Raw genomic sequence first — 55,661 nt, forward strand, 5'->3', positions numbered from 1 at the left:
GATGACAAATCGCACCAGCTATGTGATCAGTCAGGACGGACGGATCGCCTATGTCCATTCGGATATGGATTATAGGCAGCATGTCAGCCAGACTTTGACGGCGGTGAAGGCCCTGAAGAAGCCCTGAAACTCACCTCGCGCCCGTCAGGCCCAAGGCGAGGGCAGGAACCCTCAAGCTTTACAATCGCGTCCCTTGCGCTAAGCGGGGCGACCCCATTTGTTCCGGAGTTTTCCCGTCATGCGTGCCGAAGGGCAGGCCCTTATCGAGCGTATCCAGAAGGCCATGGCGCTCGTCCGCAAGTTCCTGGATTGGGACCGCGCTGTCCGTCGCCTGGACGAGTTGAACGCGCGCGTCGAGGATCCCACCCTCTGGGACAAGCCCAAGGAAGCCGAGGCGGTCATGAAAGAGCGCCGTCGGCTGGAGGCGTCGATCGGCGCGGTGAGCCAGATCGAGGCCGAAATGGCGGACGCGATCGAGTTCATCGAGCTGGGTGAGATGGAGGACGATGCCGCCACCATCGACGAGGGGCATGCCACGCTCAAGGCTTTGGCCGAGCGCGCCGACCGCGACAAGGTGCAGGCGCTGCTGGCAGGCGAGGCGGACGGCAACGACACTTACCTTGAAGTCCACGCTGGGGCCGGCGGCACCGAGAGCCAGGACTGGGCCGAGATGCTGCAGCGGATGTACACCCGCTGGGCCGAGCGCAAGGGCTACAAGGTCGAACTGGTCGACTATCACGCGGGCGAAGCGGCCGGAATCAAGAGCGCCACGCTGCTGATCAAGGGCGACAATGCCTATGGCTATGCGAAGACCGAAAGCGGCGTGCACCGCCTTGTGCGCATCAGCCCCTATGACAGCTCGGCGCGGCGGCACACCAGCTTCTCCAGCGTGTGGGTCTATCCCGTGATCGACGATACGTTCGAGATCGAGATCAATCCGGCGGACCTGAAGATCGATACCTACCGTGCATCTGGTGCCGGTGGTCAGCACGTCAACACCACCGACTCGGCAGTGCGCATCACGCACCAGCCTTCCGGCATCGTCGTCGCCAGCCAGATCGATCGGTCGCAACACAAGAACCGTGAGATCGCGATGGGCATGCTCAAGGCGCGCATGTTCGAGGCAGAGATGCAAAAGCGCGAGGAAGCCGCCAGCGCCGAGCATGCCAGCAAGAGCGACATCGGCTGGGGCCACCAGATTCGCTCCTATGTTCTGCAGCCCTATCAGCAGGTGAAGGACCTGCGCACCGGGCTTGTCTCCACCGCCCCAGGCGATGTGCTGGACGGCGAGTTGGACGCTTTCATGGCCGCAGCCTTGTCGCAGCGCGTTACCGGCGAGAAGGTAGAAGTCGAGGACGTGGATTGATCGTGTCGTCCCTGGGTCGGCCCGGGACAGCGATGGTGTCCACGGCTTTGCCAAGCTGACGGTGAGCCGCTAAGGAGCCGCATGCCCGTGCTTCGCCGCGCCCTGTTCGCCGTGCTTGCGATCGCCAGTCTCTCTTCGTGCGAGAAGAAGGTCGAGGACGGCCGCCTGCCGACTTCGCGCGCTTTCCCCAAGGCGGATCGTCCCGTGTCGAACCTGGGGGCGAACGGCTTCTCCTCCGAAACCGAGCGCGACAGCGTGAAGGAAGCCAGCACGGTGATGGACCAGGCCGGCATCGCCAAGGGCATGTCGGTGGCGGACATCGGTGCGGGTGAGGGATATTACACCGTCCGCCTCGCCCAGCGCGTCGGGCCGGAAGGCCGCGTGTTGGCGCAGGATATCGATCGTGATGCCCTGGAGGAACTGGGCCTGCGCATCGAGCGTGAGCGGCTGGACAATGTCTCGATCAAGCAGGGGGCGGAGGATGATCCCCACTTGCCGATCAACAGCTTTGATCGCGTCATGCTGATCCATATGTATCACGAAGTGTCGGAGCCTTACGCGTTCCTGTGGCGCTTGCGCCCCTCGCTGCGGGCGAACGGCAGCGTGGTCGTCGTCGATATCGATCGTGATACGGATCACCACGGAATCCCCCCGGCTCTGCTGTTTTGCGAATTCGAAGCCGTGGGCTTCCGCTTGGCGGAATTTGTGCGTAAGCCGAAGTTGCAAGGCTACTATGCTCGGTTCGAGGCAAAGGGAGCTGCGCCTGCGCCCGAAGCGATCAGGCCATGCCGGTTGGCGGATAAAGCCGCTGCCGCACCCCGTTAAGCCGCCAGTTTCCTGAGGAAAGACGAAGAAAAGATGGGTTTCAAGGGTCTCAAGCCGATCATGTACGGCGGCCGCGAAGTCTGGCCGCTGGTTGAGGGCGGCAAGGGCGTTTCGGCCACCAACCACATGAGCAGCGGCGCCTGGGCTGCCGCTGGCGGTATCGGCACGGTCAGCGCGGTCAATGCTGACAGCTATGATGCCGAAGGCAAGATCGTGCCACAGGTCTACGATGCGTTGACCCGGAAGGAACGGCACGAGCAGCTGATCCGCTTCGCCATCGATGGCGCGGTGGAGCAAGTTCACCGGGCGCATGAGATCGCGGGTGGAAACGGCGCGATCAACATCAACGTGCTTTGGGAGATGGGCGGCGCACAGCCGGTGCTGGAAGGCGTGCTGGAGCAGACGCGCGGCATGGTCGCGGGCGTCACTTGCGGTGCTGGAATGCCCTACAAGCTGTCAGAGATCGCCGCGCGATATAACGTGAACTACCTGCCGATCGTTAGCTCCGCACGCGCGTTCAGGGCGCTGTGGAAGCGGGCATATTCCAAGGTTCCCGAACTGATGGCGGCGGTGGTCTATGAAGACCCGTGGCTGGCCGGTGGCCACAACGGCCTCTCCAACGCCGAACACCCGACCAAGCCGGAAGATCCGTATCCCCGCGTCAAGGCCCTGCGCGAGACGATGCGCGCTGAAGGCATCGCGGACGACGTGCCGATCATCATGGCCGGTGGCGTGTGGTATCTGCGCGATTGGGAAAACTGGATCGACAATCCGGAACTGGGCGGTATCGCGTTCCAATACGGCACGCGCCCGCTGCTGACGCATGAAAGCCCGATCCCGCAAGAGTGGAAGGACGCCTTGCGCGATCTGGAGCCGGGCGACGTGCTGTTGCACCGTTTCTCTCCCACCGGCTTCTATTCTTCGGCTGTTCGCAACCCCTTCCTGCGCAATCTTGAGGCGCGGTCTGAGCGTCAGATTCCCTATTCCAAGGTCGAGGCGGGCGAACATACCGTGCGGCTCGACGTGGGTGTGAAGGGCAAGAACTTCTGGGTCACGCCCAAGGACCTGGAACGCGCCCGCAGTTGGTCGGCAGCGGGCTACACCGATGGCTTGCGTACACCGGACGATACGATCGTGTTCGTCGATCCGATCGAGCGCGACGTGATCCGCAAGGATCAGGCAGATTGCATGGGCTGCCTGTCACACTGCGGTTTCTCGTCCTGGAAGGACCATGACGATTACACCACGGGTCGCTTGGCCGATCCGCGCAGCTTCTGCATTCAGAAGACCCTGCAGGATATCGCGCATGGCGGCCCGATCGACGAGAACCTGATGTTCGCAGGGCATGCGGCCTACAAGTTCAAGCAGGATCCGTTCTATTCCAACGGCTTCACGCCGACTGTTAAGGAATTGGTCGATCGCATCTTGACCGGCGACTGATCGCTCAGGCCTCGCCGTGAATGGCAGCGTCGAGGCCGGCCTCTTCGGAACTCTCGCTCACTCGCATCGGGAACGCGAGTGAGGCCGCGAGGGCGATGATCGTGCTGCCGATGGCGGACCAGGTCATCACCACTGCGACGCCGATCACTTGCGCTACAAGCTGCGCGACGGGGTTCATCGTATCGTCATAGCCGGTGCCGCCCAGTGCAGGCGCCATGAATATAGCGACGAGCACTGAGCCCGCCGCTCCAGGTACGGCGAAGAGGGAAAACACGCTGAGCCGATCGTCGATGCCGATCCGGCGGATAAGGGCCGCCGATCCGACGGCAAGCGCCGCTCCGATAGCTCCGATCGCTGCCGCCCCGCCCAGAGATACGGTCAGCGCCGCCGGTGCGATTGCGGCGAGACCGGCGACAAGGCCCAACGCGGCGGATTCCGCGTGGGGCGGTTGGCGGCGCAGGCGATCGATCAGGAGACGGGTCAGCATACCGGCGCATCCAGCGGCGTGAGTGGCGACCAGGGCGGCGGCGGCATCGTCGTTCGCCGCGAAGATCGAGCCACCGCAAAGCGCCAGCCAACCCAACCACAGCAGGAACGCCCCCGCCAAGGTGATCGGCGACAAGCGCAAGTTGCGCGGGTCATCGAAGTCCAGGCCGCGCCCCATCAGGATCGCCGTGACCAGAGCCGCCGTGCCGGCCGACACTTCGAGCGCCATTCCGCCGGCAAAGTCGATCGTACCGGAAGCTGCCGCCAACCAGCCGCCACCCCACAACCAGTGGACCACCGGCGCCAGCACGATCAGGCTCCACAGCGTGGTGAACAGGATAACCCATCCAAACCGAGCGCGCCCCGACCAGGCGCCTGGAATCAAGGCGGTACACACAATTGCGCAAGCGATCTGGAAGAATGCGAAGGCGCTTTCGGGCACGGTCAGGCCGTCCCGCAGGTCGCTGAGTTGGATCAGCATCCACGCATTGCCGCTACCCAGCCAGCCTGCCGTCACCGTGCCGAACGCCAGCGTATAGCCGACGAGCACCCACGCGAGCGACACGGCGGCGGCGATCGTGGCGGTCTGGACCATCGTCGCCACGAACGCGCCGGTGCGGGCACGACCCGCCTGGAAAAGCGCGACGCCGGGTAATCCGGCCAGGAGCAGGAAGACCGTCGCGGCCAGCAGCCAGGCCGTGTCGCCAGACTCGCCGGGGGCAGCGGAAAGGTCCTGCGCCTGCGACACCATCGGCGTGACGGCGACCATGAGGATTGCTGACGACATCATGCGGCGTATCGGATTCAAAACGGCATCCTCCCGACGCATAGCCCCGCGTCCATCCGAACGATTAGCCGCTCAACGTCAGGATTTGGTTACCGCCGGGTTGCCAAATAACTAAGCGATACGGCAGAGCGCGACGAGCGGAGCGATCGGCGCATCACAAGCCTTGAAGCGAGGTTCTTCGCGGGTCTATGCACCGGCCATGCCCGCCTTGCGTTCCCGTCTCGCCCTCGCTCTTGCCCTGTCCATGGCAGCTGCTTTCCCCGCCCATGCGGACGATCAGGGTGTGCCCTATTGGGCATCGATCGACGCGGACGTGGCGAACATGCGAGTCGGTCCGGGGGATAGCTATCGTATTTCCTGGATCTATCGGCGGCCGCACCTGCCCGTCAAAGTGCTGCGCAAGGAAGGGCCCTGGCGGCTGATCGAGGACCCGGATGGAGAGCGTGGTTGGATGCGCGATTTGCTGCTGTCTCGCCAGCGCGCCGCCATGATCAAGGGGAAGGGCGACGTGGACATGCGCGCCGAGCCGAAGTCCGGATCGCATCTGCAATGGAAAGTGGAGCCGGGCGTCGTGGGCCTGCTGGGCGATTGCGATGCGGGCTGGTGCCAGTTCGACGCCGACGGCCACAAAGCCTTCGCGCCCGAAGACCGGCTATGGGGCACCGGCAACCCCTGAGACGGTCCCCCGGCGGCGGATGAACCGTCTCCTAGATTATCAGCGCAGTTCGACCGCGATGGCCGTTGCCTCGCCACCGCCGATGCAAAGCGTCGCCACGCCGCGCTTCAAGCCCTTCTGCTTCAACGCCGAGAGCAGGGTGACGATGATGCGCGTGCCCGACGCGCCGATCGGATGGCCCAGCGCGGTCGCACCGCCATGGATATTGATCTTGTTATGCGGGATGCCGAGATCGTGCATCGCGAACATGGCGACGCAGGCGAAGGCCTCGTTCACCTCGAACAAGTCGACATCATTGATGCTCCAGCCCACCTGATCGAGCAACTTGGTGACGGCACCGACCGGCGCGGTGGTGAACTTGGCAGGTTCGTGCGCATGGGCGGCGACACCCACGATCGTGGCAAGCGGCGTCAGCCCCTTGGCCTTGGCCTCGCTTTCGCGGGTCAATACGACGGCGGCGGCACCATCCGAGATCGAGCTGGACGTGGCGGCGGTGATCGTGCCTTCTTTGGCGAAAGCGGCTTTCAGCTGGGGGATCTTGTCGGGCTGGCCTTTGCCGGGGGCTTCGTCCTTGTCGACGATTACCTCGCCTTTACGAGTCTTCACCGTCACCGGCACGACCTCATCGGCGAACAATCCATCGGCGATGGCCGCCTGAGCTCGCCGTAGCGATTCGATTGCGTAGGCGTCCTGATCCTGCCGGGTCAGCTGATATTCGTCGGCGGTGCATTGCGCGAAGCTGCCCATCGCCCGGCCTTCTTCGTAGGCATCTTCCAGCCCGTCGAGGAACATGTGGTCATACAGCGTATCATGGCCCGCGCGCGCGCCGCCGCGGTGCTTCTTGGTCAGGTAGGGCGCGTTCGTCATGCTCTCCATGCCGCCAGCAACCACGAGGTCGATCGAACCGGCGGCCAGCGCCTCGGCACCCATGATCACCGTCTGCATGCCCGAACCGCAGACCTTGTTCACGGTCGTCGCCTGTACGGACTTGGGCAGGCCCGCCTTCATCGCGGCCTGGCGCGCCGGTGCCTGGCCCAGCCCGGCCGGCAGAACGCAGCCCATGTAGATGCGCTCGATCGCTTCGGGCTCGACTCCAGCGCGCTCGACGGCGGCCTTTACCGCGGTCGCTCCCAGGTCTGTCGCGGCGACGTCGGCGAGTACGCCCTGCATCCCGCCCATCGGCGTGCGCGCGTAAGATAGAATCACGATAGGGTCAGCGGCGGAAATCTGAGCCATGGGCGATCTTTCACAATGAGGTCACGGACGATTGCACGCGAGGGTATTTGTGCAATGCGGCATTGGCATTGCAGCGCCGCACGGGGTATATAGAACACAATTGTCGGGCGGAAACCTCTAGTGTTGTCCGACAAAGCGTTTCTGCTCGCAGGAACGCATCATGCTGCTGAGGATTTGAACGGCTCCCGGGGTTGCACCGCGCAACGGGTAAGCCTAGGGCGCGGTGCAACCGGTTATCGCAACGAGTCAGAACTTTGGTCGATCTCTCGCAATACCTGCCGATCCTGATTTTCCTGGTGATCGCGCTGGCACTTTCCTCGGCGTTCGTGTTCCTGCCCATGGGCGTGGCGCGGCTGACGGGCACGCACAACCCCAACGCCGACAAGCTGAGCGAGTACGAATGCGGCTTTCCCGCATTCGAAGATCCGCGCAGCCAGTTCGACGTGCGATTCTATCTGATCGCCATCCTCTTCATCATCTTCGATCTGGAGGCGGCGTTCCTCTTCCCCTGGGCGGTTTCGCTGGATGTGACGGGCTGGCCTGGCTGGATCACCATGATGGTGTTCCTGGGCGAGCTGGCAATCGGCCTTGCCTATGCGTGGAAAAAGGGAGCTTTGGACTGGGAATGACCGATCTCGTCACCCAATTCCGCAAGGACGGCCACTTGCCCGAAGGGCAAACGGCGCCTGACCAGTCGTTCTTCAACGGGCTGAACCAGGAAGTGTCCGATAAGGGCTTCCTCGTCACCAGCACGGAAGAGCTGTTCCAGTGGGCCCGCACCGGTTCACTGTGGTGGATGACATTCGGTCTCGCCTGCTGCGCGGTCGAGATGATCCACGTCAACATGCCGCGCTACGACATGGAGCGGTTCGGCGTCGCCCCGCGCGCTTCCCCGCGCCAGTCGGACGTGATGATCGTGGCGGGTACGCTGTGCAACAAGATGGCTCCGGCGCTGCGCCGCGTGTACGATCAGATGTCGGACCCCAAGTACGTCATCTCGATGGGATCGTGCGCCAACGGCGGTGGTTATTATCATTACAGCTACAGCGTCGTGCGCGGCTGCGATCGCATCGTGCCGGTCGATATCTACGTGCCGGGTTGTCCGCCCACTGCCGAGGCGCTGCTTTACGGCGTGATGCAGTTGCAGCGTAAGATCCGCCGCGTCGGCACGCTGGAGCGCTGATCATGGCCGTCCTGCATTCCGCACCCCGCTTCGCCTCGAATGAAGGCGTGCTTGACAGTCTCTCGTTGGCGCTGGGCTCGATGCTTGTCTCCGCCAAGGACGAGATGGGCGAAGTCGTCCTAACCGTTCAGCGGGACCGAGTGGAAGATGCGTTGCGCCTGCTTCGCGATCTCCATCAGTACCAGCAACTGATGGAGATCGCCGGTGCCGATTATCCGTCGCGCGCAGAGCGTTTCGAAGTCGTCTACATGTTGTTGTCGTTGACGAAGAACCATCGCGTGATGGTGAAGGTCTCGGCTGCCGAGAATACGCCGGTGCCGACCGTCACCACGCTGTGGCCGGTCGCCGGATGGCTCGAGCGCGAGGTGTTCGACATGTACGGCGTGGTTTTCGCCGGCAATCCGGACTTGCGCCGCATCCTCACCGACTATGGCTTTGAGGGGCATCCGTTCCGCAAGGATTTCCCGCTGACCGGCTATGTCGAATTGCGCTATTCGGAGGAGGACAAGCGCGTCGTCTATGAACCAGTGAAGCTGGCGCAGGATCTGCGGTCATTCGATTTCATGAGCCCTTGGGAAGGCGCGGATTACGTGCTCCCAGGTGACGAGAAGGCGGGCACGCCGCCGGTCGCCGAAGCCAAGGTCACGGAAAGTCCGAAGCAAACCGGGGCAGGTGCTCCTGCGGAAGCGAAATCGCACGAAAAGGTGGTGCCCACTGCCGTGAAGGCAACCGACAAAGCCGAGCCGGGTGCGCCCGATCCCACGGCGAAGCGTGACGATCGCCCCGCTGACGGCGCGGCTTCGGACAAAGCGGGCAGCGGCCCGGCGCCGGAAGGTAGCTGATCATGAGCGGAATGACTCTGGAACGCTCGCCCACCACCACGGGCGAGGCGGTAGACAATTATACGATCAATTTCGGTCCCCAGCACCCGGCGGCGCACGGCGTGCTGCGCATGGTGATGGAGTTGGACGGCGAGGTGATCGAGCGTGTCGATCCGCATGTCGGCCTGCTGCATCGCGGCACCGAAAAGCTGATCGAGCATAAGACCTATCTTCAGGCGCTGCCGTACTTCGATCGCTTGGATTACTGTTCGCCGCTGTGCATGGAGCACAGCTACGTGCTCGCGGTGGAAAAGCTACTCAATATCGAGGTGCCGCTGCGGGCGCAGTACCTGCGCGTGCTGTTCGCTGAACTGAGCCGCATCTGCAATCACATGCTCAACATGGGTAGCCACGTCATGGACGTGGGCGCGATGACGCCGAACCTGTGGTTGTTCGAAATCCGCGAAGATTGCATGAACTTCTTCGAGCGGGCTTCGGGCGCACGCATGCACGCCGCGTGGTATCGTCCGGGCGGTGTTCACCAGGACGTGCCGCTCAAGCTGCTTACCGATATCGGTGACTGGCTGGATACGCGCCTGCCGCAGTTGTTCGATGACGCGATGAGCCTCGTGGTGGACAATCGCATTTTCAAACAGCGCAATGTCGATATCGCGCTGGTCAGCCGTGATGATGCGATCGCCTGGGGCTTCTCGGGTCCGATGATCCGTGCCGCCGGCATTCCGTGGGATCTGCGTAAGAGCCAGCCTTATGATGTCTACGATCGCATGGATTTCGAAGTTCCCGTAGGCACCAACTCCGACTGCTATGACCGCTTCATGGTCCGTGTAGAAGAAGTGCGGCAGTCGGCCCGCATCATGAAGCAGTGTCTACGCGAGATGCCGGAAGGGCCGATCGCGTCGACCGACCGCAAGGTCGTGCCGCCCAAGCGCGCCGAGATGAAAAGTTCGATGGAATCGTTGATCCATCACTTCAAGCTCTACACCGAGGGCTTTCACGTTCCCGCCGGCGAAGTCTATGTCGCGACCGAGAGCCCCAAGGGTGAGTTCGGCGTGTATCTGGTCTCTGACGGCTCGAACAAGCCGTACCGTTGCAAGATCAGGCCCACTGCCTTTTCGCACCTTCAGGCGATGGACATGATGTGCAAGGGGCACATGCTGCCTGATGCCACCGCTATTCTGGGTGCGATCGACGTCGTGTTCGGAGAGTGCGATCGGTAATGGACGGTGTTTCGATCTGGCATTGGGTGATCGTTATGGCGGTCGTCGTGCCGATCGGATTTCTTCCGAGCATCATCGCATTCGCTCGGGGACATGTGCAGAAGTGGTTGGTTTTCGTACTCAACCTTCTGCTGGGATGGACTGGGATCGTTTGGGTCGGCATGCTGATCTGGGCAATCGTGGGAAGGCCGGTGGCTGTGAAGGAAGCCACGTAGAGTTTTGAATGCCGAGACAGGCGGGGTGGGACCCCCTGTTTCGGGTGAGCGTAGCGGGGATGGTGGGAGTACGAGGTATGAAGGCGCAGATGTTCGATATGACGCGGGTTTGGGCAATGCTGACGGGACTGGCGCTGGCCGCCTGGTACTTCGCGGCGCTTTATCTCGGCTTCAAGTCGTCCGACCTGCTGCCGATGCTGGTGACGGCGATCGGCGGCTTCGAGATGTTCCTGTTCGCGCAGGACCAGTGGTTGAAGAGAAAGAGCAAGCATGGCTGATCGCCTTGCCATCGCCGAGGCCATGATCGCACACTACAATGCGCAGGATGCCGACGCGTATGTGGCGTTGATGACTGAGGACGCCTGCGAAGCAGGCTATCGCGGCGCGGTTCTGCGTGACGGGCGCGAAGGCGTGCGTTCGGGTCTGAAGGCGATGTTTGCCGAGTTTCCCAAGAATAAGGCCGAGATCGTTCAGGGCTATGCTCTGGGTGATTTCGTTGTTCTGCATGAGACGGTCTCTCGCTCTCCGGAAGCCGAGCCGTTCGACGTGATGTCGATCTACAGTTTCGAGGGCGACAAGTGCTCTCGCGTGGAGTTTGTTCGCTAATGGCCGACCGTTCCATCGCACCCGATACGCCCGAGTTACGGGCGCGGTGGGGCAATTTCACCTTTGCGCAAAGCTGGGCTGACAAGGCCAAGGCGGCAATCGCGCGCTATCCCGAAGGGCGTCAGCGCTCCGCCGTGATGGCGCTGTTGGACTATGCACAGCGCCAGGTGGGTGAGGAAACCAACACGCAAGGCTGGCTGCCGATACCAGTGATCGAGTACGTCGCGCGCGAACTCGGCATGCCGGTGATCCGCGTACTAGAGGTCGCCACATTCTACACGATGTACAATCTCGTGCCGGTCGGGCGCTTCCATGTGCAGGTCTGCGGCACGACGCCGTGCATGTTGCGCGGGTCGGACGACATCATCGCGACGTGCGAGAAGCGCGGTATGCATGCAGGCCATACGACGGACGACGGCCTATGGACCTTCACCGAGGTGGAATGCATGGGCAACTGCGCATCCGCGCCGATGGTGCAGATCAACGACGACAACTATGAAGACCTGACGCCAGAGCGGATGGACGCCATCCTCGACGCGCTGGCTCGGGGTGAGACGCCCAAAGCCGGCACGCAGGAGCCAGGCCGCCATACGGTGGAACCGGCCGGCGCGCTTTCGACGTTGACGGCCATGGCCAACGAGAACCATGACTATCGGGGTGAGTGGGCATGAGCCTCGCCGACAAGGATCGCATCTTCACCAATGTCTACGGCTATCAGCCGTGGAACCTCAGCGCGGCGCAAGCCCGTGGTGATTGGGACAACACGAAAGACCTGATCGCACGCGGGCGTGACGCGATCATTCAGGAAATGAAGGACAGCGGCCTTCGCGGCCGTGGCGGCGCGGGTTTCCCCACCGGCATGAAATGGTCCTTCATGCCCAAGGAACCGCCCAAGGACGCCGCGGGCAATCCAAAGCCCAGCTTCCTGGTCATCAACGCCGATGAGTCCGAGCCTGGCAGCTGCAAGGACCGCGAGATCATCCGCCACGATCCGCACAAGCTGATCGAAGGCGCGCTGGTTGCCGGTTTCGCAATGGGCGCTCGTGCCGCCTACATTTACATTCGCGGCGAATATATCCGTGAGGCCGAGACGCTCTTTGCCGCCGTGCAGGAGGCCTACGACGCCGGTCTGCTGGGCAAGAATGCGGCCGGTTCGGGCTACGATTACGACGTCTTCGTCCATCGTGGTGCAGGCGCCTATATCTGCGGCGAAGAGACCGCGATGATCGAGAGCCTGGAAGGCAAAAAAGGCCAGCCCCGTCTGAAGCCGCCGTTCCCGGCCGGCGCGGGCCTCTATGGCTGCCCCACCACGGTCAACAACGTCGAATCCATCGCCGTTGCCCCCACGATCCTGCGGCGCGGGGCCAGCTGGTTTTCTAGCTTCGGCGCAGAAAACAATCGCGGCACCAAGCTCTTCCAGATCAGCGGCCACGTGAACAAGCCCTGCGTCGTTGAAGAAGCGATGAGCATTCCCTTCAGCGAGCTCATCGAAAAGCACTGCGGCGGCATTCGCGGCGGAAAGGACAACCTGCTTGCCGTGATTCCGGGCGGTTCGTCCGTGCCTCTGGTGCCTGCCGAGCAGATCTGGGACGCGCCGATGGATTTCGACGGTCTCAAGGCGGTCGGCTCGGGCCTCGGCACCGCAGCCGTCATCGTCATGGACAAATCCACGGACATCGTCCGCGCCATCAGCCGCTTGTCCTATTTCTACAAGCACGAATCCTGCGGCCAGTGCACGCCGTGCCGCGAAGGCACAGGCTGGATGTGGCGCGTCATGGAGCGCCTGCGCACCGGCGAAGCACACGTCGAGGAAATCGACATGCTCCAGCAGGTCACCAAGCAGGTCGAGGGCCATACCATCTGCGCGCTGGGCGATGCCGCTGCGTGGCCGATCCAGGGCCTTATCAAGCACTTTCGTCCCGAAATCGAGCGCCGCATCGAAGAGCGGCTTGGTTCGCTGCAAGAGGCCGCCGAGTAATGCCAAAGGTCAAAGTCGACGGCGTCGAGATCGAGGTTCCGAACGGGGCGACCGTGCTGCAGGCCTGTGAACTGGTCGGTAAGGAAATTCCCCGGTTCTGCTATCATGAACGGCTGAGCATTGCCGGCAACTGCCGCATGTGCCTGGTCGAGGTGAAGCCCGGGCCGCCCAAGCCGCAAGCTTCCTGCGCGCTCCCGGCCGCCGACAACCAGGAAATCCGCACCGACTCGGAGATGGTGAAGAAGGCGCGCGAAGGGGTGATGGAGTTCCTCCTCATCAACCACCCCCTCGACTGTCCGATCTGCGACCAGGGCGGTGAGTGCGACTTGCAGGACCAGTCCGTTGCTTACGGCCGTGGCGGCTCGCGCTACCATGAGAATAAGCGCGCCGTGACCGACAAGTACATGGGGCCGCTGATCAAGACGCAGATGACGCGGTGCATCCACTGCACCCGTTGCGTCCGGTTTTCCGAAGAAGTCGCGGGCGTTGACGAGATCGGCGCGCTCTATCGCGGCGAACAGATGCAGATCACCACGTATCTGGAGCATGCCGCCAAGCATGAGCTTTCGGCCAACGTGATCGACCTTTGCCCGGTCGGCGCGCTGACAAGCCGGCCCTACGCCTTCGAGGCTCGGCCGTGGGAACTGAAGAAGACGCTGGGTATCGACGTTTCCGACGCGACCGGCGCGAACATCCGTATCGATGCGCGCGGCCGCGAAGTGATGCGCGTCCTCCCGCGCATCAATGACGACGTCAACGAAGAGTGGATCAGCGACAAGGCGCGCTATCAGGTCGATGGCCTGACGAAGCGGCGGCTGGATCGCCCGTGGATTCGCCGGGATGGCAAGTTGCAGCCGGCGACTTGGGCCGAAGCATTCGCTGCGGTCGGTTCGCTGAACCCCGGGAACAGCATCGCGGCGATCGCGGGCGACATGGTCGATTGCGAAACGATGTTCGCGGCCAAGACGCTGTTGGGCGCGTTGGGCTCCAGCCAATTGGAAGGCCGCCAGACCGGCATGGATTATGCGACCGACAGCATGGCCGCGGTTAATTTCAACAGTACCTTCAATGGCATCGAGACGGCTGACGTCATCCTGATCGTCGGGTCGATGGTGCGGTGGGAAGCGCCGCTGGTGAACGTGCGCATCCGCAAGGCGGTCAAGCGCGGGGCCAAGGTCTTCCTGATCGGTGCGGAGTGGGAGACCACCTTCGGCGGGGAGTTCCTGGGCACAGATCGTTCGCTGCTGGGCGCTCTGCCACAGCATGTCACCGATGCGTTCGGCGTGGCCAAGCGCCCGGCTATGATCGTCGGCGGAGCGGGGCTGGGTGGTGGCGGCCTTGGTGCGGCGCTTGCACTGTCAAGCAGCCTTAACCTGGTGCGTGACCTGGATGATGGCACCCAGTGGAACGGCTTCAACGTACTGCACATGGCGGCAAGCCGCATGGGTGGGCTGATGCTGGGCTTCGCGCAGAAGGGTGGTCTGGCCGATATCGTGAATGCAAAGCCCAAGGTCGTCTTGTCACTGGGCGCGGACGAAGTGGACTACACCAAGCTCGCAGACTCGATGATCGTCTACATCGGCCATCATGGTGACAAAGGCGCACATGCGGCGGACGTGATCCTGCCCGCGGCCGCCTACACCGAGAAGTCCGGCACTTACGTCAACACCGAGGGACGGGTGCAGTTTGCCGACAAAGCGGTTTTTGCGCCCGGTGATGCGCGTGAGGATTGGACGATCCTGCGCGCCCTTGCGGATGCGTTCGGAGTGTCTGTCGGTTTCGACAGCTTCGAAGAATTGCGCAGTGCGATGATCGCGGCTGTTCCGGCTCTTGGCATCGAAGGCTTGGCGGACTACGGAAGCGCTCTGCCGTCAGGTGGTGGTTCCGCCAGCGGAGCCATCGCCGCTTATCCGATCCAGGATTTCTACATGACCAACCCAATCGCGCGTGCGAGCGCCGTGATGCAGCGCTGCTCGGCGGAATTGCTGCACGGTGAGGATATGGCGGAGGCAGCGGAGTGACCGCTTTCTTCCAATCCCTGGGCATGTCCTTCGAATGGGCATGGACGATCGCGACGATCTGCGGCATCCTGCTGATCGCGCTGCCGCTGATGCTCGGCGTAGCGATGATTATTTATGCCGATCGCAAGATCTGGGCGGCCATGGCTTTGCGCCGCGGCCCCAACGTGGTCGGTCCTTTCGGCCTGCTTCAATCGTTCGCGGATGGCCTCAAGGTTTTCCTGCAGGAAACGATCATCCCATCGGCGGCCAACAAGGGCATTTTCCTGATCGCGCCGATCGTGACCTTCACGGTGGCGCTGCTGGCCTGGGCGGTGATTCCGTTCAACTCCGGCGCGGTGTTGGCGGACATCAATGTCGGCTTGCTATACGTGCTCGCGATCAGTTCGCTGGGTGTCTATGGCACGGTGATGGCAGGCTGGGCGTCGAACTCGAAGTACCCCTTCTTCTCCGCCATGCGCGCCTCGGCGCAAATGATCAGCTACGAAGTCTCGATCGGCTTCATCCTGATCTGCGTGGTGTTATGGGCCAACAGCTTCAACCTCAACGACATCGTGCTGGCGCAGAAGGGTGCGGGCCTCGGCTTCGTGAACGGCTTCTGGTTCAACATCCTGCTGTTTCCGATGTGGGTGATGTTCCTGATTTCCGGTATGGCCGAGACCGGTCGCGCGCCGTTCGACCTCACCGAGGCTGAGTCCGAGCTCGTCGCCGGCTTCCAGACCGAATACTCGTCGATGTCGTTCGCACTCTACTGGCTGGGCGAGTACGCTAATGTGCTGCTGATGTGCGCGCTCAACGCGACGCTGTTCTTCGGTGGGTGGTTGCCTCCGTTCGAGATCCCGTTCCTCTATTGGATCCCCGGCTTTGTCTGGCTTCTGCTCAAGATCCTGTTCTTCTTCTTCATCTTCTCCTGGGTGAAGGCGACGGTGCCCCGGTACCGCTACGACCAACTTATGCGGCTGGGCTGGAAGGTTTTCTTGCCGGTATCGCTCGGCTTCGTCGTCCTGGTTTCGGGCTGGCTCATGTTTACGAGGTATGGCGCATGAGTGTCGCCCAACTGGTCAAGTCCTTCACGCTCTACGAGTTCGTGAAGGCACATGCTCTGACGCTGAAGTACTTCTTCAAGCCCAAGGCGACCCTGAATTATCCGTTCGAAAAGAACCCGCTGTCGCCCCGCTTCCGCGGCGAGCATGCGCTGCGCCGTTATCCCAATGGTGAGGAACGCTGCATCGCTTGCAAGCTGTGCGAGGCAGTCTGCCCGGCACAGGCGATCACCATCGAGGCCGAGCCGCGCGCTGACGGTTCGCGCCGTACGACGCGCTACGACATCGACATGACCAAGTGCATTTTTTGCGGTTTTTGCCAGGAAGCGTGCCCGGTCGACGCAATCGTCGAGGGTCCTAACTTCGAATATTCGGTCGAGACGCGCGAAGAACTGCTGTACGACAAGACGAAGCTGCTGGCGAACGGGGACAAGTGGGAGCGGGCACTCGCCGCGAACCTTGAAGCCGACGCGCCCTACCGCTAGGGGCGCGGCAATCATGATCCACGTTTTTGCCTTTTACCTGTTTGCGGTGCTGACGATCGCCTCCGGCGCGATCACCATTCTCGCGCGCAACCCGGTGCATTCCGTGCTTTGGCTGATCCTGGCGTTCTTCAACGCCGCCGGCCTGATGGTGCTGGTGGGTGCCGAATTCATCGCGATGCTGCTGGTGATCGTCTATGTCGGTGCCGTCGCGGTTCTGTTCCTGTTCGTCGTCATGATGCTCGATATCGACTTTGCCGAACTGCGCGCCGGCTTCATCAAGAACTTTCCGTTGGGTATGTTGATCGCGCTGGTCCTGTTGGCAGAGATCGTGCTGGGCATCGGCGCGTACAAGGCGGGCGCTATGCATCTGGGTACGCCCGACGGCACCGCAATCACCGCGCCAGGTGTCAGCAATATCGCCGCGATCGGTCAGCTGCTTTATGGCCGCTACCTGTTCCTCTTCGAGGCGTCGGGTCTGGTGCTGCTGGTCGCCATGATCGGTGCGATCGTCTTGACCCACCGCCAACGTCCTGACTCGCGCGGTCAGAACATCGCACGGCAGAATGCGCGCCGTCCGGATGAGGCGACGATCAATATGAAGCCCGAGATCGGTAAGGGGATGACGCTGTGATCGGCATCGAACACTATGTCGTCGTCAGTTCGATTCTGTTCGTGCTGGGCGTCCTGGGTATCTTCCTCAACCGGAAGAACATCATCGTCATCCTGATGGCGATCGAACTGATCCTGCTGGCGGTGAACCTCAATCTCGTGGCTTTCAGCGCATTTCTGCATGACTTGACCGGTCAGGTCTTCGCCATGTTCGTGCTGACGGTGGCGGCGGGCGAAGCTGCGGTGGGCCTCGCGATCCTCGTCATCTATTTCCGTAGCCGTGGCACCATTGCCGTCGACGATGCCAACCGGATGAAGGGCTAAGACGTTGCACTCCATCCTCATCATCGTGTTCCTGCCGCTTCTGGCAGCGATCGTCGCAGGCCTTGGTAACAAGCAACTCGGGGCGTTTCCGGCAAAGGTCATCACGACCGGCGCGTTGTTCGTCGCTTGTGGGCTGTCTTGGCCGATCTTCCTTTCTTTCTTGAACGGCAGCGCAGAAGCTGCGGTCGTGCCGGTGCTCAAGTGGGTTCAGTCGGGGACGATGACGTTCGACTGGGCTTTGCGGGTCGATACGCTGACCGCAGTCATGCTGGTCGTGATCACCAGCGTATCCGCACTCGTCCACCTGTATTCATGGGGATACATGGAGGAGGAGCCAGATCAGCCGCGCTTCTTCGCGTACCTCTCGCTGTTCACCTTTGCCATGCTGATGCTGGTGACGGCGGACAACCTGGTGCAGATGTTCTTCGGTTGGGAGGGTGTCGGCCTTGCCTCGTACCTGCTGATCGGGTTCTGGTTCCGCAAGCCTTCGGCCAGCGCCGCCGCAATCAAGGCCTTCGTGGTCAACCGCGTCGGCGACCTGGGCTTCATGCTTGGCATATTTGGCACCTACCTTGTCTTCAATACGGTTTCGATCCCCGAGATCTTGAGCGCTGCGCCGGGTATGGCCGGCTCGACTATCGGTTTCCTGGGCTACCGTTTCGATACCTTGACGGTACTCTGCCTGCTGCTGTTCGTCGGTGCGATGGGCAAGTCCGCACAGCTGGGTCTACACACTTGGTTGCCTGACGCGATGGAAGGTCCGACCCCGGTGTCGGCGCTGATCCACGCAGCGACGATGGTGACCGCGGGTGTCTTCATGGTCTGCCGCCTGTCACCGATGTTTGAGGCGGCGCCGACCGCGCTGGGTTTTGTCACCTTCATCGGCGCTTCAACCTGCTTCTTTGCAGCAACGATTGGTTGCACCCAGTGGGACATCAAGCGCGTCATCGCGTATTCCACCTGCTCGCAGCTTGGCTACATGTTCTTTGCGGCCGGGGTCGGTGCTTTCGGTGCGTCGATGTTCCACTTGTTCACGCACGCCTTTTTCAAGGCGCTCTTGTTCCTCGGGGCAGGCTCGGTGATTCACGCCATGCACCATGAGCAGGACATGCGGTATTACGGTGGCCTGCGGAAAGAGATTCCGGTCACCTTCTGGGCGATGACCGCAGGCACTCTGGCCATTACCGGGGTCGGTATCGCCGATGTATTCGGTTTTGCGGGTTTCTACTCCAAGGACTCGATCCTGGAGGCTGCGTACGCCGCCAATTCGCAAGTCGGCAGCTACGCTTTCTGGATGGGCATCTTCGCAGCGTTGATGACCAGCTTCTATTCCTGGCGTCTGGTGTTTCTGACGTTCTTCGGCAAACCGCGCTGGGCCGCGTCCGAGCATATCCAGCACGCCATTCATGACGCGCATGATCATGATGCCCACGTTGGTCATGGCCACGGGGCCGAGCATAGCGATGCGCCCGCCCATGAAGACGCTGGACACGACCACCATCACGCTCATGGCGCGGATGCCCATGAAGGGACCGGCGGATATCATCCGCACGAGAGCCCGTTGATCATGCTCATCCCATTGATCCTGCTGTCGATCGGTGCGGTCTTCGCAGGCTTTGTATTCCACCACGCCTTCATTTCGGAAGGCACGGGCGAGTTCTGGAAGGGCAGCCTGGCATTTGCCGAGCATACAATCCACGCGATGCATGGTGTGCCGACCTGGGTGAAGTGGGCGCCGTTCACGGTGATGGCGATCGGTCTGGTGACCGCGTGGTACGGGTATATCAAGAATACCCGCTTCCCCGCTGCCGTGGCCGAACAGCTGGGGCCGATCTACGCCTTCGTTTATCGCAAGTGGATGTTCGACGAACTGTATCACTATCTTTTCGTCGTGCCTGCGCTCTGGCTGGGTCGCGTCTTCTGGAAAGTGGGCGATGTCGGCATAATCGACCGCTTTGGGCCGAATGGCGCGGCGTGGGTTGTCGCCAAGGGTTCGCACTACGCACAAAAGGTGCAGTCGGGCTATCTCTACAGCTACGCGCTGGTCATGCTGATCGGTCTTGTCGCCGCTATCACCTGGGTGATCAAGTGACGCGCGGCGAGACCCGAACGGGGAATTATGTGTCTTGTTTGAGAGGGCGTAAGTAATGGGGGGCTTTCCGATCCTCTCCCTGATGCTGTTGGTGCCGCTGGCCGGCGCCATCGCCTGCCTCAAGCTGCAGGCGCAAGCAGCGCGGACTGTCGCGCTGACCGCCACGCTTATCGATCTGGCGCTGGGCATCCTGCTGTGGCTGAACTTCGATGTCGGCGGCGCGCAGTGGCAATTCCAGGAGCGGCATGCCGTTTTCTCAAGCTTTTCTTACGCGCTAGGGATCGATGGGATCGCGTTGTTGCTGATTGTGCTGTCCGTGTTCCTGATGCCGGTTTGCATTGGCGCAAGCTGGACGTCGGTTACCAAGCGCGTCGGCGAGTACATGGCGGCGTTCCTGCTGATGGAAACGCTGATGATCGGCGTGTTCGCATCGCAGGACTTGTTCTTGTTTTACATCATGTTCGAAGCCGGCCTCATCCCGATGTACCTGATCATTGGCGTGTGGGGCGGGGACAACCGTATCTACGCCAGCTACAAGTTCTTTCTCTACACCCTGCTGGGATCGGTCGTGATGCTGGTCGCGATGCTGTGGATGGCGAACACCGCCGGCACCACCGACATTCCAACCCTGATGGCGTACGACTTCAGTCCGCAGGCACAGACGTGGCTGTGGCTGGCATTCTTCGCGAGCTTCGCGGTGAAGATGCCGATGTATCCGGTGCATACCTGGTTGCCGGACGCGCACGTTCAGGCGCCCACGGCCGGATCGATCATCCTGGCCGGTGTGCTGTTGAAAATGGGTGGCTATGGGTTCATCCGCTTTTCGCTGCCGATGTTCCCGGACGCCAGCGCGCAGTTCGCTCCGCTGGTTTTCGCGCTGTCGATGATCGCCGTCGTCGTCACCTCGCTGATCGCGCTAGTCCAACATGATATGAAAAAGCTGATCGCCTACTCTTCGGTCGCCCACATGGCGATCGTGACGCTGGGTCTTTTCGCCTTCAACGTGCAGGGTCTGGAAGGCTCGATGCTGGTCATGCTCAGCCATGGCCTGGTATCGGGTGCGTTGTTCCTTTGCGTGGGCGTGATCTACGATCGCCTGCATACCCGTGAGATCAGCCGCTATGGCGGCCTTGCCATCAACATGCCGCGTTACGCACTGTTCTTTCTGCTCTTCACGATGGGCTCGATCGGGCTGCCGGGCACGTCCGGTTTCGTCGGTGAGTTCCTGAGCCTGGGCGGCATCTACCAGGTTTCGACCTGGGTGGCGTTGGCGGGCACTACCGGTATCATCCTGGGCGCTGCCTACATGCTCTATCTTTATCGCCGCGTCGTCTTCGGAGAGCAGAAGAACGCCGACGCTGCCGCCATGCCGGATTTGACCTTGCGCGAATACCTGATGATGATCCCGCTGGGCCTCGCCGTGCTGTGGATGGGTGTTTATCCTGAAAGCTTCATCGCGCCGATGCGTCAGGATATAGCTGCGCTCGACGCACGCTTGGCCCGCGTAAAGCCCGCCTACGACGGCAAGCTCATCGTGGGCAAGGGAGCGCCGCTCGCCCATGAAGAAGCGCATGGAGAGGGGGGGCACAACTGATGGATCTCGCTCACTCGCTGCGCCTTATCGCGCCTGAAACCACGCTCAGCATCGCCAGCCTGATCCTGCTGTTGTTTGCAGCATGGAGCGGCGACAAGGCGTCTCGCACTTTATCTATCGCTGCCGTCGCTGTGCTGGTCGGCTGCATGTTCCTGGTAGCCCCGGCGCTCTGTTCCGGCGCCATGGGCCCGGACGTCATGGCGTTCAACGGCCAGTTCCGCGCCGACGCTTTCGCGGCTTTCGCGAAGCTGCTGATCTACGGCTCGTCTGCCGCGGCGCTGATCATCGCACCGGCTTTCTTCGAGCGAACCGGATCGATGCGCGCTGAGTATCCGGTGCTGATCCTGCTGGCGGCGCTCGGCATGGGCATGATGGCGTCTGCCAGCGACTTGCTGACTTTATACATCGGGCTCGAGCTCAATTCGCTGGCATCATACGTGCTGGCGGCCTTCCTGCGCACGGATGGCCGATCGGCGGAATCCGGCCTCAAGTATTTCGTGCTGGGTGCTCTTGCTTCCGGCATCCTCTTGTTCGGTGTCAGCCTGACCTATGGATTTACCGGAACGACGTCGTTCGCCGGCATCAGCGCAGCGTTGCAAGGGGGTATCCCGACGGGCGCGGTATTCGGCATCGTGTTCGTCCTGGCGGGCCTCGCTTTCAAGATTTCCGCCGTGCCATTCCATATGTGGACGCCTGACGTGTACGAAGGCGCGCCGACCCCGGTGACGACCTTTTTCGCCACAGCTTCGAAAGCTGCTGCCCTGGCACTGCTGATGCGGGTGTCGCTGGAGGCTTTCGGGTCGCAGGCCATCGCGTGGCGGCAAATCGTGATGTTCGCGGCGCTTGCCTCGATCGTGGTCGGCGCGCTCGGCGCGATCGGTCAGACCAATATCAAGCGCCTGATGGCCTATTCCTCCATCAACAACGTCGGTTTCGTGCTGATCGGACTTGCGATCGCAACGCCGCAGGGCGCGGCGGCGATGCTGACCTATCTCGTCATCTACGTCGCCATGTCGCTGGGGGGCTTTGTCGCCATTCTGATGCTGCGGGATGACGAGGGACGGCCTTTGGAAGCCATCGCCGATCTGGCTGGCCTTTCCCGCACGCGTCCTGGCTTGGCGCTGGCACTGGCCATGATCATGTTCAGCCTTGCCGGTATTCCGCCACTCTTCGGCTTCTGGGGCAAGTTCGTGGTGTTCCAAGCTGCCGTCCAGGCCGATTACGTTGCCTTGGCCGCGATCGGTATCGCCGCTTCGGTGATCGGTGCGTTCTATTACATCAAGGTCGTGAAGATCATGTATTTCGACGAGCCGATGGACGCGGTCAAAGGGCGCAGCGATTGGGCCCATGGTGCGCTGCTGGTGATCATGGCCGTCTTCATGTCGCCGCTGGGATATCTGCTGACGAAGTGGCTGGATGGGTTGGCCCAGGCTGCCGCGTCCGCGCTGTTCGTCGCCGCGTAAAGCGCCGCGTCGCTTGATCGAGGTCGTACCCGAAACGGGCTCTACCAATGCGGACCTTCTAGCGCGTCTTGCAGCGGGTGAGGACGTTGTCGAAGGGCATTGGCTGGTAGCGGATCGGCAGGTTGCCGGCCGTGGCCGCCAGGGCCGGGTGTGGAACGATGGGGCCGGTAACTTCATGGGATCGACCGTGATCCGCCTCCGGGCCGGTGATCCGCCTGCGCATACGCTGTCCCTCGTTGCGGGCGTGGCGACATATGCGGCCGTCGAGGCCAGCGCGCCAGAATTGTCGGGTACGTTCTTGAAATGGCCCAACGACTTGCTGGTGCGCGGTGCAAAGCTTGCCGGCATCCTGTTGGAACGCTCTGGCGAGGCCGTGGTGCTGGGGGTGGGCGTTAACCTGGCCAACGCTCCCAAGCTACCCGATCGTCAGACTGTCAGCCTGGCGTCAAAGGGCTTTGCGGTCAGCCGAGACGCTTTTGCCGATCTGCTCGACACGTGCTGGTCGCATGCGCTGCGTTCCTGGAGAAGCGGCGGGTGGGAGGAATTGCGTCAGGACTGGGCGGCGCGCGCGCATCCGATTGGTACGCCGTTGCAGGTCCACGGGCCGGATGGTGAACTGATGCGGGGTGCCTTTGCGGGGCTTGGCAACGATGGGGCCTTGCAACTGGAGCTTAGCGGCGGCACGAGACGACAGATTCATGCGGGCGAAGTTTCTCTCGCGCCGCGTCGCTGATCCAGGACACCCGCCATGCTGCTTGCCATCGATGCCGGCAACACCAACGTCGTTTTCGCCCTTTTTGACGGGCGCGCCATGAAAGGCCGCTGGCGTATCGCCACCGATCCGCGCCGGACCGGTGATCAGTACGCCGTCTGGCTGCTTCAGCTTCTGCAGATTCAGGGTTTTTCGCGCGAGGCGATCAATCGGATCATCATATCCACCGTCGTGCCGCGTGCGCTGCATAACCTGGAAATGCTGGCGCAGAACTATTTCGGGATCGAACCCCTCATCGCCGGACAGGCGGAGGCAGACTACGGGATCGACATCGATGTCGACGAGCCGCGCTCATTGGGGGCGGATCGCGCGGTGAACGCGGTGGCCGCGCACGCCAAGTACGCCGGCGACCTGATCGTCATCGATTTTGGTACGGCGACAACGTTCGACGTGGTGGACTTCAACGGGGCCTACAAGGGCGGCATCATCGCGCCGGGCATCAACCTTTCACTCGATGCGCTGGTCGGCAATACGGCGAAGCTGCCGCGTATCGCGATCGAGGTGCCAAAGGGCACCAGCGTCATCGGGCGCAATACCGAAGATCAGATGCTGATCGGCGTGTTCTGGGGCTACGTCGCGATGATGGAGGGGCTGATCGCCCGTATCCGCGCCGAAATCGGGCGACCGGCTAAAATCATCGCTACGGGCGGCCTTGCCGTCCTGTTCAACGAGGCCACCGACATCTTTGATGCGGTTGATGCCGATCTGACCCTAGAGGGTCTCGCAATATTGGCGGAGCGTGCCGACAAGTGACTGATGTAAATAGCCCCAAGGCCTACAAGCCGGGCGAGGAATTGCTGTTTCTGGCGCTGGGTGGCTCCGGCGAAATCGGGATGAACGTCAACCTATACGGGTGCCAGGGCAAGTGGCTGATGGTCGACCTGGGCATGACGTTTAGCGGCAACGAATATCCCGGCGTTGACCTGGTATTTGCCGACCTGGAGTTTATCGAGCAGCGCCGTGAGGATCTGATCGGCATCGTGCTGACGCACGCGCATGAGGATCATATCGGCGCGGTGCCCTACTTCGCCAAAAAGCTGGGTGTGCCGCTTTACGCCACGCCGTTCACCGCCAGGCTGGTCGCGGCCAAGCTGGAGGAGGAGGGCATCCTCGACCAGATCGAGCTGAACGTCGTGCATGATCTCGACGAGTTCGAGCTGGGGCCGTTCGGGATCAGCTATGTGCCGCTCGCGCACTCGATCGCCGAGGGCAACGCGCTGCTGATCGACACGCCGTTCGGGCGCGTGTTTCACACCGGCGACTGGAAGATCGACGAAGAGCCGCAGATCGGCACTCCTGCCACGGCGGAGGAACTGACCGAGATCGGGGACGAGGGCGTGCTGGCGCTGGTTTGCGACTCCACCAATGTGTTCAATCCGGAACCATCCGGGTCCGAGGGTGAGGTCTTGCGTGGGCTGCAGGCCGAAGTTGCGCGGCACAAGGGCAAGCGGGTTCTCGTCACCACCTTTGCATCCAACGTGGCGCGGCTGCAGACGCTGGGCGCGGTGGCGAAGGCGACCGGGCGCGAGCTGTGCGTGGCGGGGCGATCGCTGGATAGGATCATCGAAGCCGGTCAGGCCAGCGGCTATCTGAAGGACCTGCCCACGCCGGTCGATTTTGACACGGCGATGAGCCTGCCGCGCGGCAAGGTGCTGATCGTCGCCACCGGCGGCCAGGGCGAACCGCGCGCGGCGTTGTCCCGCGTGGCGGAAGGCAATCATCCGCTTTCGCTGGAGGAGGGCGATGTGGTGCTGTTTTCCAGCCGCCAGATCCCCGGTAATGAAATCGCGATCGGTCGAATTCAGAACCGCCTGGCGGAACGCGGCATCGTGCTGATCACCGATCGGCAGAGCCCGATCCACGTCTCGGGACACCCCGGACGGCCCGAATTGGAAACGCTGTATCGCTGGATTCGCCCTGAAATCCTGGTGCCGGTCCACGGCGAAATTCGCCACATGCGCGAACAGGCGCGGTTGGGGCTGGCGACCGGCGTGCCCAAGGCGGTGTTCCAGCAGAACGGCGATCTTGTGCGGCTTGCCCCGGGCAAACCCGGCAAGATCGAGTCGGTTCGCGCGGGCCGTCTGGTGCTGGATGGTGACATGATCGTGCCTGCCGATGGCGACGCGGTTGTGATGCGGCGACGACTGTCCTCAGCGGGTGTCGTCACCGTAGCGGTGGATGCCCGTGGCGTCGTTCAAGTCGACGCGCTTGGCCTGCCGCTCGATTCCGATCACGAGGCGTTCATCAACGAAACCCGGCGGGACGTGGCGGATGCGTTGGCGGCGGCGCAGAAAGCGCGGGCCGATTTTGGCAAGCGGCGTGAAGCGGCACGGCTTGCCGCGCGCCGGGCGGCTTCACGATGGACGGGCAAGAAGCCGCAGGTGATCGTCATGCTCGCCTCGGATCAGTAAGGAACGCAAGCCATGCAGTGGACGTCGGTCATCGCCATCTACGCCTTGCTATGGGTGCTTGCGGCGTTCCTTGTCATGCCTTTCGGACTGCGCACTTCGGATGAGGTTGAGGGGCACACGGTGGAGAAGGGCCACGCGGACAGCGCGCCGGTCAATTTCCGGCCCCGCCGCATCGCCTTTCGCGCCACGATCCTGTCGGCCGTGATGATGTTCGCGTTCTACCTGAACTACGTGAACGGGTGGGTCGATGTTCAGGACCTGAACTTCTACGGTTCCCCGCCCATCAAGAGCATGGGGTACTGACCTAGGGGCGCTACGGCGTATGTCCTCCCCGGGGGTAGGTTAGGCTGGAGCTTATTCCTTCGATAAGCGCCGATGCTACCAATGGGTCATAGGGACAGAGCCTGGCAGGCAAATCGGCCCGCCACGCTGCCTTAGCTCCGCAGGCGCTCAATCCCTTGGGCCAGCGCCACGTAGAGCTTGCCCATGTCCGAAGACAGCAGTGTCACGCCCAAGGCATGGCCTTCGCGGGTCGAGAGGATCTGCCGCAGCAGCGCTTCGAAGTCGTGGATATAGCGGCTGACATGCTCGCGGAAAGTGTCGTCTCGCTCGAACAGTTGCTGGATCGCTTTCACTTCGCCCGCATCAAGCAAGGACACGGCCCGGCGGGCAAAGATGCCACGGTCGCCGCGCAGATAGGCCGACCATGCGGTGTCAGCGACATCGCTCGACAGCGCCGTGGCAATGTCGATCGCGTTTGATTTCAGCGAGTCAACGATCAGCGCGGCGTTTCGGCTGAAGTCGTTGTCGACCTGCTCCTGCGCGATTTCCCGCGCGAGGGCGACCCGGCTTTCCAGTCCGACCACGGCGTCTTCCATCGCGGACAGTTGCTCGCGCATCTGCAGCGCCGCCTCGCGGCCAGCGCCAGACGCATGGGCGACGGCCTGCTCCAGCGCACCGGCCGCCTCGGCCGCACGCGGGCGCATGACACGGTCGATCGCCTTCGCGCTTTCGTCGCCCAACTGGTCGGCCAGTTTGCGCACGCGGCTCGCACCCTCTTCCTCGAGGCTGGCGAGCGCGGCCCGGACGGAAGCGGACAATTGCTCAACCGCTGCGCCTAGTTCCTCGCGAGTTCGCAGGCCAACGCGTTCGCTGGTCCGTTCCACGTCTTCCAAGGCGGCGCGCAAGGCCCCGATCTCAGCGTAATGCGTCTCGTTGTGTTCGGAGAGGGCGGACTGGCCGCTGGCGAGTTCGGCCTGCACCGAAAGCACCGCCTCGCGCGTGCCGTCGATCGCCGTATGCAATTCGCCGCTGCGGCGAGCGCCCGCGCCGATGTCGTCGATCAGCTGCAACACTTTGTCTCCCAGGCGGGAGAGGCGATCGTCCGCCACCGAGAGCGCTTCGGGCAACACGCCGGAGCTATGCTTGGCGCTGGCCTGGATCAGTTCGAGCAGGCGCACGCTGGCGTCGGTCAACTTCTCGACCTCGCCCTCGGTCGCGGCCAGCGTCGTGCGTGATGCGGTCAGGCGGTCGCTCAGCACCGCCAGGCTTCGGGAGAGGACACCCTCTGCCTCGGCACCGCTTTGCGCGATAGCCGCCAACCGTTCGCTGTGATCGCTGAGCGATCCGACCAGCGCTTCGCTACGCCAGGCGAGGGCATCGGAGTGCCGCTCGTGTTCGGCCAGTCGCTCCGCCACCGCACCGTCCAGTGCCGCAAGCTGCGACTGGATACGCGTCAGTGCCGCCTGCTCGCCGGCAGAGATCTGCGATTGCAGTTCGCCCGCCCGCGCGCGCAAGCGATCGACGCGTTCTTCCAGTGCGGCCAAGGCGGCCTTGTCGGTCGCCGCAAATTGCGTGCGCAATTCCTCGCCGCTGCGCGAGAGCTTGTTCGCACGTTCATCCAGTGATTCAAGGCTGGCGCGCTCGACTTCGGTGATGCGGGCTTCCAGTTCGGCGCGGCGTTCCTCGATGGTGGAGAGGCGGCCGTTCCAGGCTTCGACCGCGCGGCCCTCGCTATCCTGCAAGGCGCGACCGACGACGCCGCTTTCATCGCGCAAGGCGGTCAGGCGGGCGCGCAACGACGTGAGGCTTTCGGCCTCATGATGGTCGAGCGAGGCTCGGGCTTCTTCCACTTCCTGGGCCAGGGCGGCGGCGCGGGTGCGGATCGCCGCCAGCATCTCCACCTCGTCCCGCTCCAGGCTGGTGCGGAATTCGGCACCGCGCTGGGCCAGGGCGTCAAAACGATGCGACGCCAGTTTTTCGAGATCGTCGCAGACGCGGCGGAAATCATCGGCGGCCGCTGTCATCGACTGGCGGACGACGCCAACCTGCGCCTCGCTCGCCGCGCCGACATCGCTGAGCCGCTCAAACCCGGATACCAGATCCTGCAACTGGCTTTGCGCGGTCCGCCCGGCGTTGGCGATGTGGTTGGTCACGTCCTTGGCGGAACTGGCGATCACCGGCAATTGGCCGCGCAGGCGATCCATGTTTTCCAGTGCGGTCTTGCTGACGGCCTGGATGGTTTCCAGCCGCCCGCCGTTTTCGACGATGAGCGATTGGAGGCGATCGGCGTTCTGCGTCAGGCGCTCTACCGCCAGCCGTCCCAGCGTCTCCAGGTCGCGGGACTGTGCCGCGACGAATTCGCGCGCCAGGCTAAGCTCTCCGTTGACGCTGGACAGCCGTGTCTGCAGCAGGGCGCTTTCCCGCGAAAGCAGGGCGGCGGCATCGCCAAAGCGCCCGGCCTCGCGTCGGCTGGTGCGCATGGCCAGCAGCCATACTGCGACGACGAGCAGGACCGGCACCGCCCACTGCATGACCATCGCCGGCACCTGGCCCGGCGGCAGCGTGGCCAGCGCTGCCCATTGCGACCAGAAAAAGAAACCTGTCCACAGCGCAATCACGCCAAAGGCCCCGGCCATCGGCAGAACGTCAGATCGGGAGGCGGCGACGGGCTCGTCCTCGATCCAAGCGGAGGCGTCGATCATATCCGATTCGCTCTCGGGCATGCCCGGTGTGTCCTGAAACGGGGCAGTTTCTGCGCCGTTTTGTTCGGATGCGTTCGCCCCGAAGGCGATTATGCGTGTTTCCCCTGACATCGTCGGAAAATATCACGAAGGGGCCGTCGCGTTAAACCCCGGTTTAGCCCTAGGGCTTACCACGCTTGTGGATGGCGTACGAAGCAGGTGCCCTTGAAGCCACGCTACAGGCTGCGGCAGGCGGTGATGCGGCTCTGTTCGAGGAACTGCGCACGGCGTTCGTGGATAGCGTCGCGCGCCAGGTCGACTTGCTGGAGCGCGCCCGTTGCGATGGCAATTGGACGATCGCGGCAGTGCGGTTGAAAGGGTTGGCCGCCTCGTTCCACTCCGAAGCGTTGCTGGAACTGGCCGAGGAGGCCTTGGAAGCCGCTCCCGGAGAGCCGATGGCGGTGCGACGGCTCAAGAGCTACCTGGCGACATTCGCGACCCCTTGAGTACGCAAAAGCAGTTTTCCGGAAGGCCTCTTCGCGTCGCGCTTGGCACTTTCGTCATCAGTGCCTAGGACAGCATCGTCCGGTTGGACGGGAACAGGGCTTCCCGAACGTCAGGATAGATGGAGATATCACTCTGCGCACCGCCCTGCTTGCCATGCTGGACCCCGTGGGAGGCTCGATGGCCTACCCCCGCGCGTTCCTGCGCATCGCCGGGACGACGCTGGCGCAGCATCAACTGGGCATGGCCCTTGCCTTGGATTGCCAGCGCGTGATCTGCCTCGCGCGGGGGCCGTCGCCAGAGCTGAACGCCGTCCAGCGCGCGGTAGAGGCGGCGGGCCTGCGCTTCCATATCGTGGCGGGACCGCAGCAGTTGTCCGCCCTTGTCACCGCTACCGACGAACTGATCGTGATCACCGAGGGCGTCTTTGCCGAGCCGGGTGACGTAGCGGAACTTCTGGAAGGTACCCGCCCGGTCGTCCTGGCGCTGCCCGATGACGGAGCGGTGGCCGAAGGGTTCGAACGGCTGGACATCAACCACGCCGCCGCTGGCGTGATGCGTATTCCCGGCTCCCTGGTGGAGCGATTGCATGACCTGCCGGCGGACTGCGATGCGGCATCGGCGTTGACGCGTATCGCGCTGCAATCCGGCGCGCAGATGCAATACGTTCCGGCCGAGGAGCGAACGGCGGCGAACTGGCGCATGGTCCGCTCCGAGGCGGATGCGCTGATGATCGAGACGGACTGGCTGCGATTGCGGCTGGCGGGTGGTCCGGCTGTGACGTTGTCTGATCGGCTGGCGCGGGCGGGCGTACTTTCTTTCGGATCCTCTCTGCTGCATGGCGGCAACGCCAGCGGCATGACAGGGCTGGGGGTGATGCTGGCGATGGCTCTGGCCCTGGCGCTGGGTTTTGCCGGGCTGACGGTGCCCGCGTTCGTGGTCATTGCGCTGGGCTGGGTGATGGCGCGCGCGACGGGTCTGCTGCGCAATGCCGAGCGACACGCCCATCGCGTGTTGGCCCCGGCGATCCCGCGCGCCGACGTGCTGGGCTGGGCGGTGGACGTGACGCTGGTGATCGTCGGCGTCGTGGGTGTCACGGCCGCTGAGGACGGCGTGCCGATCCCCCTGGAGTACCGTATCTTCGCCCCCGTGATGCTGATGTTGATGGTACATCTTGCTTCGCGTTTGCTGGCTGGTCGCCTGGCTGCCTGGACGTGTGACCGCGCAGCGCTGGCGCTGCTGCTGGCGGTCGCAGCCGCTTTGGGATACCTGGGCATCGTGATCCGGATCGCCGCCGTCGCTCTGGCGATCGCCGCCGTGCTGCTGCCGCCGCGTCGCTCGGCGTAATGGTTGGCGCTGGATAACCCGGCCTTAACCAGCGCAGGCTTATCGATCACGTATGTTCGATCCCCTCGCGCGCACCAGCAATGGGCTTTCCATCACGGATACCGTGCGCGCAGCGTTGGCCCGCGACGACGCGCTGGCCGATACGGTCCAGCCGATTTTGCGCCACCTCATCGCCAGCGATCACGGTCCGCTGTTCGGCGATGCGATCATCGCCCAGATATTGGGAACGAGCCAGGACTTGTCCCGCCAGCTGCTAAGCCGCCACGCCGGTCGCCCCGTGGCGGGGGAGCCGTTCGTCGAAGAGAGGGTAGGGGCGCTGGGCGATGTCCTGCTGGATGATCCAGCCTTGCTTGCGCACCTCCACGGCCAGGCGCTGGAATGGCATGTCTGTGCGCAACTGCAGGATGCGCCGGCGTTGGATCCGGTGATATCGCCCTTGTTGCAAGCGTTTGTCGCCAGTCACGAGCCCTCGTTGAACGGTGCGGCTCTGAAGGTTCTGGCGGCGCAAACGCGCTGGCGGCAGTCCAGCCGGCGCATGCAGTTGCCGCTGCAAGAGCTTCCCGCAGACCTGCTGCAAGCGGCGCTTGTCGCGACGCGCGCCGTCACGCCGATCGGCTCGCCCTGCGAGCCGCAAATCCGGCAGGCCTATGACGAGGGCGCAACCCGTATCGCACTGTTGGCACGGCTTGTTACCGAGCTGGGAACGGATGCCATAACCGCGCTCGATCTGAGCCGCGCGGGTGGCAGTCTCTTCGTGAGTGCAGTGGCGCAACAGACCGGGCAGGATCGTGACAGGGTGCTGCGTTCGATCGTCGCCGGCCAGTCCTTGCGCCTGGCGCTGTCCCTGATCGCAGCGGGGATGCCGGTGGCGATGGCGCAGCAGCAAATTGTGACGCTCCATCCCGATGCCATGCTGCCTGACGGTTTGGCCGGTCTGACCTCTGGCGAGGCCGCCGCGTTGCTGGCAGGAGCCGCTTGAGCGTGGACCTGGCAGAACCGATCCTGGCCCGCGCGGTTAGCGACGCGCTCGACACCTTCGTAGAGGCGGACGAGCCGCTGGCGGGGTTGCAGCACAGCTGCGGCGGGGAAATCCCGGGCCCCATCGCGATCCCGGAATTGCTCGAACTGGTGCGCCGCGCCCGCCGCTATGGTTTCCGCCTTGCACGAGCGATCCATGCGCAGGATGGCTCCGAGAACATCACTGCCTGGGTCGAAGTCGATCCGTGTATCGCCGATGGAGGTTGCGAGATCATCCTGCGCAGCTGGCAGTCGGCTTCGGTCGTGCCGGACGATGCCGCAACCGTTCTTTCCCGCCGCACCTTGCTTGATCGAGAGATGGCGGAATTGAGCGCGCTGCTGGATGCGGATCAGCGTCTCGTGATGGTCACCCAGGCCTTGGGTGAGTTACAATCGCTAGGCACAGAGATGACCGCCGGCATCGGCCAGCCATTTACCGATTTCCTTGCGCCGCAGATCCACAGCGCCGCCGTGTTGCACTGGCGGATGCTGGATGGGGCGCCCGTGGCGATCGAGGGGTCGCAGCGGCCGTGGAGGATCGTCCTGGTTCCGCAGGGGCGACCGGGAGCGGACCCTTCCGGGTTCGAACTGCTGCTGGTATCTGACGAGCCGCCCCCAGCGGCGTCGGTTCAGGACGCTGCCGCACCGCAAGTCTCACCCGGACATGGCTTGGTCGGTCATGACCTGGCCCCGGTGCTGCGCCAGCCGATCGCCCGGATCGTCGCCAATGCCGAGACGATCCGCTCGCGCCTCGCAGGACCGTTGCCGGACGCTTACGCGGATTACGCGGGCGAGATCGCCAATGCCGGCCGCTTGCTGCTGGGGCTGCTGGAGGATTTGAGCGATCTGGAAGTAGTGGAATCTGAAAGCTTCGACACTGCACCCGATCGCATCGATCTGGCGGAGGTGGCGCGTCAGGCCTCCGGGATATTGAGCGTCCGGGCGCAGGAGAAGGGCATCACCGTCATCGTTCCCGCGCAGGACGCACGTTTAGGCGCGATCGCGGAGTTTCGCCGGGTTCTGCAAGTGCTGATCAACCTGATCGGCAACGCCATCCGCTATTCGCCGGAAGAATCGACGATCGAGGTCCGGCTGGAGCGGGATGAGCATCGCGTGCGGGTGATCGTGGCCGACCAGGGCCCCGGCCTTTCGGCCGAGCAACAGGGTATCGTGTTCGAAAAGTTCGAGCGGCTGGGCCGCAGCGGCGATGGCGGATCGGGCCTTGGCCTCTACATCTCGCGTCGATTGGCGCGGGCGATGGGTGGCGAGTTGTCAGTCGACAGCACGATCGGCGAGGGCGCGCGCTTCATTCTGGAGGTTCCCGCCGATCTTGCGGCGGACAAGTCGTGATTGCGCGCAGTCCCAAGGCTCAGCGTTGGCGCGGCAAGGCAAGCCACAGCACGATCGCCCCGGCCGCTGCCAACAGCAGGCCATTGCGCGCCCAGGTCCGATCCTGGAGCATGAAGCTGTCTGATGGCCATAACACCACGCCGGTGCCCTGGCCCAACCACAGCAGGCCCATTGCGATAGCCAGCACGGCGATGATGCAGGCGCCGATCCGCACGAAGCGCATGTCCGCTGGTTCCTCCGATAATTCAGACACCAGCATATGCCCGATGGCATCAGATAGCGAGCAAAGCCTTCTCCATGCTTTGCTTTAGTGTGGGACAGGGGCCTCGGGCTCGGACGCTCAGCCCCATTACTCTTGGCGTTATCGCGGCGGTGCTGGCGCTGGTGCCGGTTCTTGCCGTTTCGATACCGGGTTTTTCGGATGCCCCAGCCCATATGGCGCGGCACCACATCCTGGCGATGGCATCCTCAAGCACGCCGCTTTCCCACTACTTCGTGGTCCACTGGCAATGGATCGCCAACCTGGGGGAGGATATCCCAGCCGTTTTTCTGGCCCACTGGCTGGGAGGAGACCTGGCGACGCGGCTGGTATCAGCGGCCATCGCACCCCTGACGATCGCCGGCATTCTCGCCCTCTCGCGCGCCGCGCATGGCCGGGTTACGGGCAGCGCGATGCTGGCGACACCCTTGGCGCTCAACCAGGCGTGGATGTTCGGCTTTTTGAATTATTGCCTCGGCATCGCGCTCGCCCTGTTGACCGCCGCATGGCTTTTCTCCCGACAGCGTGAACGTCTACCCGAGCAGGCTATATTGGGTATCGCCGCGCTTGTAGTCTGGACCGCGCACATGGCTGCCTGGGCCACGCTGCTGCTTCTGGCCGCCGCCAACGAATTGGCGCGCCTGCGCTCTATCCACGACATCTGGCCAGCAATCCGCCGGAATCTGCCGCTGATGCTGCCCGTTATCCCGCTGCTGATATGGCGCGCGCATTCGCACGGCGCAAACGTCACCTGGATCTACGAAGACGTGGTGCGATACAAATTAACGGTCTTCGCCGGTTCACTGCGCGGCACCTGGATGAAACTGGACCTGGCGTTGCTTGGCGCGATATTTCTAAGCGCCCTTCTGGCGTTGCGCTGGACCGGACGGCAGAGACAAATGGAGCCTCGGCTGCTGATCGCAGCGCTACTGCTCGCAGCCGGAGCGCTGGCCGCCCCGCTTTACCTGCTCAACTCCTGGGGCACCGACGTGCGCACCGCGCCGATCGCGATCATGCTGTTCGTGATGGCCGTGCGCCCGGCAATCGACCTACGCAAGGAACGCCTGGTATGCCTTATCGGGTTGAGCCTGTTTCTGGTGCGGCTGGGGAGCGTCACTTGGGCATGGGCGTCGCGCAGCGCTGAGTTGGAGCATCGCCTGACTATGCTGGATGCCGTGCCCCGTGGCGGCAAACTGGGCTATGTCTATGTGCGTGACAGTTGCGACGGCTGGGCGCTCACCCCTGATGAGAAGCTGGCAAGCTACGCGGTCACGCGCCGCGATGCCTTCGTCAACACACTCTTCATGGTCGACAATGCTAGGTTGTTGACGATCCGCGACCCCAAGTTTCAGGAGCGTTGGACCAGCGATTCCCAGCGTGTTACTTTGAAGTGCCCGGAAGATCGGGTGGATGCCGTTCAACTTCAGGAGCGGTTGCAGGCGATGCGTCAGGATCATTTCGACGCCATCTGGGTATCGGGCGTGCCTGCTGGTGAATTGCCGCCCGTGCCCGGCTATCGCGTCGTGCGCCATTTCCCCAAACAGGCGATGCTGGTGCAAAGGCGATAAGCGCTTTCTCGGCGCCGCACCGCTTTTACCGTAACTGCCTTGATAAAAGCGCACGATATGACGGGTGTGGCGGCCGAGCACCTCGACCGTTTCTCCTTTTGGGAAGCACCGTTGTGCTCGAATGGAAATGGCGCGAGGGTTGATTGGTTAGCCGACCGGCTCTGTTATCCGGGGTTCGGTTTCCACTTCAGGAAGATCGGGTAACCGGTTGGTGACAGTGGGATAAGGTATTTCGATACCCGCTGCGTCCAGCGCATTCTTTACTGCAATCACCACCTCGCTGCGGGTCAGGCGCATGTCACGCGGGATGGTGGTGGCCCACCACTGTACCAGGAAATCCACCGAGCTTTCGCCCAAGGTCCGCGCCAGTATGATAACCGGCCTGTCCTTGCTGACGTTGGGCAGCGCTTCCACCGCTTCACGCAGCACTCGCTGGGCGTCTTCCAGATCGCAATCGTAGCTTACGCCGACCATGATCTCGTCCCGGCGCACGACTTGGTCTGTGAGGATCTTGACCGGGTTCTTGAACAGAACCGAGTTCGGAACGATCGTCAACTCGTTGGAAAGTTGGCGGATATGTGTTTCGCGCAGGGTGATCCGCTCAACCTTACCGGTGATCTCCTTGCATTCGATCAGGTCACCAATGCGCATCTTTTCGCGCAACATGATGAGGACGCCGGCCAGGAAGTTTTCGAAGATGTCCTGGAACGCAAAGCCGATCGCCAGCGCGCCGACGCCCAGGCCTGCAAATGCACCGGCAGGCGTGAAGCTGGGGATCGCCACGGTCAGCGCGATCACGATCCCGATAAGCCAGATCGCCAACCGGACGATGGTATCGAGCAACTGCTTCAGATCCTCACGGATATGGGTGCGCCCCGTGATCCGATCGGCGATACGGATCGCGAATTTTGCGACGACCCAGGTGGCCATCAGAATAAGCAGAGAGATGCCCAAAGTAGGCAGCATTTGGATGAAGGAGCGGATCATGCGCTCGATCTGATCGTGCAAGGTCTGGAGATAATTCACGAAACTGCGCGCGTCCTGTAAGCCGAATATCCTTTCGGAACCGTCCCACGTGGGGGAGGTTCCCTGCGGTGGCCGATGCAGACCCCTTGCAGCGCGGCGTCTTTCCCGCGAAAGAGCGCGCCATCATGACTGACACCGCACTGATCGACGCCGCTCTGAAGTCCAAGGCCTGGCCCTTCGAAGAGGCGCGCAAGCTGCTGAAGCGCTATCCGCAGGGCAAAGCCAATGGCGAAGCGGTGTTGTTCGAAACCGGCTATGGCCCCTCGGGCCTGCCGCATATCGGCACCTTTCAGGAGGTGTTGCGCACTACGCTGGTGCGCCGCGCCTACGAAGTGCTGACGGATGGTGCGCCCACGCGCCTCGTGGCATTTTCGGATGACATGGACGGTCTGCGCAAGGTGCCCGACAATGTGCCCAACGGCGATCTGCTCCGCGCTAACCTCAACAAGCCGCTGACGCGCATTCCCGATCCTTTCGGCACGCACGAGAGCTTCGGCCACCACAACAACGCCATGCTACGCCAGTTCCTGGATCGGTTTGGCTTCGACTACGAATTCGTGTCCGCCAGCGATCGTTATAATTCCGGCGCGTTCGACCAGGCGCTGGCCAATGTGCTGACGCATTTCGACGCGATCATGGGCGTCATGCTGCCGACCCTGCGCGAGGAACGCCGCAAGACCTATTCGCCGGTATTGCCGGTATCGCCCACAACGGGAGAGGTGCTGCAAGTGCCTATCGAAGTGTTGGACGCCGCGACTGGCATGATAGCCTTCGAGGATGACGGCCAACGGATCGAGCAGTCGATCTTCGGTGGCCAGGCCAAGCTGCAATGGAAGGTGGACTGGGCGATGCGCTGGGTCGCCCTTGGCGTTGACTATGAGATGTGCGGCAAGGATTTGACCGACTCGGTCACCCAGTCCGCCAAGATCGCGCAGATCCTGGGCGGACGGCGGCCGGAAGGGCTGATCTACGAATTGTTCCTGGATGAAAACGGGGAGAAGATCTCCAAGTCCAAGGGCAACGGCCTCACGATCGAGCAGTGGCTGACATATGGCACCGAGGAATCGCTGGGCTTCTACCTGTTCCGCGAACCCAAGAGCGCCAAGCAGCTGCACATCGGCGTCATCCCCAAGGCGGTGGACGAGTATTGGCAGTTCCGCGGCAATCTGGCGGCGCAGGAGCAAGATAAGCAACTGGGCAATCCGGTGTGGCACTTGCTGCGGGCCAATGGTGATGGCGCAGGGGCCGAAGCGCAGGGTGCGGGCGATACGCTGCCGGTAACCTTCGGCCTGCTGCTGAACCTTGTTGGTGTGCTGGGTGCCGATGCGACCGAGGATCAGGTCTGGTCGTACTTGGGCAACTATGTGTCCGAAGCGACGCCGGAAGCGCATCCTGAGCTGAAGGCGCTGGTTGCTGCCGCGCTGGCCACCAATCGCGACTATATCGCGCCCACGCTTCATCGCCGGGCTCCGCTGGCGAACGAAGCGGCGGCGCTGACGGCGCTTGACGAGGCACTGGCCGCCGCCGGTTCGAATGCCACGGCGGAGGAACTACAGAACGCCGTCTATGAAATTGGCAAGCGCGAGGAATTCGCCTTCGACAACCTGCGGGATTGGTTCAAGGCGCTATACGAAACCTTGCTTGGCTCGTCTCAGGGGCCGCGAATGGGCAGCTTCATCGCGCTGTACGGCATTCCGGAAACCCGCAAGCTTATTACCGAGGCGTTGGAGAGCAATACCGATGCGCAAGGCACCCACGACAGCTGAGGATTTATGCATAGAGCTGCTCGGTCGTCGCCTGGATCAGGTGGACGCCGAGGAGTGGCGCGTGCTCGCTCGGATCGCCTCCGGCGAGATCGAGGATCTGGATGCGCAAGAGGAGGCGGCGCTTCACGCCACCCGGGGTCAGCGATTGGCCGACAAGGTGGCGGCGGTCGGAGGCAGCTGGGCCTTTATCATCGGTTTCGGAGTGGTGCTGGTCAGCTGGATGTTGATCAACAGCCGCATTCTGGAAGACTTCGGGCTGCATCCCTTCGATGCCTACCCCTACATCTTCTTGAACCTGATGCTATCGATGCTGGCGGCGATCCAGGCGCCGGTGATCATGATGAGCCAGAATCGGCAGTCCCAGAAGGACCGCATCGCCGCGCGCCACGATTATGAGGTGAATTTGCGCACCCAGTTGGAGATCATCCGCCTGCATCGCCGGTTCGATCGTCTGCTGGATCGGCTCGACAAGCCCGACGGACACTCCTGACGACGCGATTTTTCGAAGCCGAAAGCCGAGTTTTCCTCAGGCCCCCCACCGGCGGGAGCGGAACCATTTCGTCACCACGTATTTCTCCCCGCGCTCGACCGGCAGCGCCGCGTGCATGGTGTTCCAGTTCACGGCGCCGTCGGGACCGTTGTTGTTCCACACCAGCAAGGCCCCGGCCTGCGGCGGGATCGTCACGCCGATCCGGGTGAAGGCGGTGACGCCCCCGGCTTCGACATCGTTAAGATAGACCATCGCGGTCCAGCTGCGCTGTCCGCCTGTCTGCGCCTCGTGCTTCCAATATTCCTGATTGGTATCGAACCAGTCGCAATGCTCCTTGAACTGTTGGCCGGGGTGATAGCGCTGCCCCTGGACGCTTTCGCCCCAGGTCGGCTCGATGTTGGTCAGATCGTAGAGCCGTCGCTCAAGCGTTCGTACGACCGGGTCGGACGGATCGATATCGCCGGAATAGCTAGTGCGAAAATCCGGGTCGGCGGTGCGGGTGATGCGGGATGGCAGGGCAACCTCATCGATCATCCGCATCAGATGGGCGCATTCGTGGGCGTCCAGAAAGTCGGCGAAGGCAAAGATTTCGGCGCTGTCCACCGGCACGCGATAGGCACCGGGGTCTTGCATCAGCCGTTTTCGCACGCGATCACCGATCAGGCGCAAGGCCTTGCGATCCGGCGTTGGCCTGTGGCCTTCCTCTTGGCGCGGTGGCGGAGACATCGCCTGCACATTGCTTCCGCCACCGCATGGCTGACAAGCGATTCGGGGGATCGGGCCGTTCGAATGATACGCTGCTTGTTCTTCGCGGCGCCCTGTTGCAGGTTGCGGCATGATCCATGAAACTGTCCCACGCTACGGCGGCGTCGCCATTGTGCTCCACTGGTTGATCGCACTGCTGATCGCCACGAATTTCATTCTGGTGTGGACGGCGGAAGACCTGCCCGAAGCGCAGCAGATGCAGCAGATCGCCTTGCACAAGTCGGTCGGTATCTCGGTCCTGATCCTCAGCGTGATCCGCATCCTGTGGCGCATTGCTCATCGGCCGCCACCGTTGCAGCGCAGCCTGCAACCTTGGGAGCGCGTACTGGCGCGCGCCGTCCACACGTTGTTTTATGTGGCGATGATCGGTATTCCACTGGCCGGCTGGGCCATGGTTTCCGCGCGGGGGCCGGTCAGCGTGTTCGGGCTGTTCAGCATGCCGGCCCTGCCGGTGCCCACCACCAAGGCGGCGGGCGACACTTTTTTCGGCATCCATGAAAACCTGGCCACGCTATTCCTGGTGCTGGCAGGGATCCACGTGCTGGGAGCGTTGAAGCACCAGTTCCTTGACCGGGACGGGACGCTGGGACGGATGATCCCGTTCCTCGGTCGTCCGCGGGTCTGACGGCTGCGGTCAGCCGGACTCGCGCCGCAGCGTGATCCGGCTGACCTCATGATCAAACAGCTGCGCTTTCGCTTTCACAGATGCCGGCGAGTTGCGCGGCGCAGGCGCTCCATCCCTCGGTAAAGCCCATCGTCTCGTGCTGCTTCATGGTCTCCTCGCCCCAGTGGCGGGCGCGCGCGGTGTAGCGTGTGCCGTCGCCTTCCGGGGCGATTTCCCAAATGCCGATCATGAAGGGGCCGGACGGCTCGAAGTCACCTACGATGGCGTCGGTGCTGACGAAGCGACGGCCCTCGTCCCAAGCCAGGTAGATGCTATTTTGCGGCATCACTTCGCCGTCAGGTCCGTACATCGTCATACGACACGCGCCACCGGGCCGGCGATCCTGATGGTCGACTTCGGCGCGCCAGGGGGCAGGGCACCACCATTCGTTTTGCCGGTTGGTCATGACATCCCATACCTTTTCGGGCGGCGCGGCGATCAGGCGGGTGATGGTCAGCTCATGCAGGGGCGCGGACATGCGATGTCTCCTCAATCGCGATCGGGTGCGCCTGGCGGGAAATAGGCACGGAAAGGGCGGGCATCCTCGATGCAGAGGCTGACGCTGGGGCGAGGGAGGAGCAGACGGGATGGCCATAATCCCTCAGCATCACGCGATCTCTCACTTGCCGTCGACCTGCGGGTAGACGATGCTGGGCGAACGTGACTGCGCGGAGGTCATTTCTTCATCGCCTCTATCAGCGCGTTGTCGACCGCCTTGGCGGTTTTGTACGCCGGTAGCGCCTGGATGCGTTCCGCATAGGCGACCAGGGCCTCGTTCGGTGGGAGAATACCGAAGGTAAGGCCCCAGTCGATCGAGCTGCCCAGATAGACGTCGGCCATGGTGAACCGCGTGCCGCAGACCCAGGTCCGGTCAGTCAAGAAGGCCTCCAGCGTGTTCATCGTCCGGTCGAAGCTGCCCCAGCCCGCCATCATTTCCTGATTGCCCGAAGGCTCGAATTTCAGCGCGCGCGAGGTGATGCACTGTTCGATCGGTCCGGCGGCGAAAAGCGTCCAGCGAAAGTAGTCCGCCGTCTCCGCATCGTTGGGAAGCAGGCCCGCTTCGGGATGCATTTCCGCAAGGTAGAGACAGATGGCGGCGGCCTCAGTCACCACCCGGTCGCCATCCGGCGCGTGGTGGACGATGGTGGGCACCTTGCCCATCGCGTTCGCCGTCAGGAAGGCCTCGGGCTTGTTCGCCCAGTCCACGATGACGTGCTGGTAGTCGGCCGCAACTTCATGAAGGGCCCAACGCGCGATTTGCCCGCGCGACATGGGATTGGTGTAGAACGTATAATCAGCCACGCCGTCTCTCCCCGGTCTATCTGCTCGGCCAATCTTATGGCAGGCCAGGGAACATGATGGCAACATCGGCTTCACGTCAAGCTACATCAGTGTGATTCTTGCCAAGAACTGACGATCCAGAACGCGGCGCCGCCGCTAGCAATTCTGTCGTCCGGGTCAACATTCTAAAGGCCGTGCCGCAACCGAACTGCTAGCTCAGGTGAAAGTCGACGCAACTTGCCAAAGGATCGTACTGCTGCAAGGCTCGCTAGCCAATCATCGCCCAATCAGATTCCCTGGCGACGTCGAAATCAGCGATCATCAGATCTCACCAGATGCAGGTGCCTCGGGGGGGCGGTCATACTTCTGCTGGAAATATGTTCGCATCGAGCTCTCCCACTTCGTTTGCATCGCGTCGAACGGCAGTTCAAAATTGGCTGGCATATCCACTTCCGCCATCTTGCGATTGGCTCTTCCAAAAAAGCGCGTGGCCGTGCCCTGACCCGAAGGGAAGAAGGGTCACGAACGGTGTTGCAGCGCAGCGTCGGGTCCTTTAGCGAGAGGCACGATGACAGACCTTCCGAACCTGCAGGCTGATAGCCGCGACGCCACGATCCTCGCCGCCCCCGACATCGAACTGGACGTGCGTGAGACGTTCGGCATCGATATCGACATGAAGGTGCCCGCCTTCTCTAAAGCGGATGAGCGCGTGCCCGATCGTGACGGCAGCTACGTGTTCGATCCCGATACCACGCTGGCGATCCTGGCGGGCTTCGCGTTCAATCGCCGCGTGATGGTGCAGGGCTATCACGGCACCGGCAAGTCGACGCATATCGAGCAGGTGGCCGCGCGCCTCAACTGGCCCTGTATCCGCATCAACCTGGACGCGCACATCAGCCGGATCGACCTGATCGGCCGGGACGCGATCGTGCTGCGCGATGGTCTGCAGGTCACAGAGTTCCGTGAAGGCCTTCTCCCCTGGGCGTTGCAGCACCCGGTCGCCCTGGTGTTCGACGAGTATGACGCCGGCCGCCCTGACGTTATGTTCGTGATCCAGCGCGTGCTGGAGACTGAGGGCAAACTGACCTTGCTCGACCAGAACCGCGTGATCCGTCCGAACCCGAACTTCCGCTTGTTCGCCACCGCGAACACCGTGGGCCTTGGCGATACCTCGGGTCTCTACCATGGCACGCAGGCGATCAACCAAGGCCAGATGGACCGCTGGAACATCGTCGTCGGGCTCAATTACCTGCCGGAAAAGACCGAGACCGAAATCGTGAGCAACAAGGTCACCGGCGTCGATGCCAAGACCATTGCCGACATGGTGAAGGTGGCGGAGCTTTCGCGCCAGGGCTTCATCAACGGAGATATCTCCACGGTGATGAGCCCGCGCACGGTGATTACTTGGGCACAGAACACCGCGATCTTCAAGGATGCCGGCTTCGCCTTCCGCTTGTCGTTCCTCAACAAGTGCGACGAGACGGAGCGGATGCTGGTGGCGGAATACTACCAGCGCGTGTTCGGCACGGAGCTTCCCGAAAGCGTCGTCGCCAAGGCGTAAGTTCGGCGCGGGCAGGGAGGTGGAGGCCTCCCGGCCAGTTGCGTCAGGCGATCTGCAATCGTCGCAGGGATTTGCGATGCTCCGGCGGGATGCCTTCCGCCGGTAGCGGCTTGTCGAAAAGGAAGCCCTGCGCCTGGCTGCAGCCCATCGCATCCAGCTTGGCCAGTTGCGCTTCCGACTCGATCCCTTCGGCGGTGGTCTTCATGTCGAACTTGCGGGCGAGATTGAGCACCGTCTCCACGATTGCCCCGCTGTCCGTCTCCTCCACGATATCGCTGACGAAGGAGCGATCGACCTTCAGCTTGTCGAACGGGAAACGGCGCAAGTAATTCAGCGAAGAGTAGCCGGTACCGAAATCGTCCAGCGCGATGCGCACCCCCAGCGCGCGGAGGCGGTGAAGCGTGCGCAAGTGCATCTCGCAATCCTCCATCAGCAAGGTTTCGGTGATCTCCAGCTCCAGCCGCTCGGGGGCGACTCCGGTGGCGGCAAGGGCGCTGACCACTTGCTTGAGCACTGCATCGCCCCGCATCTGCGCCGGTGAGACGTTGACGGCGATGGACAAGTCATCGTGCCACGTCGCCGCCTCCGCCAAGGCTTCGCGCAGCGCCCACTCTCCGATCGCGCCGATCAGGCCCGCTTCTTCGGCCAGGGGGATGAAGTTCGACGGTTCGATGATGCCGCGTGTCGGATGATTCCAGCGGATCAGCGCTTCATAGCCGACCGTCCGGCGGGTGCCGATATCCAGCAAGGGCTGGTACCACATCACCAATTCGCCGCGTTCCAGCGCGACGCGCAGGCTCATCTCCAATTCGCGACGCTCCTGCAACTCGGTCAGCAGCTGCGGGTGGAACATCACGCTGATCGCCCGCCCGCGCGACTTGGCCTCATACAGCGCCAGATCGGCCGCGCGCAGCACGGTTTCACCGGTGCGGCCATGTTCCGGAGCCAAGGCGATGCCGACGCTGGCGCCACAAGGCAGGATCGCATCGTCGCGCACGACCGGGCGGGATAGTTCGGCGACGATGGCGTTACCCAGCACCTCCATGTCGGCAGGGTCGGTCACGTTCCAGGCCAGCACCGCAAACTCGTCACCGCCGAGCCGCGCCGCGACCATCCGAACGCCCAGCAGCCCTTCCAGCCGCCGCGCCGCCTCGATCAGCACGGTGTCGCCTGCGGCATGGCCATACGTATCGTTCACCAGCTTGAACGAATCGAGATCGATGAACAGCACACCCGCCATCGCTTCGGGGGAGGAGCGCGCGAGCACTTCACCCAGACGCTCGGTGAATACCGCGCGGTTGACCAAGCCGGTCAGGTTGTCGCGCATCGCCATGATGCGGATGCGTTCTTCGTTGACGCGTTGCTCGGTCACGTCGTGGACGAAGCAGCGAAAGCCTTCCTCCTGATCGTCAGCGTCGAACACCGGGCAGCCCGAGATCGACCACCAGTGCCGCTCACCGCGAATACGCAACGGCACCAGCATGTGGCGAAACTGCTGCCGGCGGCTGACCGACCCGAGCAATGCGCTGCGATCAAGCCCCGCCTCGAACAGCGTGCTGAGCGGGCTGCCGGAAAGTTCGTCTGCGGTGCGGCCCAGCAATTCGCACAAGCGCTGGGATGGGCGCACCAGCAGGCCTTCGCGATCGACCTCCACCAGAGCGTCGGCGCCATGCTCGTCATACTGGGTCAGCAACGACCGGATCGTGTCGTTGGCAACGCTGAGCTGGCGTGCCCCCAACTGGCGCGTGGCGAACAGGTTGTAGAGGTGGAACAGCGCGTAATGCAGCGCAACGATGCTGAGCGCGGCCATGGGCAGCACAATGCCCGCGTGGGTGCCGGGCGTCGCCACCAGGCCGGACGAAAGCCCGATGATCACCAGCGAGGCTGCCGCTACCCCGGCTATCGGCAGTGCCAGGGTAAAGAGCAGGTCGAACAACAGGGACGCTACGCATAACGCCACCGTCACACCGATATCGGTCCCGGCATAGCGTACCATCACCGACACGATCAGCGCCCATGCCACCCCTCTGGCAAGCAGGAAGGCCTGGATTTGCGAGAGCCGGCTCTGGGGATTGGCCAGGGGCGTCGCCAACGTGCGGCGAAGCACCAGTTCCCCGGCCATCAAAACGAGAAGGCTCACGCCCGTCAACACCAGCGCCGCCGTGGGCGCGGTGATCATCAGGGCCAGCGAAATCAGCCCCCGCAGGCCATCCGCCAGCAACCAGGGATAGCGCGCGAATTGCTGCACCCGGCTGCGGATGAACCAATCGCCATCGCGGGCCGGAACGTCATGCCGGATCAGGTCTTGCCGAAACACCGGCGAGCGACCGAGGCGGTTCAGGAAAGGCCGGATTGAAAGCATCAAAAGACCACTCACGATCCCGGCGGACCGGGCTGGTGGCGGGCGACGAGATTGTCGATCCGCAATTAACGAATCGCTGATTAAGATGAGGAAATTGCTTCAGGCGAGTTCCGTATGTTCCACTCCGGAGGAATACGTGGCGCGCAGGAAGTAAAGGCCGTCCGGCGGAGCATTGAGGCCCAGCCGCTGGCGGTCCCGCGCGGCGAGGGCATCGGCCACGCGGGCATCGTCCCACCGCCCTATCCCGACAAGCGCCAGGCAACCGACCATCGAGCGGACCTGATGATGCAGGAAACTGCGGGCGCTGGCCTCAATCACCACATATTCACCCTCTCGCCGCGCGGCCAGCCGGTCCAATGTCTTGAGCGGGCTGCGCGCCTGGCAGTGGGTGGAGCGGAACGTGGTGAAATCATGCGTTCCCACCAAAACTTGTGCGGCCCGGTCCATCGCGCCGGCATCCAGCGGCTTGGGCATCTGCCACGCCTGCCCTTTTGCCAGCGTCAGCGGGGCCCGGCGGTTGAGAATGCGGTACTCGTAAGCGCGGCCGGTACACGAAAACCGGGCATGCCAGTCCTCCGGCATGACCTCGCAAGCCAGCACCGCGATCGGCTTGGGACGTAGCCAGGCGTTGAGCGCCTCCATAAGCCGGAACGGAGCAATCGGTTTTGCCACGTCGATGTGGGCGACCATTCCCAAGGCATGAACGCCCGCATCGGTGCGCCCTGCGGCATGCATCGTCACAACCTCGCCCGTGATCGCGCTTGCGGCCTCTTCCACCGCCTGCTGGATCGAGGGGCCGTGCGCTTGCCGCTGCAAACCCATGAAAGGGCCGCCATCGAACTCCAGCGTGAGGGCGAAGCGCGTCATTCCGGGGATTTCAGCCTAGCACCGTACCGACTGGGATCGGCCGCCCCCGGAGCAAGTCGGCCACGGCCATAGCGGGACGTCCGGCGCGCTGGACGATCGTAGGCTGGATCGCGCCCGATCCACAGGCGATCGTCAGGTCTTCGCCCAGAACGAGTCCGGCTGGGCCCTCTCCCTCGACCTCGTCGGCGGCCAGAACCTTGAAGCGCTCCCCGTCCAATTCGAAGAATGCGCCGGGGGCGGGCGCAAAGGCGCGCACCTGCCGCTCGACCTGCTCCGCGCCGGCGGTGAAATCGAGCCGGGCCTCGGCCTTGTCGATCTTCTTGGCATAGGTGACGCCGTCTTCCGGCTGCGTGACAGGGCGATGGAATGCCAGGTCGCGCAACGTGCCCGCCATCAGTTGCGCACCGCGCTCGGCCAGTTCCTGCGTCAGGTCACCCGCTGTCTTGCGATCGATCGTGGTGCGCAAGGTGGCGATCATCGGCCCGGTATCGAGCCCGGCCTCCATCCGCATGATCGTGACGCCGGTCGTCGGATCACCGGCCAGGATCGCCCGCTGGATGGGCGCCGCCCCCCGCCAGCGCGGCAGGATGGAGGCGTGGATGTTGAGGCAACCCAGGCGCGGGGCGTCCAACACCGCCTGTGGCAGGATCAAGCCGTAGGCTGCGACGACGGCGATATCCGCATCGAGCGCCGCGAGCGTCGCCTGCTCCTCCGCGCCTTTCAGCGAAACCGGGCACCGCACTTCGACGCCGCGCAGCTCCGCTTCACGCTGGACCGGAGAGGGCGTCAGTTCGCGCCCGCGTCGACCGCCCGGCCGTGGCGGCTGGGTGTAGACTGCGGCGATCTCGTGCCCGGCCTCCACCAGGGCGACCAGCGCCGGCACCGCGAACTCGGGCGTTCCCATGAAGATGATGCGCATACGTCCCGGTTTGTTCTTGCGGCGAGAGGGGCGCAACCCCTATCTGCCCGATCATGGCATCGCAAGAGATCGAGACGCTCGCGGCTGCGCTTTCGCGCTTGCCCGGGCTTGGGCCGCGTTCCGCCCGCCGCGCGGTGTTGTGGCTGATCAAACGGCGAGAGACGGCGCTGGTCCAATTGTTGGACGCGCTGGGCCAGGTTCAGGCCAGCCTGGTGGAGTGTCAGGTCTGCGGCAATATCGATACCAGCGACCCTTGCGGCGTCTGCACCGATCCCCGCCGCGATCAGCGCTCGCTTTGCGTGGTTGAGGAAGTGGCCGACCTCTGGGCGCTGGATCGCGCGCGGTTATTCACCGGCAAGTACCATGTCCTGGGCGGTCGGCTTTCGGCGCTCGATGGGGTGCGTCCAGAGGATCTGGCGATCGACCGCCTCCTGGCCCGGGTTGAAGCCGGCGGCATCGATGAAGTGGTGCTGGCCATGAACGCCACCTTGGAAGGGCAGACCACCGCGCACTATCTGGCTGAGCGGCTGGAGAAATTTCCCTTGCGGATAACGCAGTTGGCGCATGGTCTTCCGGTAGGGGGCGAACTCGACTACCTGGACGAGGGCACGTTGGCGCAGGCCATTCGCGCCCGCCGTCCGGTAAGCTGACATAGCGCGGGCTTGCCACTGACAGTCATCGTCAGGACCACATTGCGAAAAAGCGGTCGCTGCCTTATTTGCAGGGAATGGCTATTCGCGAGATCATCGAAATTCCCGACCCGCGCCTCAAGCAGGTCTCCGCCCCCGTCACGGTGTTTGACGAGGAATTGCGTACACTTGTCGCCGATATGTTCGAGACGATGTACGATGCGCCCGGTATCGGCCTCGCCGCCATTCAGGTTGGCGTACCGCAGCGCGTGCTGGTGATCGATCTTCAGCCGGATGATCCCGATGCCGAGCCGGAAGTCTGCACCGCCCACGGCGATCATCACCACACCCATCAGCCGACCAAGCGCGAGCCGCACGTCTTCATCAATCCTGAGATTCTCGAACCGTCCGAGGAACTTCAGGTCTATCAGGAGGGCTGTCTCTCCGTGCCTGAGATCTATGCGGATGTGGAGCGGCCCAAGCATATCCGCGCCCGTTGGCAGGACCTGGACGGCAATGTTCACGAGCAGGCGATGGACGGCTTAATGGCGATCTGCCTCCAGCATGAGATGGACCACCTCGAGGGCATCCTGTTCATCGATCATTTGAGCCGGCTGAAGCGCCAGATGGCCATCAAGAAGCTGGAAAAGCTGCGCAAGGCCGCGTGATCGCGCGGTACTTGTGGATGAACATGCCGCGGGCTTGACGTTCTCCATTCGTTCCTGATAGGCAGGTTGGATGGAAGCTGCCTTGCTCGCGATCGTCGTTCTGCTGATGGGCCTTGGTGTGGGCTGGTGGCTGGGATCGCGCCCGGTGCATGAGTGGCGCCGCCGCCATGCCGATCGCGACGCTGAGGCGCGGGACCTCGACGAGCGCTTCCGGCGCGCCATCACCGAGTTGGCCGGCGCGACCGAACGGGCCAATCGTGCCGATGATCTAGCGCGCCAGCTGGACGAGGCACGCCGCGAACACTCGAGCGCGCTTGATCGCCTCCGCGCCGACCATGAGCAGGGTCTTGCCGCATCCCGCATCGAATCTACCGAGGCGCTAGACGGGCTTCGGCGCGAGCATGCGCTTTCGGTCGATCGAATACGTGGCGAATTGGGTGGTCGCGCAGAAACGCTGACGGCGGAACTGCGTCGCACAACCGCCGAACTGGCCGGTCTGAAGGAAAAGACCGCTAATTTCGATGAGCAGAAGCGGTTGTTGATGGGCGCGCAGGAGCTGCTGCGCAAGGAATTCGAAAATGCCGGAGCCAAGGTTCTGGCCGACGCGCAGCAGGCCTTTCTCACCCGCGCAGGCGCGCGGTTCGAGGAGAGCGAGAAGGCGAGCGCGGAACGTCTGACGACATTGCTCGCGCCGGTGAATGACCGGCTGAAGTCCTACGAACAGCAAGTGAGCGCGCTTGAATCCAAGCGCGTCGATGCGTTCGGCAAGCTGCACGGCCAGATTGAGGAACTTCGCACCGGTCAGGAGGCCGTCCGCGCTGAAGCGATGCGGCTGGGCAATTCCTTGCGAAACGCGCCCAAGGCACGCGGACGCTGGGGCGAGCAGCAATTGAAGAACGTCCTCGAACAGTGCGGCCTGACGGAACATACCGATTTCGTCACCGAGCATTCCGTCGGCACGGAAGAGGGGCGTCTGCGGCCCGATGCGATCGTCCGCATCCCAGGCAACAAGCAATTGGTCATCGACGCCAAGGTGTCTTTGAACGCCTATCAGGATGCGTTCCATGCGGACACGGAGGCCGAGCGCGAGCTGCATCTGGCCGCCCACGCCAAATCGATGCAGACGCATATCCAGCAACTGGGCGCAAAGAGTTACCACAGCCAGTTCGAGAATGCGCCGGACTACGTTCTGATGTTCGTACCGGGCGAGCACTTCATTGCCGCGGCGCTCGACAAGGATCCCGGGCTTTGGGATTTCGCTTTCGAGCGGCGGGTGCTGCTAGCCAGCCCGACCAACCTCGTCGCGATCGCCCGCACCATCGCGCAAGTCTGGCAGCAGGAGGGGCTGGCGCGCGAGGCGCGTGAGATCGGCAAGCTCGGCGCAGATTTGTATGAAAGCCTGGCCAAGACGCAGGACGATCTGATGAAGACCGGCGTTCATTTGGGCCGGGCGGTCAACAGCTTCAACGATTTCGCCCGCACTTACGAAGGCAATGTCCTCAGCCGCGCCCGGCGCTTGTCGGAAAAGCATATCAAGATCGGCAAGCGCGAGATCACAGAGGAGGTCGCGCTTGTCGAGGCCGCGCCTCGGCATGGCGATATTCCGCTCCCCAGCCTTGCGTCGGACAACGATGATATGCCGCAGGCCGCTGAGTGAGGTAGAGTCGGCGGAGTGAGTAGCGAAGGTTCGGCCACGGGACGAGGACAGTCATTGTGATCGCCCTCGGCAAGTCTTCGGAAACAATCTGGCAATCGATCGCTTGCCCACCGTGATGAATAAACCTCTCGACTGCATCGTTATCGGAGCCGGCCCGGCAGGCCTTACCGCCGCGATCTATCTGGCGCGATTTCACTTGCGGCTGCAATTGATCGACGGCGGAGAGAGCCGGGCGGCGCTTATCCCTCGCACGCACAATCACGCCGGATATCCCGGCGGCATTCCCGGGCGAGAGCTGCTGCAGCGGATGCAGGCCCAGGCGCAAGAGTTCGGCGTTGATGTGGCTTCCGCTCATGTCAAGAAACTGGAACGGCGTGACGATCTGTTTTTCGTACACAGCGACGGGCGGACGTGGACCAGCCGCAGTGTCCTCTTGGCGACGGGGGTGGTGAACCACCGTCCCGATATCGCGCCCGAAACCCACGATGTGGCATTGGAGCGGGGCCTGCTGCGATATTGTCCGATCTGCGATGGCTATGAAGTGACGGATCGCAAAGTTGGCGTGATCGGCACGGATACCCACGGCTTCAACGAGGCGATGTTCCTGCGGATGTACACCCCCCGCGTGACCTTGATCGCGCCCAGCGGGGCGCATGCCCTGTCACAAGCGCAGCGCGATCAATTGACGGAGGTTGGCGTGGAGCTTGTCGCGGGGCCCTGCCGCCCCTTGCGTATCGAGGGTGAGCAGATCATCGTCCCCACTCCTGCCGGGGACAGCCGGTTCGATAGCGTCTATCCGGCACTGGGTTCGGTCATCCGGTCGGAATTGGCCTTGATGCTGGGGGCTGAGGCGAGCGAGGAGGGATGTCTTGTGGTCGATGCCCATCAACGCACGTCGCTACCGGGTCTTTATGCGGCGGGCGATGTGACCAAGGGCCTCGATCAGATCAGCCACGCCATGGGCGAAGCGGGTGTTGCCGCAACCACGATCCGCAATGACTTGGCCGAGGAAACGCCTCTGCTCCGAGCGACACGAGATTGAGCATATCGTCGCCGGCCAAGCGTGCCATCCTGTACTTCGATGGCGGTTGCCGTCCCAATCCCGGCCCGCTTCAGACTGCAGTCGTGTGTGGCGAACAGGCCTGGATCCAGGCCGATCTGGGGGAGGGGGACAATACCGACGCAGAATGGCTCGCGTTGCTTCACGCGGCGCGATTGGCAGCGGCAAGCGGCGCGCGGGACGTGCTTTTCTTGGGAGATTCGGCGCTGGTCATCGCCCAGGCATCGGGTCGGCAACGCGCTCGCACACCGCGCCTGCTGCGCTACGTCGCGCAATTTCACGACACGGCCCGAGAGTTCGATCGCGTTGTCTTGCGCCACGTGCGGCGATCCAAGAACCTCGCCGGAATCGCCCTTGCAAGGGGCACCTGGCCCTGAGGCGTAGCCAAGGCGGCGGGTGCCCGGTGGTCTTTTGAGAATGCTGTCAGGCGATCGGCGCTGCAGCCTGTTTTGCCTTTCCTGCGGCGCAATACAAACGTTTCAAAGCGTGTCGCTCAGCTCTGACGGGGGATCAAACCGTTTGCCGGTCCATTTGTAACGTATGGTTCGGGCAGGGGGCGTGCGAGAAGACGAATGATCAGGTCGATTGACGCTTTGGGAGGTGCACCGTCAGGGCGCTTTCAGCGTGTCGGTTGCCTGAGCTTGCGCGCATCTCGCCGCTTGCCGGCCGCACGGCTTCATCGGCAGCCGGCCCGCCCCTCGTTCGATCCGCCCGACGGTGCGCGTCATAGGCGTGGCACGTCCGCGTTCGGAACGCCTGCCGCGTCCCGGTTTCTTTGGAGTTGCAAATGGCAAGACCCGGTAAGCGCCCGCCATCCTGGTTCGCGCCCGCGATCTGGACAGGCATGGCCGCGGCCGCCAGCATCATCGCAATCATCATCGGCGCAACTCTTGAATAAGCGCCCGGTCAGATTGAGCCGCGCAATGTTCATCAAGCAAGGACAGCCATGCCCCATCATACGCCGCTGATCGGCACCATCGTCGCCGGCCTGGTGGTCGCGTTCCTGATGGGGGCGCTGGCCCATCGCCTTAAGGTTTCGCCGCTGGTCGGGTACCTCGTCGCGGGGATCATCGTCGGCCCTTTCACGCCCGGCTATGTGGCGCACACCGGGATCGCCAATGAACTGGCGGAGATCGGTGTCATCCTGCTGATGTTCGGGGTGGGCCTGCACTTTTCCTTGCGCGATCTGCTCTCCGTGCGGCGGATCGCGATCCCCGGCGCAATCGGCCAGATCGTCGCGGCGACGCTGATGGGCATGGGGCTTTCCTATGTCATGGGATGGAATGGCCTGGCCGGCTTCGTTTTCGGCCTGGCGCTGTCCGTCGCCAGCACGGTGGTGCTGCTTCGCGCGTTGGAGGGGCACAACATCGTGCAGACCCACCGCGGCCGGATCGCCGTGGGGTGGCTGATCGTCGAGGATCTGGTGATGGTGCTGGCGCTGGTGCTGCTGCCCGTGCTCGCCAACGTATTCGGGCCGGAAAGCAAAGGGGCTGGATGGCAGGCGCTGCTGGTTCCGCTGGGCGTCACCTTCCTGAAGGTCGGCGCATTTCTGGCGCTGATGCTGTTGGTCGCCCGCCGCGTCATTCCGGCGGCGCTGCATTGGGTGGTCCACACCGGATCACGTGAGTTGTTTCGCCTGGCGGTGCTGGCGATCGCGCTGGGCGTGGCGTTCGGCGCGGCACTGGCGTTCGGTGTTTCCTTCGCGCTGGGTGCGTTCTTCGCCGGTATGATCCTGGGGGAGACGCCGTTGAGCCGCCAGGCCACGGCCGAGACGCTGCCCCTGCGCGACGCCTTTGCGGTATTGTTCTTCGTGTCGGTGGGCATGCTGTTCAATCCCTCCATCGTCATCGAGCAGCCGCTGCCGTTGCTGGCGACGGTGCTGATCATTCTGGTCGGCAAATCCGTGGCGGCGTACGCGATCGTCCGCGTATTCGGACATGGCAATCAGACGGCGCTGACGGTGGCGGCCAGCCTGGCGCAGATCGGTGAGTTCTCTTTCATCCTGGCCTCGCTTGGCACCGGGCTGGGCATATTGCCCGATGAAGGGCGCGATCTGATCCTGGCGGGGGCGATCATCTCGATATTCCTCAATCCGCTGATCTTTTCGCTGCTGGCCTCGCGGCGCGGAGAGGAGGGGGGCGGTGCTGCCGCGCCCGCAGGGCCGGTGACCAAGGACCACGTCGTCCTGATCGGATACGGCCGCGTGGGATCGCGCATCGCCTCCGAACTTGCGCGCGGCGGGCAGGCGCTGATCGTGGTCGAGGATCAGGAGGACATGGCGAAGCGAGCCGAGGCCGATGGCCACAAAGTAGTGCGCGGAAACGCCTTGGAGGACAGCACGTTGCAGGCGGCAGGCATCACGCAGGCCGGGCGGCTGCTGATCGCCATTCCCGAAGGGTTCGAGGGCGGCGCCATCGTCGAGCACGCGCGGGTCCTGAACCCCGGTCTGGATGTGATCGTGCGGGCCCATTCGGAAGCGGAAGTCAGCCATCTGGAGCAATTGGGCGTCAGGCACGTGGTCTTCGGCGAGCATGAGATTTCGGCTCGGATCCTGAAGCTGACCGCGAGCGATGCCGCCACGGTCTGATCGCGAAGCAAGGATTTGATTTTGGCCGGAACGACTGTGCCGGCGGCGCATTGGTGAGGCGATGACCGACCTTGCCACCACGCCGCTGCCACCCAGCGCCTTTCTCGCCCCCGCGATCCTGCTTTCAGGATCGGTGGATTATCAGATGTACGCCGATTTCCGGCAAAAGCTGGAAACCGTTCCGGACAACGGGTTGATCGTTGTCGAACTCACCACATTGGGCGGCGATCCGGAAGTGGCCCGCGTGATGGGCGAGGATATTCGCTTTCTGAGCGAGATGTCCCCGCAACGCCGCTTCGTGTTTCTGGGCAAGGCGGCGGTCTATTCGGCCGGCACCACGTTCCTGAGCTTCTTCGCCACGGAAAACCGGTATCTGACGCGGGGTACGCGGCTGATGATCCATGAGCGCAAGATGAGCCAGACGGTGCAGGTGGATGGCCCGCTGACGACCTGTACCGCCAGCTTGAAAGCAGTCCTCCACGAAATCGAGGAATCGATCATCATCCAGAACGAAGGCTTCGAAAACCTTATCCGTGGATCGCAAGTGACGATGGACGAGGTTTTGAAGAAGGCCCCGGCTAACTGGTATGTCGAGGCGCACGATGCTTTGCGGCTGGGGCTGATTGCCGGCGTGATTTGATCTGTCGTCGATCGTTTTGAGGAACGGAAACACAATCTCATGATCGCGGAGCGGAACTGAAATACGCGCCGTAAGTTACCGTGTCGTAAGCCAAACATGGGAGAGCCGCGCGTGCCGACTGTAACTGAAACTGACCGCCGCGCTGCCGAGGATTTGCGGGCCCATCTCGCTGACCTGACTGGGTTCTGGCATGCCCCGGGTGACCTTAGTCCGATATGCCTGGCCCTGGCTGCCCACCGCGAGATGGCCGAGGCAGCAGCCGTGGCAACTCTGCCGCGTGCCGATGTCGTGTCGATGGCGCAGGCGAAGCTGGACAGGAAACTCCTGGCCTATTTGCCCGGCCCGATGATCGAGAAGCGTGCGACCGGTTGAGAAGGCGGCGAATTCAGCGTGGATCGCGGGGTTCCTGGTCCAGCCAGTTGCCTTTGCCTCCGCGTAACTGGTTCCATAGCTTGTCCGTACCGGCCTCCTGCGCCTTGTTGACGAATTGAGAGGCGACGAGCCATCCCTTCAAGGGCCGCAGCGGCAGAATGCATCCGAACCCTAGCAGCGGGAACGATGTGATTAGGTGCACCCAGAAGGGTGGCTCATACCTGACTTGAAGCCAAACCACGAAGAAGATCAGCGGAAACGCGATGATGCATAGCGAGAAAAACGCCGGGCCATCGTCGGGCGCAGCGAACCTGTAATCAAGGCCGCACGTCGGACACTGATCGTTCAATTTCAACCACTTGCGAAACATCGCGCCTTTGCCGCAGCGTGGACACAGGCCGCGCCAACCGCAATGGAAAATCCATCGGGCGGCGGCATATTTGTCGGCTTTGTCTTCGGGCATGGCCGAACGCGTCCTTGTCATAGTCGGGCATGGGCACGCCCGTTATTGGCATCTCTCCCGGGTATGTTCACAAGTCAACATAAGCCGAGGAGGTGGGACAATATGTCCCACGCGCTTCTTCCGATCCTTATCTGGCCTTTGCGGGTGGCAATAGAGCGCGCCAGCGAGCGTCCAGCTTGGCCTGTGCATTCGCCTTGGAGACACGCTGCGCCAGCGAAATCCCGCGCAACGTCACCGAATGGCCGGCGAGCCAGCGTCCGGTCACACTGTAGCCGATGTCGTAGATCGCGCGATCTTCATGCGCCTCACCGTCGACGATGAAGCGCGTGGTGATCATGACGGGCAGGCGCTCATCGCCTCTGCTGTCGTCCGGCAGACCCGCCTTTTCGCGCGCTTTCTTCAGCGCGTCCTGAAACCAGCCGGCCTCGATCCTGGGCTCGCCCGTGGTGGTTGCCGGGGAGACGGCCAGATCGGATGGGAAGGCGATCGTCTGGCTTTGGACGGACTGTTCATCCAAAACGGCCTTCAACGTCAGCCTATCGTCCCGCGCCTCCGCCACGGACAGGACCAGGGTTGCCGCGCGGGAGGAGGCACGGCGGGATTGCGCGGCTTCGCTCGCCTCGGTTTCCCGGCGCTCGCTCCAGTTGTTCCATAAGGTCAGCGCGGAGATGACGACGGCGATCACGGTTAGCACCTCGGCCAAGGTGATCCAGCGTCGCCGGACGGCAGCGGCTTCTTTCGCGGTTTCGGCTTTTTCCGGCGGGGTAGGGGATGGGGTATCATTCACGCGGACGGTTCAATCCTGTTGCCCGCGTCGCGTCAACCCGCGCGGGCACGCCGCTCACCGTTCGGGCGCCGGCTTTTCCTTGAAGACCAATTCCTCGAAAGGCGGGGCGAAACCCAGGAGGCGATACATATCCCGCTCCAGGTACGGCGCGGCATCGCCTGCCCGCATATCCACGCGCGCGCATTCGCCGATCCCGGGCACGACGGTTCGGTAGAGGCCCCTGCGAATGGAAGTCGTCATATTCTCGCGCTAACCCGTATTATGGGAGCGCCTCTGCCCAGCGTTGGACAGAAGGGCAAGGGTTCTGCGCGCACTGTCATAAAAGCAGCATATACACCAAGCCCGGCGCGCCTGCATCGTATTTTACCGGACCGCCGGTTCGGTGCTGCAACGGGCTGTCATGGAAGCGGCATCAATCCGC

59 protein-coding genes (1 of these 59 running past the window's edge) are annotated in these 55,661 nt (G+C 63.0%); 43 read left to right on the forward strand and 16 right to left on the reverse strand.

The window, feature by feature from the left end; genetic code table 11:
• The 4 genes from GGR39_RS06715 to GGR39_RS06730 form a co-directional block, all read left to right on the forward strand.
• Window positions 1-127 carry the 3' portion of a peroxiredoxin gene (locus tag GGR39_RS06715; protein WP_183616392.1) on the forward strand. Its footprint begins 416 nt before the window's first position, so the window shows 127 of its 543 coding nt (coding positions 417-543); its start codon lies beyond the left edge, outside the window; it ends in the stop codon at window positions 125-127.
• Window positions 128-238: 111 nt separating this feature from the next.
• Window positions 239-1,366, forward strand: a complete 1,128-nt coding sequence (prfB, locus tag GGR39_RS06720; protein ID WP_183616393.1) for a peptide chain release factor 2 — start codon at window positions 239-241, stop codon at window positions 1,364-1,366.
• A gap of 81 nt (window positions 1,367-1,447) precedes the next feature.
• On the forward strand, window positions 1,448-2,191 hold the full coding sequence (locus GGR39_RS06725) for a class I SAM-dependent methyltransferase (protein WP_058737845.1): 744 nt from the start codon (window positions 1,448-1,450) through the stop codon (window positions 2,189-2,191).
• A 33-nt stretch (window positions 2,192-2,224) separates the two neighbouring features.
• Window positions 2,225-3,631: an NAD(P)H-dependent flavin oxidoreductase gene (locus tag GGR39_RS06730; RefSeq protein ID WP_183616394.1), complete on the forward strand. Its 1,407-nt coding sequence runs from the start codon at window positions 2,225-2,227 to the stop codon at window positions 3,629-3,631.
• 4 nt (window positions 3,632-3,635) lie between these two features.
• Here GGR39_RS06730 and GGR39_RS06735 read toward each other — a convergent pair whose 3' ends face one another.
• On the reverse strand, window positions 3,636-4,907 hold the full coding sequence (locus GGR39_RS06735) for an ammonium transporter (RefSeq protein ID WP_183616395.1): 1,272 nt from the start codon (window positions 4,905-4,907) through the stop codon (window positions 3,636-3,638).
• A 196-nt stretch (window positions 4,908-5,103) separates the two neighbouring features.
• Between GGR39_RS06735 and GGR39_RS06740 the strand changes: the two genes are divergently transcribed.
• Entirely contained in the window at window positions 5,104-5,580 is a 477-nt protein-coding gene (locus GGR39_RS06740; RefSeq protein ID WP_183616396.1) for an SH3 domain-containing protein, read from the forward strand.
• A 39-nt stretch (window positions 5,581-5,619) separates the two neighbouring features.
• On the opposite strand, the gene GGR39_RS06745 is transcribed toward GGR39_RS06740, so the two are convergent.
• Window positions 5,620-6,816, reverse strand: a complete 1,197-nt coding sequence (locus GGR39_RS06745) for an acetyl-CoA C-acyltransferase (RefSeq protein WP_183616397.1) — start codon at window positions 6,814-6,816, stop codon at window positions 5,620-5,622.
• 254 nt (window positions 6,817-7,070) lie between these two features.
• On the opposite strand from GGR39_RS06745, the gene GGR39_RS06750 reads away from it, so the two are divergent.
• From GGR39_RS06750 to GGR39_RS06850, 21 genes are all read left to right on the forward strand, one after another.
• Entirely contained in the window at window positions 7,071-7,445 is a 375-nt protein-coding gene (locus tag GGR39_RS06750; protein WP_058737850.1) for an NADH-quinone oxidoreductase subunit A, read from the forward strand.
• The gene (locus tag GGR39_RS06755) at window positions 7,442-7,999 is read left to right on the forward strand and encodes a NuoB/complex I 20 kDa subunit family protein (RefSeq protein WP_058737851.1); all 558 of its coding nucleotides are present in this window, start codon (window positions 7,442-7,444) and stop codon (window positions 7,997-7,999) included. Before GGR39_RS06750 ends, GGR39_RS06755 begins: the two co-directional genes overlap by 4 nt.
• 2 nt (window positions 8,000-8,001) lie before the next feature.
• The gene (locus tag GGR39_RS06760; RefSeq protein WP_183616398.1) at window positions 8,002-8,841 is read left to right on the forward strand and encodes an NADH-quinone oxidoreductase subunit C; all 840 of its coding nucleotides are present in this window, start codon (window positions 8,002-8,004) and stop codon (window positions 8,839-8,841) included.
• A 2-nt stretch (window positions 8,842-8,843) separates the two neighbouring features.
• On the forward strand, window positions 8,844-10,058 hold the full coding sequence (locus GGR39_RS06765; protein WP_394659391.1) for an NADH-quinone oxidoreductase subunit D: 1,215 nt from the start codon (window positions 8,844-8,846) through the stop codon (window positions 10,056-10,058).
• The gene (locus GGR39_RS06770) at window positions 10,058-10,273 is read left to right on the forward strand and encodes a superinfection immunity protein (RefSeq protein ID WP_183616399.1); all 216 of its coding nucleotides are present in this window, start codon (window positions 10,058-10,060) and stop codon (window positions 10,271-10,273) included. Before GGR39_RS06765 ends, GGR39_RS06770 begins: the two co-directional genes overlap by 1 nt.
• A gap of 77 nt (window positions 10,274-10,350) precedes the next feature.
• Window positions 10,351-10,551, forward strand: coding sequence for a hypothetical protein (locus tag GGR39_RS06775; protein WP_183616400.1), 201 nt, complete (start codon window positions 10,351-10,353; stop codon window positions 10,549-10,551).
• A complete protein-coding gene (locus tag GGR39_RS06780; RefSeq protein WP_183616401.1) occupies window positions 10,544-10,879 on the forward strand; it encodes a nuclear transport factor 2 family protein in 336 nt (111 codons plus the stop codon). The genes GGR39_RS06775 and GGR39_RS06780 overlap by 8 nt, the downstream gene beginning before the upstream one ends.
• Window positions 10,879-11,550 (forward strand): complex I 24 kDa subunit family protein, encoded by a 672-nt coding sequence (locus GGR39_RS06785; protein ID WP_183616402.1) that lies wholly within the window; start codon window positions 10,879-10,881, stop codon window positions 11,548-11,550. The genes GGR39_RS06780 and GGR39_RS06785 overlap by 1 nt, the downstream gene beginning before the upstream one ends.
• On the forward strand, window positions 11,547-12,857 hold the full coding sequence (nuoF, locus tag GGR39_RS06790) for an NADH-quinone oxidoreductase subunit NuoF (RefSeq protein ID WP_183616403.1): 1,311 nt from the start codon (window positions 11,547-11,549) through the stop codon (window positions 12,855-12,857). The genes GGR39_RS06785 and nuoF overlap by 4 nt, the downstream gene beginning before the upstream one ends.
• The gene (nuoG, locus tag GGR39_RS06795; RefSeq protein WP_183616404.1) at window positions 12,857-14,878 is read left to right on the forward strand and encodes an NADH-quinone oxidoreductase subunit NuoG; all 2,022 of its coding nucleotides are present in this window, start codon (window positions 12,857-12,859) and stop codon (window positions 14,876-14,878) included. The genes nuoF and nuoG overlap by 1 nt, the downstream gene beginning before the upstream one ends.
• Window positions 14,875-15,921, forward strand: coding sequence for an NADH-quinone oxidoreductase subunit NuoH (gene nuoH / locus GGR39_RS06800; protein WP_183616405.1), 1,047 nt, complete (start codon window positions 14,875-14,877; stop codon window positions 15,919-15,921). Before nuoG ends, nuoH begins: the two co-directional genes overlap by 4 nt.
• Window positions 15,918-16,403 carry an NADH-quinone oxidoreductase subunit NuoI gene (gene nuoI / locus GGR39_RS06805; protein WP_058737860.1) on the forward strand — a complete coding sequence of 162 codons (486 nt, stop codon included), beginning with the start codon at window positions 15,918-15,920 and terminating at the stop codon, window positions 16,401-16,403. The genes nuoH and nuoI overlap by 4 nt, the downstream gene beginning before the upstream one ends.
• A gap of 13 nt (window positions 16,404-16,416) precedes the next feature.
• Window positions 16,417-17,034 carry an NADH-quinone oxidoreductase subunit J gene (locus GGR39_RS06810; protein WP_183616406.1) on the forward strand — a complete coding sequence of 206 codons (618 nt, stop codon included), beginning with the start codon at window positions 16,417-16,419 and terminating at the stop codon, window positions 17,032-17,034.
• Window positions 17,031-17,336 carry an NADH-quinone oxidoreductase subunit NuoK gene (gene nuoK, locus GGR39_RS06815; protein ID WP_058737862.1) on the forward strand — a complete coding sequence of 102 codons (306 nt, stop codon included), beginning with the start codon at window positions 17,031-17,033 and terminating at the stop codon, window positions 17,334-17,336. Before GGR39_RS06810 ends, nuoK begins: the two co-directional genes overlap by 4 nt.
• A gap of 4 nt (window positions 17,337-17,340) precedes the next feature.
• Window positions 17,341-19,428 (forward strand): NADH-quinone oxidoreductase subunit L, encoded by a 2,088-nt coding sequence (gene nuoL / locus GGR39_RS06820; protein ID WP_183616407.1) that lies wholly within the window; start codon window positions 17,341-17,343, stop codon window positions 19,426-19,428.
• A gap of 55 nt (window positions 19,429-19,483) precedes the next feature.
• Window positions 19,484-21,022, forward strand: a complete 1,539-nt coding sequence (locus GGR39_RS06825) for an NADH-quinone oxidoreductase subunit M (protein ID WP_183616408.1) — start codon at window positions 19,484-19,486, stop codon at window positions 21,020-21,022.
• Window positions 21,022-22,485, forward strand: a complete 1,464-nt coding sequence (gene nuoN, locus GGR39_RS06830; protein WP_183616409.1) for an NADH-quinone oxidoreductase subunit NuoN — start codon at window positions 21,022-21,024, stop codon at window positions 22,483-22,485. The genes GGR39_RS06825 and nuoN overlap by 1 nt, the downstream gene beginning before the upstream one ends.
• Window positions 22,486-22,498: 13 nt before the next feature.
• Window positions 22,499-23,218: a biotin--[acetyl-CoA-carboxylase] ligase gene (locus GGR39_RS06835; RefSeq protein WP_058737866.1), complete on the forward strand. Its 720-nt coding sequence runs from the start codon at window positions 22,499-22,501 to the stop codon at window positions 23,216-23,218.
• A 15-nt stretch (window positions 23,219-23,233) separates the two neighbouring features.
• Window positions 23,234-24,010 carry a type III pantothenate kinase gene (locus tag GGR39_RS06840; RefSeq protein ID WP_183616411.1) on the forward strand — a complete coding sequence of 259 codons (777 nt, stop codon included), beginning with the start codon at window positions 23,234-23,236 and terminating at the stop codon, window positions 24,008-24,010.
• Window positions 24,011-24,090: 80 nt separating this feature from the next.
• Window positions 24,091-25,668, forward strand: a complete 1,578-nt coding sequence (locus tag GGR39_RS06845) for a ribonuclease J (RefSeq protein WP_183616530.1) — start codon at window positions 24,091-24,093, stop codon at window positions 25,666-25,668.
• Between the two features lie 12 nt (window positions 25,669-25,680).
• Window positions 25,681-25,971: a DUF1467 family protein gene (locus tag GGR39_RS06850; RefSeq protein ID WP_183616412.1), complete on the forward strand. Its 291-nt coding sequence runs from the start codon at window positions 25,681-25,683 to the stop codon at window positions 25,969-25,971.
• Between the two features lie 131 nt (window positions 25,972-26,102).
• On the opposite strand, the gene GGR39_RS06855 is transcribed toward GGR39_RS06850, so the two are convergent.
• Window positions 26,103-28,673: a coiled-coil domain-containing protein gene (locus GGR39_RS06855; RefSeq protein ID WP_246388381.1), complete on the reverse strand. Its 2,571-nt coding sequence runs from the start codon at window positions 28,671-28,673 to the stop codon at window positions 26,103-26,105.
• Window positions 28,674-28,834: 161 nt separating this feature from the next.
• On the opposite strand from GGR39_RS06855, the gene GGR39_RS06860 reads away from it, so the two are divergent.
• The 4 genes from GGR39_RS06860 to GGR39_RS06875 all read left to right on the forward strand — a co-directional run bounded on the left by GGR39_RS06860 (window position 28,835) and on the right by GGR39_RS06875 (window position 32,849).
• Entirely contained in the window at window positions 28,835-29,137 is a 303-nt protein-coding gene (locus tag GGR39_RS06860) for an Hpt domain-containing protein (protein ID WP_183616414.1), read from the forward strand.
• A gap of 178 nt (window positions 29,138-29,315) precedes the next feature.
• Window positions 29,316-30,482, forward strand: coding sequence for a hypothetical protein (locus GGR39_RS06865; protein ID WP_246388383.1), 1,167 nt, complete (start codon window positions 29,316-29,318; stop codon window positions 30,480-30,482).
• Window positions 30,483-30,534: 52 nt separating this feature from the next.
• Complete coding sequence (locus GGR39_RS06870; RefSeq protein WP_183616415.1) at window positions 30,535-31,461, forward strand: hypothetical protein; 927 nt, start codon at window positions 30,535-30,537, stop codon at window positions 31,459-31,461.
• A 2-nt stretch (window positions 31,462-31,463) separates the two neighbouring features.
• Window positions 31,464-32,849, forward strand: coding sequence for an ATP-binding protein (locus GGR39_RS06875; RefSeq protein ID WP_183616416.1), 1,386 nt, complete (start codon window positions 31,464-31,466; stop codon window positions 32,847-32,849).
• 19 nt (window positions 32,850-32,868) lie between these two features.
• Here GGR39_RS06875 and GGR39_RS06880 read toward each other — a convergent pair whose 3' ends face one another.
• Entirely contained in the window at window positions 32,869-33,102 is a 234-nt protein-coding gene (locus tag GGR39_RS06880; protein WP_343055805.1) for a hypothetical protein, read from the reverse strand.
• Window positions 33,103-33,161: 59 nt separating this feature from the next.
• On the opposite strand from GGR39_RS06880, the gene GGR39_RS06885 reads away from it, so the two are divergent.
• Window positions 33,162-34,676 carry a hypothetical protein gene (locus tag GGR39_RS06885; RefSeq protein WP_183616417.1) on the forward strand — a complete coding sequence of 505 codons (1,515 nt, stop codon included), beginning with the start codon at window positions 33,162-33,164 and terminating at the stop codon, window positions 34,674-34,676.
• 147 nt (window positions 34,677-34,823) lie between these two features.
• Here the strand turns inward: GGR39_RS06885 and GGR39_RS06890 are convergent, their stop codons facing one another.
• On the reverse strand, window positions 34,824-35,702 hold the full coding sequence (locus tag GGR39_RS06890) for a mechanosensitive ion channel family protein (protein ID WP_343055806.1): 879 nt from the start codon (window positions 35,700-35,702) through the stop codon (window positions 34,824-34,826).
• Between the two features lie 125 nt (window positions 35,703-35,827).
• On the opposite strand from GGR39_RS06890, the gene GGR39_RS06895 reads away from it, so the two are divergent.
• Complete coding sequence (locus GGR39_RS06895; protein WP_183616418.1) at window positions 35,828-37,468, forward strand: lysine--tRNA ligase; 1,641 nt, start codon at window positions 35,828-35,830, stop codon at window positions 37,466-37,468.
• A complete protein-coding gene (locus tag GGR39_RS06900; RefSeq protein WP_183616419.1) occupies window positions 37,443-37,958 on the forward strand; it encodes a DUF1003 domain-containing protein in 516 nt (171 codons plus the stop codon). The genes GGR39_RS06895 and GGR39_RS06900 overlap by 26 nt, the downstream gene beginning before the upstream one ends.
• A gap of 36 nt (window positions 37,959-37,994) precedes the next feature.
• On the opposite strand, the gene GGR39_RS06905 is transcribed toward GGR39_RS06900, so the two are convergent.
• Window positions 37,995-38,684, reverse strand: a complete 690-nt coding sequence (locus tag GGR39_RS06905; RefSeq protein WP_183616420.1) for a prolyl hydroxylase family protein — start codon at window positions 38,682-38,684, stop codon at window positions 37,995-37,997.
• Between the two features lie 109 nt (window positions 38,685-38,793).
• Here GGR39_RS06905 and GGR39_RS06910 point away from each other — a divergent pair, with 109 nt between their 5' ends.
• Window positions 38,794-39,348, forward strand: coding sequence for a cytochrome b (locus tag GGR39_RS06910; RefSeq protein WP_183616421.1), 555 nt, complete (start codon window positions 38,794-38,796; stop codon window positions 39,346-39,348).
• Window positions 39,349-39,400: 52 nt separating this feature from the next.
• Here the strand turns inward: GGR39_RS06910 and GGR39_RS06915 are convergent, their stop codons facing one another.
• The 3 genes from GGR39_RS06915 to GGR39_RS06925 form a co-directional block, all read right to left on the reverse strand.
• Window positions 39,401-39,865 (reverse strand): SRPBCC family protein, encoded by a 465-nt coding sequence (locus GGR39_RS06915; protein ID WP_183616422.1) that lies wholly within the window; start codon window positions 39,863-39,865, stop codon window positions 39,401-39,403.
• Window positions 39,866-40,062: 197 nt separating this feature from the next.
• Complete coding sequence (locus tag GGR39_RS06920) at window positions 40,063-40,689, reverse strand: glutathione S-transferase family protein (protein ID WP_183616423.1); 627 nt, start codon at window positions 40,687-40,689, stop codon at window positions 40,063-40,065.
• Window positions 40,690-40,989: 300 nt separating this feature from the next.
• Window positions 40,990-41,127 (reverse strand): hypothetical protein, encoded by a 138-nt coding sequence (locus GGR39_RS06925; RefSeq protein WP_183616424.1) that lies wholly within the window; start codon window positions 41,125-41,127, stop codon window positions 40,990-40,992.
• A gap of 109 nt (window positions 41,128-41,236) precedes the next feature.
• On the opposite strand from GGR39_RS06925, the gene GGR39_RS06930 reads away from it, so the two are divergent.
• A complete protein-coding gene (locus GGR39_RS06930) occupies window positions 41,237-42,229 on the forward strand; it encodes an AAA family ATPase (protein WP_058737878.1) in 993 nt (330 codons plus the stop codon).
• Window positions 42,230-42,272: 43 nt separating this feature from the next.
• Here GGR39_RS06930 and GGR39_RS06935 read toward each other — a convergent pair whose 3' ends face one another.
• From GGR39_RS06935 to fmt, 3 genes are all read right to left on the reverse strand, one after another.
• Window positions 42,273-44,546, reverse strand: a complete 2,274-nt coding sequence (locus GGR39_RS06935) for an EAL domain-containing protein (RefSeq protein WP_183616425.1) — start codon at window positions 44,544-44,546, stop codon at window positions 42,273-42,275.
• Between the two features lie 144 nt (window positions 44,547-44,690).
• Window positions 44,691-45,458, reverse strand: coding sequence for a tRNA pseudouridine(38-40) synthase TruA (gene truA / locus GGR39_RS06940; RefSeq protein WP_183616426.1), 768 nt, complete (start codon window positions 45,456-45,458; stop codon window positions 44,691-44,693).
• A gap of 10 nt (window positions 45,459-45,468) precedes the next feature.
• Window positions 45,469-46,377 (reverse strand): methionyl-tRNA formyltransferase, encoded by a 909-nt coding sequence (gene fmt, locus GGR39_RS06945; RefSeq protein ID WP_183616427.1) that lies wholly within the window; start codon window positions 46,375-46,377, stop codon window positions 45,469-45,471.
• Window positions 46,378-46,430: 53 nt separating this feature from the next.
• On the opposite strand from fmt, the gene recR reads away from it, so the two are divergent.
• The 5 genes from recR (at window position 46,431) to GGR39_RS06970 (ending at window position 50,768) form a co-directional block, all read left to right on the forward strand.
• On the forward strand, window positions 46,431-47,027 hold the full coding sequence (gene recR, locus GGR39_RS06950; protein WP_183616428.1) for a recombination mediator RecR: 597 nt from the start codon (window positions 46,431-46,433) through the stop codon (window positions 47,025-47,027).
• A gap of 77 nt (window positions 47,028-47,104) precedes the next feature.
• Complete coding sequence (gene def, locus GGR39_RS06955) at window positions 47,105-47,674, forward strand: peptide deformylase (protein ID WP_058737883.1); 570 nt, start codon at window positions 47,105-47,107, stop codon at window positions 47,672-47,674.
• Window positions 47,675-47,744: 70 nt separating this feature from the next.
• Window positions 47,745-49,331, forward strand: a complete 1,587-nt coding sequence (locus GGR39_RS06960) for a DNA recombination protein RmuC (RefSeq protein ID WP_183616429.1) — start codon at window positions 47,745-47,747, stop codon at window positions 49,329-49,331.
• Window positions 49,332-49,446: 115 nt separating this feature from the next.
• A complete protein-coding gene (locus GGR39_RS06965) occupies window positions 49,447-50,373 on the forward strand; it encodes an NAD(P)/FAD-dependent oxidoreductase (RefSeq protein WP_183616430.1) in 927 nt (308 codons plus the stop codon).
• Window positions 50,370-50,768: a reverse transcriptase-like protein gene (locus GGR39_RS06970; protein ID WP_221225978.1), complete on the forward strand. Its 399-nt coding sequence runs from the start codon at window positions 50,370-50,372 to the stop codon at window positions 50,766-50,768. The genes GGR39_RS06965 and GGR39_RS06970 overlap by 4 nt, the downstream gene beginning before the upstream one ends.
• Before the next feature lie 199 nt (window positions 50,769-50,967).
• Here GGR39_RS06970 and GGR39_RS17070 read toward each other — a convergent pair whose 3' ends face one another.
• Window positions 50,968-51,270, reverse strand: a complete 303-nt coding sequence (locus GGR39_RS17070; RefSeq protein WP_221225979.1) for a hypothetical protein — start codon at window positions 51,268-51,270, stop codon at window positions 50,968-50,970.
• A gap of 67 nt (window positions 51,271-51,337) precedes the next feature.
• Here GGR39_RS17070 and GGR39_RS06975 point away from each other — a divergent pair, with 67 nt between their 5' ends.
• The 3 genes from GGR39_RS06975 (at window position 51,338) to GGR39_RS06985 (ending at window position 53,990) form a co-directional block, all read left to right on the forward strand.
• A complete protein-coding gene (locus GGR39_RS06975; protein ID WP_183616431.1) occupies window positions 51,338-52,978 on the forward strand; it encodes a cation:proton antiporter domain-containing protein in 1,641 nt (546 codons plus the stop codon).
• Window positions 52,979-53,039: 61 nt separating this feature from the next.
• Window positions 53,040-53,618 (forward strand): hypothetical protein, encoded by a 579-nt coding sequence (locus tag GGR39_RS06980; RefSeq protein ID WP_058737888.1) that lies wholly within the window; start codon window positions 53,040-53,042, stop codon window positions 53,616-53,618.
• 111 nt (window positions 53,619-53,729) lie between these two features.
• Window positions 53,730-53,990: a hypothetical protein gene (locus GGR39_RS06985; RefSeq protein ID WP_183616432.1), complete on the forward strand. Its 261-nt coding sequence runs from the start codon at window positions 53,730-53,732 to the stop codon at window positions 53,988-53,990.
• Between the two features lie 13 nt (window positions 53,991-54,003).
• On the opposite strand, the gene GGR39_RS06990 is transcribed toward GGR39_RS06985, so the two are convergent.
• The 3 genes from GGR39_RS06990 to GGR39_RS07000 form a co-directional block, all read right to left on the reverse strand.
• Complete coding sequence (locus tag GGR39_RS06990; RefSeq protein WP_058737889.1) at window positions 54,004-54,453, reverse strand: DUF983 domain-containing protein; 450 nt, start codon at window positions 54,451-54,453, stop codon at window positions 54,004-54,006.
• A 127-nt stretch (window positions 54,454-54,580) separates the two neighbouring features.
• Window positions 54,581-55,240: a hypothetical protein gene (locus GGR39_RS06995; protein WP_183616433.1), complete on the reverse strand. Its 660-nt coding sequence runs from the start codon at window positions 55,238-55,240 to the stop codon at window positions 54,581-54,583.
• Between the two features lie 54 nt (window positions 55,241-55,294).
• Window positions 55,295-55,480 carry a hypothetical protein gene (locus GGR39_RS07000; RefSeq protein WP_183616434.1) on the reverse strand — a complete coding sequence of 62 codons (186 nt, stop codon included), beginning with the start codon at window positions 55,478-55,480 and terminating at the stop codon, window positions 55,295-55,297.
• Window positions 55,481-55,661: the final 181 nt, after the last annotated feature.

It is taken from the genome of Novosphingobium fluoreni (assembly GCF_014196615.1).
Taxonomy (GTDB): Bacteria; Pseudomonadota; Alphaproteobacteria; order Sphingomonadales; family Sphingomonadaceae; genus Novosphingobium; species Novosphingobium fluoreni.

Coding starts and splice junctions, on each gene's coding strand:
- GGR39_RS06780 (WP_183616401.1), top strand. CDS start 10,544: ATGGCTGATCGCCTTGCCATCGCCGAGGCCATGATCGCACACTACAAT.
- def (WP_058737883.1), top strand. CDS start 47,105: ATGGCTATTCGCGAGATCATCGAAATTCCCGACCCGCGCCTCAAGCAG.
- GGR39_RS06745 (WP_183616397.1), bottom strand. CDS start 6,816: ATGGCTCAGATTTCCGCCGCTGACCCTATCGTGATTCTATCTTACGCG.
- GGR39_RS17070 (WP_221225979.1), bottom strand. CDS start 51,270: ATGATGATTGCGATGATGCTGGCGGCCGCGGCCATGCCTGTCCAGATC.
- GGR39_RS06755 (WP_058737851.1), top strand. CDS start 7,442: ATGACCGATCTCGTCACCCAATTCCGCAAGGACGGCCACTTGCCCGAA.
- nuoI (WP_058737860.1), top strand. CDS start 15,918: ATGAGTGTCGCCCAACTGGTCAAGTCCTTCACGCTCTACGAGTTCGTG.
- GGR39_RS06765 (WP_394659391.1), top strand. CDS start 8,844: ATGAGCGGAATGACTCTGGAACGCTCGCCCACCACCACGGGCGAGGCG.
- GGR39_RS06735 (WP_183616395.1), bottom strand. CDS start 4,907: ATGATGTCGTCAGCAATCCTCATGGTCGCCGTCACGCCGATGGTGTCG.
- GGR39_RS06965 (WP_183616430.1), top strand. CDS start 49,447: ATGAATAAACCTCTCGACTGCATCGTTATCGGAGCCGGCCCGGCAGGC.
- GGR39_RS06840 (WP_183616411.1), top strand. CDS start 23,234: ATGCTGCTTGCCATCGATGCCGGCAACACCAACGTCGTTTTCGCCCTT.
- nuoF (WP_183616403.1), top strand. CDS start 11,547: ATGAGCCTCGCCGACAAGGATCGCATCTTCACCAATGTCTACGGCTAT.
- GGR39_RS06730 (WP_183616394.1), top strand. CDS start 2,225: ATGGGTTTCAAGGGTCTCAAGCCGATCATGTACGGCGGCCGCGAAGTC.
- GGR39_RS06825 (WP_183616408.1), top strand. CDS start 19,484: ATGGGGGGCTTTCCGATCCTCTCCCTGATGCTGTTGGTGCCGCTGGCC.
- GGR39_RS06775 (WP_183616400.1), top strand. CDS start 10,351: ATGAAGGCGCAGATGTTCGATATGACGCGGGTTTGGGCAATGCTGACG.
- GGR39_RS06725 (WP_058737845.1), top strand. CDS start 1,448: ATGCCCGTGCTTCGCCGCGCCCTGTTCGCCGTGCTTGCGATCGCCAGT.
- GGR39_RS06905 (WP_183616420.1), bottom strand. CDS start 38,684: ATGTCTCCGCCACCGCGCCAAGAGGAAGGCCACAGGCCAACGCCGGAT.
- GGR39_RS06810 (WP_183616406.1), top strand. CDS start 16,417: ATGATCCACGTTTTTGCCTTTTACCTGTTTGCGGTGCTGACGATCGCC.
- GGR39_RS06930 (WP_058737878.1), top strand. CDS start 41,237: ATGACAGACCTTCCGAACCTGCAGGCTGATAGCCGCGACGCCACGATC.
- GGR39_RS06900 (WP_183616419.1), top strand. CDS start 37,443: ATGCGCAAGGCACCCACGACAGCTGAGGATTTATGCATAGAGCTGCTC.
- GGR39_RS06895 (WP_183616418.1), top strand. CDS start 35,828: ATGACTGACACCGCACTGATCGACGCCGCTCTGAAGTCCAAGGCCTGG.
- nuoG (WP_183616404.1), top strand. CDS start 12,857: ATGCCAAAGGTCAAAGTCGACGGCGTCGAGATCGAGGTTCCGAACGGG.
- truA (WP_183616426.1), bottom strand. CDS start 45,458: ATGACGCGCTTCGCCCTCACGCTGGAGTTCGATGGCGGCCCTTTCATG.
- GGR39_RS06860 (WP_183616414.1), top strand. CDS start 28,835: ATGGCGTACGAAGCAGGTGCCCTTGAAGCCACGCTACAGGCTGCGGCA.
- prfB (WP_183616393.1), top strand. CDS start 239: ATGCGTGCCGAAGGGCAGGCCCTTATCGAGCGTATCCAGAAGGCCATG.
- fmt (WP_183616427.1), bottom strand. CDS start 46,377: ATGCGCATCATCTTCATGGGAACGCCCGAGTTCGCGGTGCCGGCGCTG.
- GGR39_RS06975 (WP_183616431.1), top strand. CDS start 51,338: ATGCCCCATCATACGCCGCTGATCGGCACCATCGTCGCCGGCCTGGTG.
- GGR39_RS06760 (WP_183616398.1), top strand. CDS start 8,002: ATGGCCGTCCTGCATTCCGCACCCCGCTTCGCCTCGAATGAAGGCGTG.
- GGR39_RS06850 (WP_183616412.1), top strand. CDS start 25,681: ATGCAGTGGACGTCGGTCATCGCCATCTACGCCTTGCTATGGGTGCTT.
- GGR39_RS06990 (WP_058737889.1), bottom strand. CDS start 54,453: ATGCCCGAAGACAAAGCCGACAAATATGCCGCCGCCCGATGGATTTTC.
- recR (WP_183616428.1), top strand. CDS start 46,431: ATGGCATCGCAAGAGATCGAGACGCTCGCGGCTGCGCTTTCGCGCTTG.
- GGR39_RS06855 (WP_246388381.1), bottom strand. CDS start 28,673: ATGCCCGAGAGCGAATCGGATATGATCGACGCCTCCGCTTGGATCGAG.
- GGR39_RS07000 (WP_183616434.1), bottom strand. CDS start 55,480: ATGACGACTTCCATTCGCAGGGGCCTCTACCGAACCGTCGTGCCCGGG.
- GGR39_RS06845 (WP_183616530.1), top strand. CDS start 24,091: ATGAACGTCAACCTATACGGGTGCCAGGGCAAGTGGCTGATGGTCGAC.
- GGR39_RS06865 (WP_246388383.1), top strand. CDS start 29,316: ATGGCCTACCCCCGCGCGTTCCTGCGCATCGCCGGGACGACGCTGGCG.
- GGR39_RS06960 (WP_183616429.1), top strand. CDS start 47,745: ATGGAAGCTGCCTTGCTCGCGATCGTCGTTCTGCTGATGGGCCTTGGT.
- GGR39_RS06740 (WP_183616396.1), top strand. CDS start 5,104: ATGCCCGCCTTGCGTTCCCGTCTCGCCCTCGCTCTTGCCCTGTCCATG.
- GGR39_RS06785 (WP_183616402.1), top strand. CDS start 10,879: ATGGCCGACCGTTCCATCGCACCCGATACGCCCGAGTTACGGGCGCGG.
- nuoN (WP_183616409.1), top strand. CDS start 21,022: ATGGATCTCGCTCACTCGCTGCGCCTTATCGCGCCTGAAACCACGCTC.
- GGR39_RS06925 (WP_183616424.1), bottom strand. CDS start 41,127: ATGGCGGAAGTGGATATGCCAGCCAATTTTGAACTGCCGTTCGACGCG.
- GGR39_RS06915 (WP_183616422.1), bottom strand. CDS start 39,865: ATGTCCGCGCCCCTGCATGAGCTGACCATCACCCGCCTGATCGCCGCG.
- GGR39_RS06980 (WP_058737888.1), top strand. CDS start 53,040: ATGACCGACCTTGCCACCACGCCGCTGCCACCCAGCGCCTTTCTCGCC.
- GGR39_RS06770 (WP_183616399.1), top strand. CDS start 10,058: ATGGACGGTGTTTCGATCTGGCATTGGGTGATCGTTATGGCGGTCGTC.
- GGR39_RS06910 (WP_183616421.1), top strand. CDS start 38,794: ATGATCCATGAAACTGTCCCACGCTACGGCGGCGTCGCCATTGTGCTC.
- GGR39_RS06870 (WP_183616415.1), top strand. CDS start 30,535: ATGTTCGATCCCCTCGCGCGCACCAGCAATGGGCTTTCCATCACGGAT.